Consider the following 57,671-nt stretch of genomic DNA (forward strand, 5'->3'; position numbering starts at 1 on the left):
CGGACACAAGCAAAGCCAGATCAAAGATCTGCTCCCTTGGAATTATCCAGTCAAGGTGTGAACGAAACATCGCTTACCGAAAGACGAAAGCTGCCGCACAAACAAAAACACCGCAGCGTTTGAGGCTGCGGTGTTTTTGTTGAATTTGGTTGCGGGGGCAGGATTTGAACCTGCGACCTTCAGGTTATGAGCCTGACGAGCTACCGGGCTGCTCCACCCCGCGTCAAATAGATTTCGAGCCGGCACGCGAGAGCCGGACACAAAGCTCGATTGATGTGTGGGCTGACCGCGGAACGGCTCGTCGTAAAGAAGGGATCCGAATGTTGTGCACTTGGCAGGCCTGGCAGCGACCTACTCTTCCATGCCTTAAGACATAGTACCATTGGCGCAGAGGGGTTTAACGGCCGAGTTCGAGATGGGATCGGGTGCAGGCCCCTCGCAATAACCACCAGGCCGGCAAAATGCACATATTCAGGATACGAATGATTATCTGTCTTTGGTCTTCTTCATCATCATCGCTGTCACTCCTAAGGAATAAGCAGAGATAAATGAGAGTAATCAAGCCAATCGAGCGATTAGTACCGGTAAGCTGCAGGCATTACTGCCCTTCCACACCCGGCCTATCAACGTGGTCGTCTTCCACGGCTCTCAAGGGAAAACTAGTTTTGAGGTGGGTTTCACGCTTAGATGCTTTCAGCGTTTATCCCGACCGTACATAGCTACTCGGCTGTGCCGCTGGCGCGACAACCGATCCACCAGAGGTACGTTCATCCCGGTCCTCTCGTACTAGGGACAAATCCTCTCAATTTTCCTACACCCACGGCAGATAGGGACCGAACTGTCTCACGACGTTCTAAACCCAGCTCACGTACCACTTTAATCGGCGAACAGCCGAACCCTTGGGACCTGCTCCAGCCCCAGGATGTGATGAGCCGACATCGAGGTGCCAAACCTCCCCGTCGATATGGACTCTTGGGGGAGATCAGCCTGTTATCCCCGGCGTACCTTTTATCCGTTGAGCGATGGCCCGTCCACGTGGAACCACCGGATCACTATGACCGACTTTCGTCTCTGCTCGACATGTACGTCTCGCAGTCAGGCAGGCTTATGCCATTGCACTCAACAGCTGATTTCCGACCAGCTTGAGCCTACCATCGCGCGCCTCCGTTACTCTTTGGGAGGCGACCGCCCCAGTCAAACTACCCACCATGCAGGGTCCCGGATCCGGATAACGGACCGCGGTTAGACGCCAGTAAAAGTAAGGGTGGTATTTCACATTGCGGCTCCACACGAGCTGGCGCCCATGCTTCAAAGCCTACCACCTATTCTACACATGCCGTCACTAACGCCACTGCAAAGCTATAGTAAAGGTGCACGGGGTCTTTCCGTCTGACCGCAGGAACCCCGCATCTTCACGGGGAATTCAATTTCACTGAGTCGATGCTGGAGACAGCGGGGAAGTCGTTACGCCATTCGTGCAGGTCGGAACTTACCCGACAAGGAATTTCGCTACCTTAGGACCGTTATAGTTACGGCCGCCGTTTACTGGGGCTTCGATTCAAAGCTTGCACCTCTCCTCTTAACCTTCCAGCACCGGGCAGGCGTCAGACCCTATACGTCGCCTTGCGGCTTCGCAGAGCCCTGTGTTTTTAGTAAACAGTCGCTACCCCCTGGTTTGTGCCCCCGGCCAATGGTTGCCCACTAACCGGGCCTCCTTCTTCCGAAGTTACGGAGGCAATTTGCCGAGTTCCTTCAGCATCGTTCTCTCAAGCGCCTTGGTATACTCTACCAGTCCACCTGTGTCGGTTTAGGGTACGGTCTCATGTGGGGGCTATTTCCTGGAACTCCCAGGCAGCAAGAACAATCCAATAAGTCCTCACTGCTTTCGGCGTTCGTCACCACCCACTGGCCCACGAATATTAACGTGGTTCCCATCGACTACGGCTTTCGCCCTCGCCTTAGGGGCCGGCTAACCCTACGCAGATTAACTTTACGTAGGAACCCTTGGACTTTCGGCGACAGTGTCTCTCACACTGTTTGTCGTTACTCATGTCAGCATTCTCACTTCCGATACCTCCAGCGGCCCTCACGGGTCCACCTTCACGGGCTTACGGAACGCTCCGCTACCGCGCATCTTACGATGCACCCGCAGCTTCGGTGTATGGCTTTAGCCCCGGTACATTTTCGGCGCAGAGACCCTTATTTAGACCAGTGAGCTGTTACGCTTTCTTTAAATGATGGCTGCTTCTAAGCCAACATCCTGGTTGTTTTGGGGTCTCCACATCCTTTCCCACTTAGCCATAACTTTGGGACCTTAGCTGGCGGTCAGGGTTTTTTCCCTCTCCACCACGGACGTTAGCACCCATAGTGTGTCTGCCGAGCAGTACTTCCAGGTATTCGGAGTTTGGTTAGGTTTGGTAATCCGGTAAGGACCCCTAGCCCATCCAGTGCTCTACCCCCTGGAGTATTCACTCGACGCTCTACCTAAATAGATTTCGCGGAGAACCAGCTATTTCCACGTTTGATTGGCCTTTCACCCCTAGCCACAAGTCATCCCCGGCTTTTTCAACAGACGTGGGTTCGGCCCTCCAGTAAGTGTTACCTCACCTTCAGCCTGCTCATGGCTAGATCACGTGGTTTCGGGTCTAATCCGACGAACTGAATGCCCTATTCAGACTCGCTTTCGCTGCGCCTACACCTATCGGTTTAAGCTTGCTCGCCAGATTAAGTCGCTGACCCATTATACAAAAGGTACGCTATCACCCTTGCGGGCTCTAGCTGTTTGTAGGTATCCGGTTTCAGGAACTGTTTCACTCCCCTAGTCGGGGTGCTTTTCACCTTTCCCTCACGGTACTTGTGCACTATCGGTCGCGCAGGAGTACTTAGGCTTGGAGGGTGGTCCCCCCATGTTCAGACAGGATTTCACGTGTCCCGCCCTACTCGTATCCCCAATCCTTCAACACCTGTACGGGGCTATCACCCGCTAAGGCCTGACTTTCCAGACAGTTCCAGTTAGAAGAATTGAGGCATTGGCCTAGTCCGCGTTCGCTCGCCACTACTAACGGAGTCTCGGTTGATGTCCTTTCCTCCGGGTACTGAGATGTTTCAGTTCCCCGGGTTCGCTTCGTTAACCTATGTATTCAGTTAACGATACCCTTGCGGGTGGGTTGCCCCATTCGGAAATCCACGGATCAAAGCTTGCTCACAGCTCCCCGCGGCTTATCGCAGCGTGCCACGTCCTTCATCGCCTCTGCGCGCCAAGGCATCCACCAGATACCCTTAAGACGCTTGATTACTCTCATTATCACTGCTCATTCCCAGATGTCCGAAGACACCCGGTCATGTTTTGATGACAACGAAAAGACCAGATAATCATTCGATTTACCCGTCCACGAGACCCTTTAGTTAGTGTGGGTTGGTCTCGCCGCAGGACCTCATGTGCATGAGGCGCTCCTGCGAACTGGCGAAGCTGATGGTTCTCCAGAGAAACCCCGTCCAGGGTGACGCCATCAAACCCATCAGCCGGCTACGCCAGCATCGGGTAAATCCCTTCTTCACGATGTAAATGAACTGGGCCCATACACTTAGTGTACGAACCAAATCTGTTCTGGACGAGCAATCTCGCTCACGGCATCCGCCAGCACTGTCAAAAGCGCCTTGGTGGAGCCGGACGGGATCGAACCGACGACCTCAAGCTTGCAAAGCTAGCGCTCTCCCAACTGAGCTACGGCCCCGATAAGGCATTCGAGCTAGCCTGAAAGCTTGGTGGGCCTGGGTAGACTCGAACTACCGACCTCACGCTTATCAGGCGTGCGCTCTAACCACCTGAGCTACAGGCCCCGCTATAAGCGTGCGCTCGTCCAAAAACCCGGTCGGATCGCAGGCCATATTGCCAGCGAACAACCAGGTTCAAAGAGAAAGAGAAACGAAGACGGCGGCATCCCGCTCTGTCTTTAGAGATACTGCGCGGAAAGGCTGACTACCTTTCTCACCAGCATCATGTCTATTGAGGATCCGATAAGAGCAAGCTCTTGAAGGATCTTCCTTAGAAAGGAGGTGATCCAGCCCCAGGTTCCCCTAGGGCTACCTTGTTACGACTTCACCCCAGTCGCTGACCTTACCGTGGTTGGCTGCCTCCTTGCGGTTAGCGCACCAGCTTCGGGTAAAACCAACTCCCATGGTGTGACGGGCGGTGTGTACAAGGCCCGGGAACGTATTCACCGCGTCATGCTGTTACGCGATTACTAGCGATTCCACCTTCATGCTCTCGAGTTGCAGAGAACAATCCGAACTGAGACGGCTTTTTGGGATTTGCACCGGGTCACCCCTTCGCTGCCCATTGTCGCCGCCATTGTAGCACGTGTGTAGCCCAACCCGTAAGGGCCATGAGGACTTGACGTCATCCCCACCTTCCTCCGGCTTATCACCGGCAGTCCCTCTAGAGTGCCCAACTTAATGATGGCAACTAAAGGCGAGGGTTGCGCTCGTTGCGGGACTTAACCCAACATCTCACGACACGAGCTGACGACAGCCATGCAACACCTGTCTCCGGTCCAGCCGAACTGAAGGAAACCATCTCTGGTAACCGCGACCGGGATGTCAAGGGTTGGTAAGGTTCTGCGCGTTGCGTCGAATTAAACCACATGCTCCACCGCTTGTGCGGGCCCCCGTCAATTCCTTTGAGTTTTAATCTTGCGACCGTACTCCCCAGGCGGGGTGCTTAATGCGTTAGCTGCGTCACCAAACAGCAAGCTGCCTGACAACTAGCACCCATCGTTTACGGCGTGGACTACCAGGGTATCTAATCCTGTTTGCTCCCCACGCTGTCGCACCTCAGCGTCAGTACCGAGCCAGTGAGCCGCCTTCGCCACTGGTGTTCTTTCCAATATCTACGAATTTCACCTCTACACTGGAAATTCCACTCACCTCTCTCGGACTCGAGTGATCCAGTTTTGGAGGCAGTTCCCGGGTTGAGCCCAGGGATTTCACCTCCAACTTGGAAAACCGCCTACGTGCGCTTTACGCCCAGTAATTCCGAACAACGCTAGCCCCCTTCGTATTACCGCGGCTGCTGGCACGAAGTTAGCCGGGGCTTCTTATCCAGGTACCGTCATTATCTTCCCTGGCGAAAGAGCTTTACAACCCTAAGGCCTTCATCACTCACGCGGCATGGCTGGATCAGGCTTTCGCCCATTGTCCAAGATTCCCTACTGCTGCCTCCCGTAGGAGTCTGGGCCGTGTCTCAGTCCCAGTGTGGCTGATCATCCTCTCAGACCAGCTATGGATCGTCGCCTTGGTGAGCTTTTACCTCACCAACTAGCTAATCCAACGCGGGCCCATCTAGGGGCGATAAATCTTTCACCCGAAGGTCGTATACGGTATTAGCACAAGTTTCCCTGAGTTATTCCGTACCCCTAGGTAGGTTCCCACGTGTTACTCACCCGTCTGCCACTGCTGTATTGCTACAACCGTTCGACTTGCATGTATTAAGCCTGCCGCCAGCGTTCGTTCTGAGCCAGGATCAAACTCTCAAGTTGAGTTGATCCGACTTATCAATCTCGCGAGGAAAATCGCGAGACGCGACGCAAGACACATACTCTCGTTATTGCCGACCTTGCGGCCGGGTAACGGGGTAGTGTGTTTTGAAACGTCAGACAGTCGGTATTTGGTTTGCTCGCAGATCCCAGTTTTAAGGCTGGGCGAGCTCGCCAGGACACCGCCGTCCACGTTTCTCTTTCTCTAACCACAATGTCAAAGAGCACCTAAGCTTCTCAGCACTTTCGCGCCTCGAAACCGAGGGTCGTAACCGACCCGAAGGACAGCCATGCCACCGCTTCCGGAGAAGTCGGGGCGTGCCGTCACCCATCGTTGGATCGTCTACTAGACCACAAGAGCAACTGTCAAGCAAGCTTTTCAGAAGCTCTTACCGTCGGTAGCGCGCCGCGTTTGCGTTGCGCCGTGGTCTCGTTCGGTGAGGCGGTTTATAGGGGGGTAGCCTTGCCCCGTCAAACCCTTTTTTGCGTCAATTTCCAAAAAAATTCACGCTCTTTACGCTTGACTCTCTCGGACCAATTTGTGTTGAGCGACAAGCACTTCTCGCGACGTGATTCCGGCCCGGATCATGCTCTATCACGCTTCGGGCGACGTTCACCGACGTCCCTTAAGGGGCGTTATGGGACAGCTTTCGCGTACCCGTCATATAGCTGAGCCAAAATGGGAAGATAACGCTGCTGAAAGACATAACGCGCGTTGACAGGGGTGGCCCGAGAACGCATCGTTTGATCACGGCAGATTACAGTTCGTTACCGGGCGCTCGCGGGGGTGCTCGGCAGCGGGGCGGAAGCGGACGCGGGGTCCGCTCTGGACGACCAGGGGATATCTACTTGTACGACACGGGGAAGAATTCCGACGAATTCGGCATGGATAAGGGCGGCTCCGAGGCGGATGCCGGCGGTGAGACGTTCGCGCCGGTGGCCCGATTCCGTCGGTCTCTCCAGCGTTCCATGAAGCTCTATTTGTCGGTTAGCCGCCTGGTTCTGGGCCAGAGCCTCGGCCAGCACCGCTGGCTTGCGGCTACCGGTCTCGCGGGCGCGCTCTCCTTTGCGCTGCTTGGCGCGGGCGTCTCGGCCCTCGTCGCCCCCTATTCAGACGTTGAAACAGCGGCCCTAACTGCCGATCAGGCGCCGCAGATCGTTGCCCTTGACGCCGACGGTCCGGTCGAGCGGGTCACTTTGGGTGCGGAGGCACCCACGGAAGAGGCCCCCGCTCAAACCGCGTCAAACGAACCCACGGCGGCCGAGACGGCCGGGATCGCCACCTCATCGGCCCACACCGAGCTTGCTGCACCCGTCGCGCCGGCCGAGCCGAAGGAAATCCAGACCAAGGTCGCCATCAATGACGGCGAGACGCTGATGCAGGTGCTGACCGACGCGGGCGCCGATCGCGTCGACGCCTATCACGCCATAGCTGCGATGAAGCCGCACTTCAGCCCGTCGAAAATGCGAGCGGGACAGGAAGTATCACTTACCTTCCTGACCAATCCGACCGCCGAGAAAGACGAACCCGCCAAGCTTCTCACCTCGATCTCCCTTCAGCCCGATATCGAACGCGCCATTCAGGTGAACCGAGCCGAGGATGGCAGCTACCGGACCCAGGAATTCCAGAAAGAACTGAAGAGCGGCTTCGCCCACGCTAAGGGCGCAATCAATTCAAGCCTCTTCCTCGACGCGCAGCAGGCCGGCATTCCGGCGCCGATCATCCTCGAAATGATCCGCATGTTCTCCTACAGCGTCGACTTCCAGCGCGAAATTCATCCCGGCGACACCTTCGAGGTCTTCTTTGACCGGAAATATGACGAAGACGGCATTCCGGTAAAGGAAGGCCAGATCGCCTATGCCTCGCTGACCGTTGACGGAAAGCCCTATCGTCTCTGGCGTTTCAAGACCGCCGATGGCGACTGGGACTATTACGACGAAAACGGCAACAGCATGAAGAAGTTCCTGATGAAGACGCCTGTCGATGGCGCCCGCATTAGCTCGGGCTTCGGCATGCGCAAGCATCCGATCCTCGGCTTCACCAAGTTCCATGAGGGCGTCGACTTCGCAGCGCCGAAAGGCACGCCGATCTATGCCGCAGGCGACGGCGTCGTAAAGATCGCCGGCTGGGTCAATGGCTACGGCAATTTCGTCGAACTCAGCCACGCCAACAGATACGAAACGGCCTACGGCCACATGAGCGCTTTCGCCAAGGGCATCCACCCCGGCATACGTGTCCACCAGGGTCAGGTCATCGGCTATGTCGGATCGACCGGCCGCTCTACGGGCCCGCATCTCCACTATGAAATCCACATCGCCGGCAAGAAAGTGAACCCGCTCGGTGTCAAGATGGCGACGGGCGAGAAGCTCGGCGGCAAGCAGCTTGCGGCCTTCAAGGCGACGCGGGCCAATGTCGGCAGCCAGATGGCCGAGACGCCGCTGATGACAAGGGTCGCGCAGGCGTCCGAGACACCGAAGGCGAATTGACAGAGCTACAGAGTTCGGGATGGAGATCGAAAAAGGGGCCGGGAAACCGGCCCCTTTTCATTTGTCGCAACTGCAAGGCATCAGTGAACCGTGCATCCCGGAGGCGTCGTCCCCGGCAACATGGCCATCCACAGTGTCGTGGCCATTGATCACGATACCCTCGGCGCTGCCCGAAACCGTTACCGTCTCGCCATCCTTGATCCGACCTTCGAGCAGAAGCTCCGCGAGCGGATCCTGCACATTGCGCTGGATGACGCGCTTCAGCGGCCGCGCACCATAGACGGGGTCATAGCCCTCATCCGCAAGCCAGGTTCTGGCGCTTTCGTCGAGATGGATCGCGATCTTTCGGTCCGCCAGAAGCTTCTGAAGACGCTTCATCTGAATATCGACGATCAAGTCCATCTGCTCGCGCGTCAGGCGATGGAAGAGCAGGATTTCATCGAGGCGGTTGAGAAATTCCGGGCGGAACCGTGACCGCACGACATCCATCACCTGCTCGCGAACGTCCTCCACCGCACCGCCTTCGGCGAGATATTCCGCGCCGAGATTGGAGGTCATGATGATGAGCACGTTCTTGAAATCGACCGTGCGGCCCTGCCCGTCCGTCAGTCGCCCATCGTCGAGCACCTGAAGCAGGACGTTGAAGACATCCGGATGCGCCTTCTCGATCTCGTCGAAAAGCACGACCTGATAGGGCCTGCGGCGAACCGCTTCCGTGAGCGCGCCGCCCTCCTCATAGCCGACATAGCCCGGTGGAGCGCCGATCAGACGCGAGACCGAGTGCTTTTCCATATATTCAGACATGTCGAGTCGGCAGATCGCCTGATCATCGTCGAAAAGGAAATCGGCAAGCGCCTTGGTGAGCTCCGTCTTGCCGACGCCCGTCGGCCCAAGGAAGAGGAAGGAACCGATCGGCCGATTCGGATCCTGCAATCCGGCGCGCGCGCGACGCACGGCCCGCGCAACGGCGGAAACCGCTTCCGACTGACCGATAACGCGCTGACCGAGCGCCGATTCCATCTGCAAGAGCTTCTCGCGCTCACCCTCGAGCATCTTGTCGACCGGAATCCCGGTCCAGCGCGAGACGACCTGCGCAATATGGGCTTCGGTCACAGCCTCCTCGACCAGAGTACCGGCTGCGCCCGCGCGCTTTTCCATTTCCGCGAGCTTCTTTTCAAGCTCGGGGATGACGCCATAGGCAAGTTCCGACGCCCGCTCAAGCTTGCCCGCGCGCTGCGCCTGCACGAGTTCATTGCGCGCACCGTCGAGTTCTTCCTTGAGCTTCTGCGCACCCGCGAGCTTCGACTTCTCCGCCTGCCAGGAAGCCGTGAGGTCGGCGGATTTCTTTTCGAGATCCGCAAGCTCGTCCTCGATCTTCTCCAGACGGTCTTTCGAGGCCTCGTCTTTTTCCTTTTTCAACGCCTCGCGTTCGATCTTGAGCTGAATGACCCGACGGTCGATCTCGTCAAGCGCCTCCGGCTTCGAATCGACCTGCATGCGAAGCCGGCTCGCAGCCTCGTCCATCAAGTCGATGGCCTTGTCCGGCAGGAATCGGTCGGAAATGTAGCGGTCCGACAGCGTTGCCGCCGCGACGATCGCCGAATCGGTGATTCTCACGCCGTGATGAAGCTCGTACTTCTCCTTGAGACCGCGAAGAATCGAGATCGAATCCTCGACCGTCGGCTCTTCGACGAAAATCGGCTGGAAGCGGCGGGCAAGCGCCGCGTCCTTTTCGATATATTTGCGGTATTCGTCGAGCGTCGTCGCGCCCACGCAGTGAAGTTCGCCGCGTGCCAGAGCAGGCTTCAGCAGATTTGACGCGTCCATCGCGCCATCCGTCTTTCCCGCGCCGACGAGCGTATGCAATTCGTCGATGAAAAGGATGACGCCGCCCTCGCTCGACCCCAATTCGGTCAGAACGGCCTTCAACCGCTCCTCGAATTCGCCGCGATATTTGGCGCCCGCGATCAGCGCTCCGAGATCGAGCGACAAAAGCCGCTTGCTGCGGAGGCTTTCAGGCACATCGCCATTGACCACGCGCAGCGCGAGCCCCTCGGCAATGGCGGTCTTGCCGACGCCGGGCTCACCGATGAGCACGGGATTGTTCTTCGTGCGCCGGGCCAGAACCTGAATCGTGCGGCGAATCTCTTCGTCGCGCCCGATCACCGGGTCGAGCTTGCCCGACCGCGCCTCGGCGGTGAGGTCGCGCGTATATTTCTTCAGCGCCTCATAGCCCTCCTCGGCAGAAGCCGTGTCCGCCGTGCGGCCCTTGCGCACGCGTTCGATCGCCTCGTTGAGCGATTGCGCTGTGACGCCGGCCGTCTTGAGGATTTTTTCTGATTCGGTCCCCGGCTCGAGCAGCAGCGCGAGGAGCAGCCGTTCGGCCGTGACGTAGGAATCGCCCGCCTTCTTCGCAAGCTTTTCGGCCTGATCGAAAATTCGCGCCGTCTCGGGCGCTAGATAAAGCTGGCCGGCAGCGGAGCCCTCGACCTTGGGCAGCTTGTTCAACGCCGTTTCGACGCCGGTAAGCGCCTGCTCGGGCTTGCCACCCGCCGCACGAATGAGACCGGCGGCGAGCCCCTCCTCATCGTCGAGCAAAACTTTCAGAATATGCTCGGGGGTAAAGCGCTGGTGTCCCGAGCGCGTGGCGAGCCCCTGCGCCGACTGGAGGAAACCGCGGCTGCGGTCCGTATATTTTTCCAGATCCATCTCTCGTCCTTTCAAGCACGTCCCGCGAGGTCCTGCGCCTCCAAAAAAGGAGAGCGCCCCGGCACCTCTTTCGAGCGCCTTTTTCTAAATATCGCTTACTCTCCCTAAGGGGAGCATTGCGCTGGATCAGCCCTCCTGGAGGCACCGTTCCAAGGCAGATATGGTGTGACCTCCCCGCCACACAAGAGGGGTATCCCCCGGATTTCCGCGCGTTTTGGAGCAAGAGACATGGTCGGCACGGCAAGGATCAAGGGGCTCTACCGCTACCCCGTCAAAGGGCTCTCGCCCGAGCCGATGACAGAGGCGGCGCTCACCCCCGGCGAAACCATTGCCTGGGACCGCGCTTTTGCCATCGAGAACGGGTCGACGGATTTTGATGCCTCCGCGCCGAAGCATTTTCCCAAGATCAAATTTCTGATGCTGATGAAGAATGAGCGCCTTGCCCGGCTTCACTCCCGATTCGACGAGCGAACGACGACGCTCACGCTCTCGGAAGATGGCCGTGAGGTCGCGCAGGGCAACCTCATGACGGCGGAGGGCCGCGCGGCCATCGAAGGTTTCATGGCGAACTACATGAAAGCGGAGCTCCGGGGGGCGCCGAGAATCGTCCACGCGCCCGGCTTTTCCATTTCGGATGTAGCGGCCAGGGTTGTCTCGATCATCAATCTGGCCAGCGTCCGCGAACTCGAAAAGCTGCTAGGACGGCCGGTCGACCCCTTACGCTTTCGTGGCAACATATATGTCGAGGGCCTGACCCCTTGGGAGGATCACGACTGGGCCGGTAAGGAAATTCGCCTTGGAGCGGTTCGCGCGAAAGGCTTCATGCCGATCAAACGCTGCGCTGCGACCAATGTCGACCCCGTGACCGCCACGCGCGACATGGAAATTCCGGTGACGCTGCAAAGATACCTCGGCCACATGAATCTCGGCCTTTATGCGGAAGTGCTCGATACGGGTACGATTCGGCCCGGCAACACGGTCGCACTCGTCTGAAATGGAAAAGGCGCGAGTTCCCGCCGGAACGCCCGCGCCTCTTCACGAAATCACGCCCTATCAGACTGCGGGCGCCTCATCCACGCTGGACGGGGCAGAGCCCTCGTCGCCTTCCGAGGCCTGACGTTCGCCACCGGCCTCATGGCGCGGACGACGACGGCGGCCCTGGCGGCGGCGCGGAGCTTCCGCGCCTGGCACGCCTCCGGGAATGCCTTGCGCATATCCGTCGCCGCGCGCTTCGCCATCGGCGATGACCGGCTGCTCGGATTCCGGCTGGACATCCGGCTCGCCTTGAGGCTGCTGGCCGGCATTCGGATTCTGCTGACGTTCGCCGCGACCATCGCCCCTGCCCTCACTGCGGCCCTGACGCTGCCCGTGCTGCTGCGGCTGCTGGTGATAGGGCTGATTCGGGAAATGCGGCTGCGGCTGCTCGGGGGAGAAATCTTCCTCCTCCTCGTCCTGATCCTCATCGGGGCGATAGCCCAGATTATGCTGCGGACGGGGCTGCCCCTCATTCATGACCTGCGAGGCCATCAGAAGCCGGTAGTAATGCTCAGCATGCTGATAGTAATTTTCCGCCATGACGCGGTCGCCAGCCGAGATCGCATCACGCGCAAGCTGCTGGTACTTCTCGCAAACATGAGCGGCGGTACCGCGAATCTTCACATCAGGTCCATTGCTATCATAAGCGCGGTTGCCCGAATTCTGCGGCTTGCGTCCACGCCCACGCGAGCGCTTGGAGTTGTTCTGCCCCTGCCTCATATGGTCACTATCTCGCCTACTGTTCATCTTGAGAGTTCAAAGCATTTCCGCTGTGTCCGCACCGGGCGCAATACGCGCGGCTAATGGACGATCGCCGACCCATTATCGGCATGCGCAATCTGCGTGGCGGACTTCAGCACCAATAACGCCCTCCGGCCCCGCCGGTTTGGTCATGTCGGATGCTCAGAAGTTCCGGCCCCTGGCGCCTTTGCCTGCGATCCAAGCTGGGATCGCTTGCCGGCGCCCGCCCTCGGGTCACCTCAAGCTCTCTTTAAACCATCATATTCGGCGGTTTGAAGAGCGAGGTGAACTGTCCCTTGGCTCAATACCCTGCAGGCAACCTAGACCCTAAAGAGACGCTTTCCAAACATTTTTTACAAGCCGCGAATCCTGATTTCAACGGCGTGGCAACCGCGCAACGATGACGCGCGGAACGCCGGCAAGATCGGCCACCGCGTCGCGGACCTCAAGCCCGGCCTCCGAAAAAATCTTCGCCACATCGGCTTCCTGCCCGATGCCCAATTCGACGACGGCATGGCCTTCCGGCGCAAGAAGCCGCGGCAGTTCCACGCTGATAGCGCGATATGCGTCATAACCATCCGCGCCGCCATCGAGCGCCAGCCGCGGATCGAAGGCCTGCACTTCTTCATCCAGCGTCGCGATGATGGCCGTGGGAATGTAGGGCGGGTTGGAAATCACCAGATCGAATCGTTCATCCATGCCTTGCGCCCAATTCGCGCGGCGAAACGCCGCACGGGCACCGCATCCCAACGCGGCGGCATTGCGGTTAGCGACATCGAGCGCCGCATCGGAAATATCGACGCCCAACCCTTCAGCGTCGGTGCGCTCGTGCAGAAGCGCAATAAGAAGACAACCCGTCCCCGTGCCAATGTCGAGAATCCGTGGCGCCTCCACATCGCGCAGAAGAGCGATCGCCGTCTCGATCAGCGTTTCGCTGTCGGGGCGCGGGTCGAGCGTCTCCGGCGTCACCTCGAAAGTGAGTCCCCAGAACTCGCGCGCGCCGAGAATGCGCGAAACGGGCTCATGCGCCATGCGCCGCGCTTCGAACTTCCGCAGCTCTTCCAGTTCAGTTTCGCCAAGCCGCTTGCCTGGCTCGCGGATCATTTCGATTTCGTCGCAGCCCGCTGCCGCCTGCACCAGAAGCCGCGCATCGAGCGCGGGATTTTCGATGCCCGCCTGTTTGAAACGCCAGGCGAGCATCCGGTACTCATGATCGCGGGTGGTGATCACGCTTCTTCCCCGAGGGCGGCGAGCCGCTCCGCCTGATCCTCGGCAATGAGCGCCGAGATGATTTCGTCTAGCGCTTCACCTTCAAGCACCTGGTCGAGCTTGTGCAGCGTCAGATTGATACGGTGATCGGTGACCCGGCTCTGCGGAAAATTGTAGGTGCGGATACGCTCCGAGCGATCGCCGGAACCGACCTGTCCCTTGCGGTCCGCAGCACGCTCGCGGTGGATGCGCTCGCGCTCCGCCTCGTAGATTCGCGCGCGGAGAATCTGCATCGCGCGCGCCTTGTTCTTGTGCTGGGACTTCTCGTCCTGCTGCGCGACGACGATACCGGTCGGCAAATGGGTGATGCGGACCGCGCTTTCGGTCTTGTTGACGTGCTGCCCGCCCGCGCCGCTCGCGCGGTAAACGTCGATGCGGAGATCCTTGTCCTCGATCTCGACGTCTACATCCTCGGGCTCGGGCAGAACGGCGACCGTCGCCGCCGAGGTATGGATGCGTCCGCCCGCTTCCGTCGCCGGAACGCGCTGCACGCGATGAACGCCCGATTCGAATTTGAGTCGCGCGAAGACGCCCTTGCCGGAAATCTCCGCGACGATTTCCTTGTAACCGCCGACTTCGCCTTCAGACGCGCTGATGAGCTCGACCTTCCAGCCCTGTTTCTGCGCGTAGCGCTCATACATGCGGAAAAGATCGCCCGCGAAAAGCGCCGCCTCGTCGCCGCCGGTGCCAGCGCGAACCTCGAGAATGACGTTACGCTCGTCGGCCGCGTCCTTGGGCAGCAGCATCAGCTGCATTTCCCTCTCGAGGGCCGGAAGCTCCGCATCGATCCGATCAAGTTCCTCGCGCGCGATCTCGGCCATCTCCTTGTCGGAGAGAAGCGCGCGCGCTTCCTCACGCGCCGCTTCAGCAGCCTGCAACTGCCTGACCGCTGCGGCGACCGGCGACAGTTCCGCAAATTCCCGCGACAGCGCAACGAAGCGTTCGCGCGATACATTCGCGTTCATTTCGGACTGAACCGCTTCGAAGCGGTCGAGCAGCTTGTGCAATCTGTCCTGGGGAATCATCGTCTCGACTTCATCGGAAATTGGAACCAGCAGCTTTCATGCGCCTACGCGCCTCCTGAAAGCCCGGCTAATCCCCGGCGAGAACGCGCGGCTCTTTCGCAGCTTCTTCCGCCGCCCGCGCAGCCTCGATTTCCTTCGCCTTTTCTTCGACGAGGCCCACGAGGTGATCGACGATCTCCTCGTTCCTGATCTTGTGATCGGTAACGCCGGCGAGATAGACCATGCCCGAGCCAGCGCCGCCGCCAGTGAAGCCGATATCCGTCTGCTCCGCCTCGCCCGGCCCGTTGACGACGCAGCCGATGACCGAAAGCGTCATGGGCGTCGGAATATGGGCGAGCCGTTCTTCAAGCAGTTTCACGGTACCGATGACGTCGAAGCCCTGCCGCGCGCAAGACGGGCAGGAAATGATCGTCACGCCGCGATGGCGCAGATTGAGCGACTTCAGAATATCGAAGCCAACCTTCACCTCCTCGACCGGATCAGCCGAGAGCGAAACGCGGATCGTGTCGCCAATGCCCGCCCAGAGCATCGAGCCGAGGCCGATCGAGGATTTGATCGTGCCGGTCATGAGGCCGCCCGCCTCGGTGACGCCGAGATGGAGCGGGCAATCGATGGCCTCGGCAAGCTGCTGATAGGCCGCGACGGTCAGGAAGACGTCGGAGGCCTTCACGCTGATCTTGAATTCGTGAAAATCGTGATCCTGCAGGATGCGCGCATGATCGAGCGCACTCTCGACCATCGCTTCCGGGCAGGGCTCGCCATATTTCTCCAGCAGGTCGCGCTCCAGCGAACCGGCATTGACGCCGATACGCATCGAAAGCCCGTGATCCTTCGCCGCCTGCACGACCTCACGCACGCGCGCCGCCGAACCGATATTGCCCGGATTGATGCGAAGGCAGGAAGCGCCCGCTTCCGCCGCCTCAATGGCGCGCTTGTAGTGAAAATGGATGTCCGCAACGATCGGGATATTTGTCGCCCGCACGATCTCCTTGAGCGCCTTCGTCGAATCCTCGTCCGGGCAGGAGACGCGCACGATATCCGCACCCGCCTCCTCGATGCGGCGGATCTGCTCGATCGTCGCCTTCGCATCCGAGGTGAGCGTGTTCGTCATCGTCTGAACAGTGATGGGCGCGTCGCCACCCACCGGCACCGATCCCACATGGATCTGCCGGCTCTTCCTGCGGGTTATGTCACGCCAGGGACGAATACTCATCTGTCGATCGAGGTTCCAGCCGGGCCTGCCCGGCAAAAATGCTGTGTCCGGCAAGCCGGTCGCTTGAGGCTTATGCGGCCCATTCATAGCAGAAATAGGGCGCGAGCCGGAAATCCCGTTCTATCGGGCTGCTGGCGCACCCTGCTGGGCAACGCCAGCGACCGGGGCCTCAGCTGCGCTGCGCTGCGGATTGCCGGCCAGAAGCGCCGCCGCATCGAGCGGCTTGCCCGTCAGAACCAGCGTGGGTGGGCCTGCGAGGCCGAGCGAGGCTCCATCGACCAGAATTTCGAACGCGCTGGCATCCCGCGCCACGAGGATGACGCCCGGCTTGGCCGGAACGCGGTAGCTGTCACCGAGCGAAAGCGTCCGCTCAATCAGCACATGCCCCTGCGCATCTTCGACGCGGATCCAGGCGTCGTTCTTGCGAGCGCGGACAACCACCCGCCCGTCGATATTCTCACCGCCAAAGGCCTGACCGGCCGGAACCGGAGGCAGCGCCGGAGCAAGGTCGGCCTGCGACGGCACGGGAGCGGCGCCGGGTTGCGGCTCAAGCGCGGCCATCTGCTGCGCAGGCGTCTGGACGGCTGCGGCTTCGGCGCTCGCAGCGGCAGGCGCAGCAACCGGCGCGGGCGGCGCGGCATAGACGACGGCGGCGTCCGGCTGGGGCGCGGAAACACCGAGAAGCTGTGACGAATTGTTTGCGCCCTGGGGCCGCGTCGCAGCGGACGCCGGATCGCCGCTCAGCACTGGGCGCTCGTCCGGAGCGCCAGTCGAACCGGCCCGCTCCTCGATTCGCTCAGGCACCGGCGGAACGCGCTCCGCCATCATCTTGTCGGCGGACCGCGTCAGCAGCCAGCCGCCATAAATACCCAGCGCAACAACCAGCCCGACGATCAGGAAAGTCCCGCGCGGCAGCCTCGTCTCCTCGGTCACCTTCGGAAAAGTGAAGGCGTCCATGGCATTTTCGCTCTGGTCGATCTCGAACTTGAAGCGCTCGACCACATGGCCAATGTCGAGGCCCAGATATTCTGCATAGGAACGGATAAAGCCGATGGCATAGGCACGGCCCGGCAGATCGTCGTGGCGGCCCTCTTCAAGAGCCTCGAGCTGTTCGCGGCGGATGCGGAGCGCAGCGGCAATGGTGCGGAGGTCTTCGCCGCGCCGCATGCGGGCGGCACGCAACTCGGCGCCAACCGTATCGACTGGAAGAGGAGCATCGCTGCTGATGTCGCGCAGATGTAGCCTGCGACGGACCTCCGACCTCTCGTCAGCCGGTGGCGTCGAACTATTGATCATGGCCTTGGGATCTTCCCCGAGCTTAGCCGTCCCCATATGCGCGTCACCATCTGGCGAATTGATCGACCTGCTGTGCCAGTTTTGGACATCTGCAGGCGCCCCCGCCTGAATTTGCCCTAAGTCGATGCGAGCGCCGAGTTTTTACCGGAATAGGCGCCCCCGCAGCCACCCACCGGATGCATAGAATAAATCAAAACTGCCAAACAATCGCAACTGCCGATTGAGCCAAAGGCGTGTAAATCGCCCGAAAAGGAGACAACACAGCAACAGACGTCATCGTTCCGTCAAACGACGACGCGATGATCTTTCGCGAAGGAGTTGAGTTGCTCGCGAAGCGATGAAACCGGGAGCGCGTAAAGCTCCTCCATGTAGCTTTCCAGCGAGCCGACATCGAGCGACCGCGTCATCATCTTGACAGGGCCAATTGCCGCCGGCGACATCGAAACGCGCCGGAAACCGACACCGAGCAGCGCCATCGCCTCCAGCGGTTTTCCCGACATTTCGCCACAAAGCGTTATCGGCACCCCTTGCGCCCGGCATTTCACGACAATCGACCTCAGAAAGCCGAGGACGGCGGGGCTGAGGAGATCGTAGCGATTGGCAACGCGCGGATTGCCGCGATCCGCCGCAAAGAGGAACTGAAGCAGATCGTTGCTCCCAACGCTGACGAAATCGACGAGCGGAAGCAGAGTATCGAGTTGCCAGACGAGCGACGGGACCTCAAGCATCGTCCCGATCTCGATCTTCGCGGGCGCCGGCCTGCCGAATTTGGCGAGCCTCGCCAGCTCCTTGTCGACGAGGCTCCGCGCCCGCTTGAATTCGGCGACCTCGGCAACCATCGGGAACATGACGCGAAGCGAGCGCCCCGCCGCCGCCGTCAGCAGCGCGCGAAGCTGATGACGCAGAAGCGCCGGACGGTCGAGACCGATGCGGATCGCGCGCCAGCCCAGCGCCGGGTTCTCTTCCTTGAAGGCCGCCATATCCATATATGGCAGCATCTTGTCACCGCCGATATCGAGCGTGCGGAAAACGGCCGGCTTGTCGCCCGCAGCGTCGAGCACGGCGGAATAAAGCTCGATCTGGTCCTTGAGGCTCGGCAGCTTCGACGCGACCATGAACTGCAGCTCGGTGCGGAAAAGCCCGATGCCCTCGGCGCCCGATTCATGCAGATGCCGCAAATCGACCTGAAGGCCCGCATTGACGTAGAGATCGATCTTCTTTCCGTCGACGGTGATTGCGGGCTCATGGCGGATCGCTTCGTACTGTGCCTGCTTGCGCGCGCGAAAGCGCGCCTTTTCCGAGTAGGAATCGATGATGTCCTGCGACGGGCGCACATAGACCTCGCCCGCATCGCCATCGACGATGATCGCATCGCCCTGGTCGATATGGTCGAGAATGGCCTCTGCCCGGCCAACTGTCGCAATGCCCAGCGCCCGCGCGACGATGGTCACATGCGCGTTCTGCGCGCCTTCCTCGAAGACGAGGCCGCGCAACCGCTCTTTGTCGTAGTCGAGCAGTTCCGCCGGACCCATGTTGCGCGCAATGACGATGGCGTCGTTCGGCAGATTGCCGCTCGCCGACGAAAGCTTGACACCGGTAAGCTGGCGCAGGAGCCGGTTCGCCAGATCGTCGAAATCATGAAGCCGTTCGCGCAGATAGGGATCGGCGGCGCGCTGCAAACGCGCCCGCGTGTCGTTCTGCACCCGCTCGACGGCGGCTTCGGCCGTGAGGCCCGTGCGCACGGCCTCGCTCATGCGTTGCAGCCAACCGCGATCATTCGCGAACATGCGATAGGCCTGAAGCACCTCGCGATGCTCGCCTGCATGGCTGAGGTCTTCCGTCTCGAGCATGTCGTCGATCGAGCCGCGAAGCTCGTAAACCGCCTGCTCCAGCCGGTTCAATTCGACATCGACATCCTCGGCGATGAGCTTGGTGACATGGACGCGCGGCTCATGCAGCACCGCATGGCCGAGCGCGATGCCTTCAGCAAAGGAGCCGCCCTTGACGTGAAACGGGCGACGGCGCGTCGTCGTCGGCTCGTCGAGCTCCTGCAGATTGATAAGGTCGCCCGCCGCCACCACTTCGGCAAGCACCATGGCCACCGTCTGCAGCGCCTCGACCTCTTCCTCGGTATAATTGCGCTTGGTGCGGTTCTGGACGACCAGAACGCCGACGACGCGGCCCGCCCTGAGGATCGGCACACCCATCAGCGACTTGTAGACCTCTTCGCCCGTCTCCGGACGATAGGCGAAGCCCGGATGTGATTGCGCGTCCGCGAGATTGAGCGGTCTTGCGTGAGCGGCAATGTCGCCGACAAGGCCTTCGCCGACCTTCAGGCGGGTCTTGTGAACGGCGCTCGGCTTCAGACCTTCGGTCGCGAAGAGTTCAAGCTCCCGCGTGGGCCGCATCAGGTAGACGGAGCACACCTCCGCGACCATGTTGGCCGCGATCAGCACGACGATCTTGTCAAGCCGCTTCTGTGCCGCCTGTGGCTCCGCCATGACCTCGCGCAGCCTGCGGAGCAAGACGCGGGGACCACCGACGGAGCCCGCCATCAGTTTGCGTCCCTTTGGCTGCCGCTCGCACGGCGCACGAATCTGCGGCGGCGCCGGAGTGCCGTCTGCATCTTCGCGGCCATCCGGCCGGATATGGCGAGCTGAAGGTTCACGCGATCTCCGTTATTCGCCGTCGAGCCCATAGGCCGTGTGCAGGGCGCGCACGGCAAGCTCGGTATACTCCGCTTCGATCAGTACGCTGACCTTGATCTCCGACGTGGTGATCGCAAGGATGTTGATGCCCTTGGCGGCCAGCGTCTGAAACATCGTCTTGGCGACGCCCGCATGGCTGCGCATGCCGATGCCGATGATGGAAACCTTGACGACATTGGTGTCGGTCTTGATTTCCTTCGCGCCGATCTCGGCCTGCGCCTTGCGGATCACGTCCTCGGCGCGGGCAAGCTCGGCCTGCGGCACCGTGAAGGTCATGTCGGTGCTCTTGCCGTCGTCGGACACATTCTGGATGATCATGTCGACATTGATCGAATTGTCGGCAAGTGGCCCGAAGACCTTGGCGGCGACGCCAGGCCTGTCTTCGACCTTGACGAGCGTAATCTTGGCTTCGTCCTTCGAATAGGCGATGCCACTGACGACTTGCTGTTCCACGATTTCTTCCTCGTCGCAAACGAGAGTGCCGACTATGTCTCCAGCCCCGGTTCCTTGGGGAGCATCGGGCGCATCGAAGCTCGAGCGGACCTGAAGTCGCACTCGATAGACCATGGCGAGCTCTACGGAACGGGTCTGAAGAACCTTGGCGCCGAGCGACGCCATCTCCAGCATCTCCTCATAACTGATTTTATCAAGCTTTCGGGCCTTCGCAACGATGCGCGGGTCCGTCGTATAGACGCCATCGACATCCGTATAGATGTCGCAGCGGTCGGCCTTGATCGCCGCTGCGATCGCGACCGCGCTCGTATCCGAGCCGCCGCGTCCGAGCGTCGTGATTCTATTATCGGGGCCAAGGCCCTGGAACCCGGCGATGACGGCAACCTGGCCCTCGCCGAAGCGCCGGATCAGCTCGTCCCCGTTTATGTCCTGAATACGCGCCGCTCCATGCGCATTGTCCGTGCGGATGGGTATCTGCCAGCCGAGCCAGGAACGCGCCGGAATGCCGATGCGCTGCAACTCGATCGCGAGCAACCCCACCGTCACCTGCTCGCCCGTCGCGACGATAGCGTCATATTCACGCGCGTCGTGGAGCGGCGCGGTTTCGCGCGCCCAGGCGACGAGCTGATTCGTGGTGCCGGACATGGCGGAGACGACCACCGCGACCTCATGGCCTGCGTCCACCTCGCGCTTCACATGCTGGGCGACATTGCGGATCCGCGCGATGTCGGCCACCGATGTGCCGCCGAACTTCATGACCAGTCTGGCCATTCCTGAAAATCCTGTCTTCCGGCCCGAGGACCTCTAGCTTACGCACACCCGTTCCGGCCGCCCCGCTGGACCCGAGCCATGCGGACGCCCTATATCATGTCGCGTTTGGGATGGACCTGATGCCGAACCGGGCCTGAGCCCATACATACTCGGATGGCACTGGCCTCGCAACCGGGACCGGGCGAAGATCGACGCCGCGCAATGCCGCACCTGCGAAGGAACTTTCTGATGACGAGCACCGCCAAAGCCCCTGCAGGGCCCAGCACCGTCGATCCGGACGACATTGCCCGCTTTTCGGCCATCGCCGCCGAGTGGTGGGACCCGGCGGGCAAGTTCCGTCCGCTGCACAGATTCAATCCCATTCGGCTTGGCTTCATCCGCGAACGCGTTTGTATGCATTTCGGTCGAGAGACGAAGGCGCTCCACCCCTTTGCCGGCCTTCGGCTTCTCGATATCGGCTGCGGCGGCGGGCTCCTTTCCGAGCCCATGCGACGGCTCGGCGCCACAGTTCTGGGTGCGGATGCCGGCGAAAAGAATATCGCGACGGCCTCCGTCCATGCCGGCGAGCAGGGCCTCGACATCGATTATCGCTGCACCACGGCCGAGGCGCTGGCCGAAGCCGGCGAGCGGTTCGACGTCATCCTCAACATGGAAGTCATCGAGCATGTGGCGGACAGGGACGCCTTCCTCAAGGCCTGCGCGGCCATGCTGAAGCCCGGCGGCCTCATGATCGTGGCGACGCTCAACCGGACGATGAAGGCATTCGGCCTTGCCGTCCTCGGCGCTGAATATGTGCTGGGTTGGCTGCCGCGCGGCACGCATGAATGGTCGAAATTCGTGACGCCTGACGAGATGCGGCAGGGCCTTGTCGCGGCCGGCCTTGAGGTCCGCGAAGTGAGCGGCGTCAGCTACAACCCGATCAGCGACATCTGGAAGCTCTCGGGCGACACTGGCGTCAATTACATGGCCGTCGCCGTGAAGCCTGCAGGCTGAGGCAAGAATTAAAGCTAGCGATAGCTAGCATCTTGACGGAAAAACCCTGCCTCGCCATTGTGCTTCACAGAACACGATGGGGGAACGACAGGCATGCATCGCGCATGGAAAACAGCAGCCATTGCGGCATTGATGGGCCTTGCGCTCTCCGGCTGCGGCAAAAAAGAGGAAGCGGCCAAGCCCGTCAAACTCGACGAGCGGCTTGCCGGTATCTACAGCCGCACCTGCCAGACCTGCCACGAAAATGCCGAAACCGGCGCGCCATCTGCACATGACCTGGCGGCGTGGAAGCCGCGCCTTGCGCAGGGTGACGCAGTGCTGGCCGATCACATCATCAACGGCTTCAAGGGCATGCCACCGCTCGGCCAGTGTATCGAGTGCTCCGAGGAAGATCTGCTCACGCTCATGAAGTTCATGGCCTCGGCACAAGCCAAACAAGACAAAGAAAACTGAGAAAGCACGTCGCATGAACGCTTCACGCCGCCAACTGCTGAAATTCGCCACCGCCGCCAGCGCCCTGGCCGCGACCGGCACGATTCCCGCCCTAGTCGAAAGCGCCTTCGCGGATGTTGTGCCTCCCGCGCGGAAAGCCCTTCCCTGGCGAAACTGGTCGGGCGGGCAGTCTTGCGAGCCATCGGTCCGTGCTGCGCCTGCAAGCGAGGCCGAACTTGCCGAACTCCTGAAAAGGACGGCAGCGCCCATCCGCGCCGTCGGCGCCGGCCACTCCTTTTCCGGCCTGGTCCCCACCCAAGGCACACTGCTGACGCTCGACCGCATTTCCGGCGTCGTCGATCACGATCCTGCGACGCATCAGGCGACTGTGCGCGCGGGCATGCGGCTTGCCGCCATGGCGGACGAACTTGCCCGGCGTGGCCTCGCCCTCGCCAACCTGCCCGACATCAACAAGCAGTCGCTCGCTGGCGCCATCTCGACCGGCACGCATGGAACCGGCGTCGGGATCGGCTCACTGTCGAGCTTCGTGACGGGCCTGCGCCTCGTCACAGCCTCCGGCGAAACGATCGACTGCGACGCCCAAACACGACCCGAGATTTTCAACGCCGCTCGCGTTTCCCTAGGTGCCCTCGGCATCATCACCGAGATTCGCATCCAGGCTCAGCCGCTCTACAAGCTGAAACGCCGCACATGGATCGCGCCCGTCGACGAAATGCTGGAGCAGGTGCCGGACCTCGAAGCGAAGAACCGCAACTTCGAATTCTATTACATCCCCTACTCCGGCATGGCGCTCGGCATCGTGAACAATGAAACGGACGAGCCGGAGACGCCCACGCCCGTCAACGAGGACGATAACGGCCTGCGCGAATTGAAGATGTTGGAAGACTGGCTCGGCTGGGCGCCCTCGCTGCGCCGCTGGGCGATCCAGAAGGCCCTTGCAGGCCGCGCTGCGGAAGAGCGCGTCGACTACTCGCACAAGACGCTGGCGACCGAGCGCGGCGTGCGTTTCAACGAAATGGAATATCATCTGCCGCGCGAGGCGGGCCCGGCGGCGTTGCGCGAGATCATCGACACGATCGAGAAGAACAACATCAAGGTCTATTTCCCGATCGAGTTCCGCACCACCGCGCCGGACGAGATCTGGTTGAGCCCCTTTTATGAACGCAAAAGCTGCTCTATTGCCGTCCACCAGTTCCACGAGTGGGACTACCATCCCTATTTCGCAGCCATCGAGCCAATCCACCGCAAGCATGGCGGCCGCCCACATTGGGGCAAGCTCAACACGCTGACGGCGGCGGATTTCTCGACGCTCTATCCGAAGTGGAAGGATTTCCTCGACGTCCGGGCGAGCCTCGACCCCCAGTCGAAATTCCTCAATCCCTATTTGAAGAAGGTCTTCGGCGTCGCCTGAGGCGGCCCAGTTCGCCCGTCTCAGTTCGCCCGCCTCAGTTGGCCCGTCTGGGCGGCACGACCGGAAGCGGCGCGACCTCGACGCCTTCCTCGATCAGCTCGCGGGCTTCGTCCGGCGTCGTCTCGCCATAGATGCCGCGCTGCTCCTCTTCGCCATAATGGATACGCCGCGCGGTTTCGGCGAACTTGTCGCCCACATAGTCGCAATTCTCTTCTACATGTTTGCGGATCGCAGTCATCGCCATGACGATTTTCTGCGCAACCTGTGTTGCGTCTATTGCGTCGCGCTTCTTCGTGCCCGCTACATTGGGCGCCATCAGGCCTTTACGCACCTTGACGCTGCCGCAGACAGGGCACGTCACCTCGCCCGCCTTCACCTGCTCGTCGAAAACGGAGGATGAGCGGAACCAGCCGTCAAACTCGTGTTCCCTTTCGCAAAGAAGCGCGTAGCGGATCATGACGCCTCCTTCACCGCGCTTGTCTTCGGCAAATCGAAACTCTTGTCATGGAGAAGGCTCGGTACACGCGTCCGCGCCTCGTCCACCCTCGCCGGATCAATCTCGGCCACGACGATGCCGGGCTCGGTGCCAGCCTCCGCAATCACTTCGCCCCACGGTGCGGCGATGAGGCTATGGCCGAAGGTCTCGCGGCCGTTTTCATGTCGCCCGCCTTGCGCGGCCGCAAAAACGAAGGAGCCCGTCTCGATGGCGCGAGCGCGCAGCAGAACATGCCAATGCGCCTCGCCGGTCTGCCGCGTGAAGGCGGCAGGCACGGTGAGGAAGCGTGCGCCCGCATGGGCAAGCGCGCGATAGAGATAGGGAAAGCGCAAATCGTAACAGATGGTGAGCCCGACCCGGCCCCAAGGCAGATCAGCGATCACGGCCTCTGTGCCCGCATCGAAATTACGCGACTCGCGATAGGACTCGCCGCCCGCCAGATCGACATCGAACATATGGATCTTGTCGTAGCGCGCGGCGATGGAGCCATCCGGCGCAACAAGGAATGAGCGGTTGGCGAGTTTCGCCTCCGCCACCTTGATCGGCAGCGAACCGATCGAGAGCCAGATTTTCTTTTCTCGGGCGACGGCGCGAAGCGCGGCGAGCGCCGCATCGTCGCCTTCGGCCCGTGTCTTCTCAAAGAGAAGACCGCGCTCAGCCTCCATGATCGAGGTGTTTTCCGGCGTCAGCACGAAGGCCGCGCCCTCATCCGCCGCACGGGCGACGAGCGACACAGCGGCTTCCGTATTCGCCGCGACATCGCGCCCCGCGCGCAATTGCACGCAGGCGGCGATGAAGGATGAATTGCGGGAACCGGTCATGGCTTTCTTCAGGCCGCGAGCAGCGGATCGAGCTTGCCTGCGCCTTCGAGCGCATAGAGATCGTCACAACCGCCGACATGGGTTTCCCCGATGAAGATTTGCGGCACGGTATAGCGCCCACCCGCGCGCGCCGTCATTTCATCGCGCCTGGCGGCATTCCCGCTCACGTCGATCTCGTGGAACTTCACACCCTTCTTGCCAAGCAAGGCCTTGGCCCGCATGCAATAAGGACAGGTCATCGTGGTGTAGATGGTCACTTCCGCCATGGGCGGCACTCCTTAGAAAACAGGTTTATATATCATATAGTTGCCCCATCGCCGGGAACAACCCGGGCAAGGCAGAGCACCCGAACCTCCGCCGTCCCCGCGGCATTAAGCGCGCGGGCGCAGGCTTCGACAGTGGCGCCGGTCGTGATCACATCGTCCACGATCACGACAATCCGGCCCTTCACCAATTCTTTCGCACGCCCCCTGAGCCGGAAGGCGCCCGCCACATTGCGCCGCCGCGCCGAGCCCGAAAGCCCTACCTGCGGTCGCGTCGCCCGCATGCGCTCAAGGAGGTCCGGCATAAAGGACACGCCAGACAGCCCGGAAATCCGCCGTGCCAGCTCCGCCGACTGGTTGAAGCGCCGCGAGAAGAGCCGCCGCCTGTGGAGCGGCACGGGCGCGATGAAATCCGCGCCATCGAGGAGTTCTGCCCCCGCGCGCGTCATCCAGCGGGCGAAAGCAGGCGCCGCTTCCATGCGGTCGGCATATTTGAAGCGATGGACGAGCTTCGCACTCTCGTCAGAATAGCGCATCACCGCGCGGGCCTTCGCGTAGGGCGGCGGCGAGGCAAGGGCCGCGGCGCTGACGATGCCGGGGCCCGGATCGTAGGGAAACGGAACACCGCTCACAGGGCAGAAAGGCGCGTCAATGAAGCCGACCGCGGCCCAGCAGGCGCCGCAGAGGGCGCCATGCGCCTCCACGCCCTGCCCACAGGAAAGGCAAAGCGGCGGCAGGGCCATGTCGGCAAGCCGGCCCGCAAGCCCGCGCGCAGCCCGCGCCCAGCCTACGCCTCGCTCCGCGAAGCCCAATGTTTCGTCGATGCCCCCGTCCATGAGCGAAACCTAGCGCCCCGACGCTCCCGGGCAAAGCCCGCGCTTGCAGCCCGTGCCCGCGATCACCATGATGCGCGCCATGCAAAAGGCCTCCACCATGCTCATTTTCGACCGCAAGCTGCACGCGCAACGCCGCGCGAGAGCAGCCGCCGGATTCGAGGCGCACGACTTCCTCCTGCGCCGCGTCGTCGAGGAATTTGCCGACCGGCTCATGGCGGTGAACAGGAACTTCCCCCTCGCCCTCGATCTCGGCAGTCATGTTGGTGCACTGACTCATGCCGAACTCCCGACTGGCAAGATTGGAACAGTGGTCGCGACTGATCTTTCACCCGCCATGGTCGCACGGGGTAAAGGCCTGCGCCTTGCCGCCGACGAGGAGCATCTGCCCTTTCACGACGGCAGCTTCGACCTCATCGCCAGCGCGCTTTCGCTTCACTGGACGAACGATCTTCCGGGCGCGCTCATCCAGATACGCCGCGCCCTCGTTCCCGACGGGCTTTTCCTCGGCGCGATCTTCGGCGGCGATACACTGACCGAACTGCGCCAGTCGCTGACCGAGGCCGAGATCGAACTCGAAGGCGGGCTGTCGCCGCGCGTCTCGCCCTTCGTCGAGTTGCGCGACATGGGCTCGCTGCTTCAGCGGGCGGGCTTCGCGCTGCCGGTGGTCGATGCCGACCGCATCAGGGTGCGCTATGCAAACGCGCTGAAGCTGATGGCGGAACTGCGCGGCATGGGCGAAACCAATGCGCTGATCGAGCGGCGGCGGACACCGCTTCGTCGAGGCACGCTGATCCGCGCCGCTGAAATCTATCAGCAGAAATTCGGGCTGCCCGACGGGCGGGTGCAGGCGACCTTCGAGATCATATTCATGACCGGCTGGTCGCCGCATGAAAGCCAGCAAAAGCCCCTGAAGCCCGGCAGCGCGAAAATGCGCCTCGCCGAAGCCCTGCGCAGCAACGCAAAGCCCCAACGCGACTGACTATTGGAAATAGACGACGAGTGGCTGGAAGAGAGCGGCAAGGTCTCCGCCGAGCACGGACAGGATTCCGATGACCCCCGTCGCGATGATGGCCAGGATCAATGAATATTCGATAGCGGTCGCGCCGCGCTCGTCACGCTGAAAGCGCCGGAATTCAAACTGGGCCGTGGTCGCAAGCATCGCACTCTCCCGTTCTGTCGCGGCCGCCGGGAGGAACGATGACCCTCAGAGCAGATCGCGAAGCGCAGCTACCAGCGGCTCATCCGCGGGCGGCATCGGATAGTCCCGCATCCTCGCGGGCTTCACCCATTCGAGCGCCTGACCTTCGACCGGCTGGACCGTTCCCTGCCACCGCCTACACACATAGAGCGGCATGAGCAGATGAAAGTCCGCATACGTATGGCTCGCGAAGGCAAGCGGCGCCAGACACGCCTTCGCGACCTCAATGCCGAGCTCCTCGCGCAATTCGCGAATGAGCGCGTCTTCCGGCGTCTCCCCCGGCTCCATCTTGCCACCGGGAAATTCCCAGAGCCCCGCGAGCGATTTGCCCTCGGGCCTCTGGGCCATCAGCACACGCCCATCCGCATCGACGAGCGCGCAAGCCACGACCAGCACGATCCTCTGTGCGCGACCATCAGTCATCGTGCCACCATTTTCTTACAGATGTATGCGCCCAAGTGGGGGCGTGGTTAAAGCGAGGTTACGTCAGCTGCGATAATCCGCATTAATCCGGATGTACTCATAGGTGAGATCGCAGGTCCAAACCGTCGCTCGGCCTTTGCCCACACCGACATCGACCTCGATGTCGATGTCCTGGCCCTTCATGTGGCGAGCGACCGGCGTTTCGTCATAGCCGGGCACGGCGACGCCATTCTTGGCCACATCGACGCCGCCCATGCGGATCGAAAGCCTGTCGCGATCGGCCGCCTCGCCTGATTTACCGACTGCCATGACGACGCGACCCCAGTTGGCGTCCTCGCCCGCGATCGCCGTTTTCACCAGCGGCGAGTTGGCGATGGCAAGCCCGATGCGCCGTGCGGCCTTTTCGTTCTCCGCACCGCTCACGTCGATGCGGATGAACTTCGAGGCGCCCTCGCCGTCCTTCACCACCTGATGCGCGAGATCGAGCAGCAATTCGTCGAGCGCCTTGCGGAACTCGGCCAGCGCCGGATCGCCGGCGCGCTTGACAGGACGCGCGCCCTTGGCCGTGCCCGTCGCGAAGAGAAGCACCGTGTCGCTGGTCGACGTGTCGCTATCCACCGTGATGGCGTTGAAGCTGCGATCCGAGCCCTCGGCGAGAAGGCTTTGCAATGCAGCCGGCGCGATCGCCGCATCGGTCACGATGAAGACAAGCATGGTGGCGAGATCGGGCGCGATCATGCCCGAACCCTTGCCGATGCCATTGATCGTTACCGTCGCATCGCCGATCCGCGCCTTGCGCGTCGAGAGCTTGGGGTAGGTGTCGGTCGTCATGATGGCGCGGGCGGCCTTGTCCCACTGGTCGGGACCTGCGGCATTGAGCGCCATGTGAATGCCGGAGAGAAGCGGCGAGGGATTGAGCGCCTGGCCGATGACGCCAGTCGAGGCGACATAGACCTCGTCCTCATCGCAACCGACGGCGGCGGCCGCTTCCATCACCGTCGCCTCGACGGTCGCGACGCCTGCCTTGCCGGTGAAGGCGTTGGAATTGCCCGAATTGACGACGACGACGCGGCCCTTGCCCCCTTTGGCGATGCCGGCGCGACACCACTCAACGGGCGCGGAGGCCGTCTTCGACGTCGTGAAAACGCCCGCAGCCGCCGTGCCTTCCGGCAGGCTGATGACGAGCACATCGTCGCGGCCCTTGTATTTGATCCCCGCCGCCGCCGTGCCGAGAGAAACGCCCGCGAGCGGCGGAAGCTTCGCATAGGACTTCGGCGCGAGCGGCGAGACCTTGTGCGCCGTCTTCTTGGCGACGGCCTTCTTCGGCGCTGCCTTCTTCACGGCAACCTTCTTCACGGCAACCTTCTTCGCGGCAGGCTTACGGGCCGGCGCCTTTGTGGCCTTCGCCTTGGGCGCGGCTTTGGCCACGGCCTTTTTCGCCGGCTTCCTTACCACCTTCGCCTTCGCGGCTGGTTTCGCTTTCAGGGTCTTCTTCGGGGCCTTCGCCATCGCTCGTCTCCAGCCTGTCGGTTATTTCGCGCTGTCGGGCGCGGGCGCGATCTGCGGCTTGTCGGCGCCGACGATTTCGACCTTCGCCTTTTTCCGCATCTCTTCCATCGCCTTGGTGCCCTGCTCGCGGGCGAGCGTGCGCATCACATCATCATGCGCTTCCGCGAAAGTCGGCTTCTTCGCCTTGCGCGTCTCGACGAGCTGGATGACATGCCAGCCGAACTTCGTCTCCACGGGGTCGGAAATCTGGCCCGGCTTCATCTTGAACACCGCAGCGGAGAATTCCGGCACCATGTCGCCCTTCTTGAACCAGCCGAGGTCGCCGCCTTCCTGGGAGCTCGAATCCTTCGACATAGCCTTGGCGACATCCTCGAACTTCTTGCCGCCCTTGATCTCCGCGATGACCTTGAGCGCCTCGTCCTTCGAGCCGACCAGAATGTGGCGGGCATGGACCTCGGTTTCCGGTTCGGCCTTGGCGATGTGCTCGTCGTAATAGGCTTTCACGGCCTTCTCGCTGACCTTGTCGCGCATCAGCTGGACCCAGTAGACGTCGCGCAGCGCTTTCTCGTCGTAATAGGCCTCGCGGCGCTTCACCAGCGGATCGTCCTCGACATGCTTCGCCTTGGCTTCGCTTGCGACGATGCGCCGATCGATCAGCATGCCCAGAAGATACTGGAAGCGCACTTCCTCAGGCAGCTGAGCCAGCGCCTGGCCCATCTCTTCATCGGCAAGGGCGACGTCGGAAAGCTTGATGTCCGTGCCGTTCACCCTGGCGACGACCTCGTCGGCCCCGGCCTCGGCGGCGGCAGGCGCGGCATCGGCGGCAAAGGCCACCGGCGCGGAGGCCATAAGCCCCCCTGCGATCCCCAAGGCAAGCAGGCAGGCGGGGGCGAGACTTGAGGCTAGACGCATGATGGCATTCCTGTGACGGGACCCCGATGGCCCCTTGCATGGATTGGACGCCGAACCGGTTCGGACGGGTCGGCTTGAGCGGCGCCATGATGACGACGCCGGGGGCGGCGCACAAGAACGACTTGCATTAAGAGATTCATATACTTGAACCGCCGGAAAGCTGGCCTTCCGGCCGCCCGGCGCGGTCAACATTACCCCGCCTTACATTGACAAGGTACGGCCTCCACCTTACATCTCCACAGGTCTTTTCGACTGCGGTTTCACCTCGTAAACCAGCCCGCAGAGCGGCATGTCGCCCGCCCCCGACATGCGGAAGGGGTCGGGGCGTCCCGGAAGACAGGCCCGAACGGGCGACAGGAACAGGTCCGCCGCGGGGTCCTCGGGCGTCCGCGCGGACTCGCAAGGGATTTGGACTGATGGTTAGCTTGGGCGTCCTCGCCAAGCGTCTCTTCGGCAGCGCCAACGACCGGAAGCTGAAGACGTACAAGGCACGGGTAGAAGCGATCAACGCCTTCGAGCCGGCGATTTCGGCATTGAGCGACGAAGCGCTCCGCGGCAAGACCGTGGAATTCCGCGCCCGCCTCGCCGAAGGCACCCCCCTCAACGATCTCCTGCCCGAAGCCTTCGCGGTCGTCCGCGAAGCGGCAAAGCGCACCCTCGGCCAACGTCATTACGACACGCAGCTCATCGGCGGCATGGTTCTCCATGACGGCATGATCGCCGAAATGAAGACCGGCGAAGGCAAAACGCTGGTAGCCACCCTCGCCACCTATCTGAATGCGCTTCCGGCCAAGGGCGTCCACGTCGTCACCGTGAACGACTATCTCGCCAAGCGCGACGCCGAATGGATGGCCCAGGTCTATGGCTTCCTCGGCATGACGACGGGCGTGATCCTGCACGGGCTCGACGACAACGAGCGCCGCGAGGCCTATGCCGCCGACATCACCTATGCGACGAATAACGAGCTGGGCTTCGACTATCTGCGCGACAACATGAAGTATCAGGTCGGCGCGATGGTGCAGCGCAAGCATCACTTCGCGATCGTCGACGAAGTCGACTCGATCCTGGTGGACGAAGCGCGCACACCGCTCATCATTTCGGGCCCGCTCGATGACAAGTCCGAGCTTTATATCGGCGTCGACGATGTGATCCCGCTGATCGAGGCCGATGATTACGAACTCGACGAGAAGCAGCGCACCGTGACCCTCACCGAAGAGGGCAACGAGAAGATCGAGAACATCCTGCGCGAGCGCGGCATCCTCTCCTCCGGTTCGCTCTACGACATCGAGAACATTACCATCGTCCATCATGTGCAGAACGCGCTGAAGGCGCACAAGCTGTTCCAGAAGGACAAGGACTACATCGTCAAGGGCGACAAGGTCGTCATCATCGACGAATTCACCGGCCGCATGATGGAAGGCCGCCGCTATTCGGACGGGCTCCATCAGGCACTCGAAGCGAAAGAGCATGTCCAGATTCAGCCTGAGAATCAGACGCTCGCTTCGATCACCTTCCAGAACTATTTCCGCATGTACGACAAGCTCGCCGGCATGACGGGCACTGCGCTGACGGAAGCCGACGAGTTCCTCGACATTTACAACCTCGAAGTGATCGAAGTGCCGACCAACCGGCCCATCGCACGCATCGATGAGGATGATGAGGTCTACAGGTCTGCGCGCGAGAAATACGACGCCATCGTCCTTGAGGTCGAAGACTGCGTGAAGCGCGGCCAGCCCGTGCTCGTCGGCACCGTCTCGATCGAGAAATCGGAAACGCTCTCCGAGGTTCTCAAGAAGAAGAAGATCAAGCACAACGTGCTCAACGCACGCTACCACGAGCAGGAAGCGCATATCATCGCGCAGGCCGGCGTTCCCGGCGCCATCACCATCGCCACCAACATGGCCGGCCGCGGCACGGACATTCAGCTCGGCGGCAATCTCGATATGCGTATCGCCGATGAGACGGCGGGCATCGAGGACGAAGCCGAGCGCAAGCGCAAGGTCGACGAGATCAGGGCCGATATCGCGACGAAGAAGGAAGCCGCGCTTGCTGCAGGCGGCCTCTACATCATCGGCACGGAGCGCCACGAAAGCCGCCGCATCGACAACCAGTTGCGCGGCCGTTCGGGACGTCAGGGCGATCCGGGGCGTTCGAAGTTCTTCCTTTCGCTCGATGACGACCTGATGCGCATCTTCGGCACCGACCGCATGGACGGCGTGCTGCAGAAGCTCGGCCTCAAGGAAGGCGAAGCCATCATCCATCCGTGGATCAACAGGGCGCTTGAAAAGGCGCAGGAGAAGGTCGAGGCGCGCAACTTCGACATCCGCAAGAACCTGCTGAAATACGACGACGTGATGAACGACCAGCGCCGCGTGATCTTCGACCAGCGCGTGGAACTGATGGAAGCCGACGACGTTCGCGAGACCGTGGACGAGATGCGCCATCAGGTGATCGACGCGCTCGTCTCGCGGCACATCCCCGAAAAGGTCTATGCCGAACAGTGGGATGCCAAGGGCCTCAAGGAAGAGGCCGCGACGATCCTCGGCCTCGATCTTCCGATCGAGGAATGGGCGGCCGAGGAAGGGATTGCCGATGAGGAAATCCGCGAACGCCTGAAGTCCGAGGCCGACCGCGCCATGGCGGCGAAGGTTGCCCAGTCCGGGCCCGAACTCATGCGTCAGGTCGAGAAGGCGATCCTTCTCCAGACACTCGACCATCACTGGCGCGAGCATCTGATGATGCTCGATTATCTGCGTCAGGCCGTGGGCCTGCGCGGATACGCCCAGCGCGACCCGCTCAATGAATATAAATCCGAAGCCTTCGAACTCTTCGAGAACCTGCTGACGCGCCTCCGTGAGGACGTCACGCGCCAGCTCATGAACGCGCAGTTCGTGTCCGAAGCCCCCCCGGTCGAGGAAATGCCGTTGCCGCGCATGGAAGCGCATCACGCGGATCCGCTGACGGGAGAGGACGAGTTCACGGGCGGCGATGTCGCGACGCTCAGCCGCCCGGTGCGCAACGACCCGGGCGTCGCCGTCGATCCGAAGAACCCCGCGACATGGGGTAAGACCGCGCGCAACGCTCCCTGCCCCTGTGGTTCCGGCAAGAAGTTCAAGCACTGCCATGGAACGCTGGCCTGAGTGAGATCCGGGGACCCATCAGGGGTCCCCGACCTCTTCGCTAGGCTGGCGTTGGCGCTATTTTCTCGGCGGCATTTTTCACCGACAAATCGAAGTCGATGACGTTCATTTCGATGTAGGTGATGTCATGGGCGGGCGCCATGGCGCGAAGCCTTTGGCTGTCCTCGATCAATTCGACCGCCCTCGCGGGAAGGTCCTTCCAGCGAGGGCTCTTGACGGTCCAGCATTTGCCGGTCTGCTGATAATTTCGCAGCGCCGTTACCTTCGCATCCACACCCGCATCCGCGTTGCCTACGACGAAGCATTTGATTTTGTGCCGGCTGGCCAAACTGCCGCAGAAATCCAGCGATAGATTGCTCGAGTCGTTGCCGAGGTCTCGGTTGACGTAAATCAGATCGTCGCCCTCCACGATGACCCCTTCAGGAAAGCGACTGAAGAGCTCATCAAGGATGAGCTGCCGCATCTCATCACGCAAGGAAGCGTCTTCGACCTGAAGGTAGATGTCGCGAAGCTGATCGAGCGAGATAAGGGCGAAACCGTGGCTGCGCGCCAGCGCCGTCGAAATGATGGTCTTGCCAGTTCGCGCCCGGCCTGTGATGAGGCACGACTTCCTGCCGCCATCGCCGTTTATGGGGAACTCGCGAATACAGTCGCCCAGGGCCTCCAAAATTTGTTCTCGGGCGCCCTCACTTTCCTGACGCAGAATGTCTTTGACTCTGTATCTGGTCGCATCGATGGATGCGGTGATTATTTGCCGTTCGTCCAACAGCGACCGGAAACCCGCGCGATATACCGCGAAATATAGATTCCTTAGCCTGCCCATTTGCCCCACGACCCCACCAGAGTTTCGCCGTTCTCGATGCCCCTCCTTCGTTTCTTGATTTCTTGTATGCAAGAATCAGTAGCAACAACCACCCCGCCGCACATGCGGAATCTGGAAAATTTACATTTCTCGCGAGAGGTGGCGGTGCGCCGCAGTACAAACCTTTCGAAACGCAAAACGGCCGCCCTTTCGGGGCGGCCGTTGAGGCGATGCTGACGGGCGGCGCGCCCGGGGTCAGTTCGCGGTGAGCTTCTCGATATCCGCCTGATAGGTCTTGCCCGCCCAGTAGTAGTGAACGGCCGCCCAGACGCCGATGAAGGACGTTCCGAACAACGCCCAGCGCAGGCTTTCCTGACCGAAATGAGGTGCCAGCAGATCGCTGATGAGGCCCACCGTCAGCGGCCCGAAGCCCAGCGCGATGAAGTTCAGGACGAAGAGCATGACGGCAGAGGCGAGCGCCCGCATATGGAGCGGCGTCAGGCTCTGGATCATTGCGAAGCTCGGCCCCAGATAGAAGGCGCCCAGGATCGAGGAGGCGATATAGACAGGGATCATCAGCCTCAGATCGGACGAGAAGTAGAAGACGATGAAAAGCGGCATGCCGATGATCTTCGCCACAGCAATAACCCATGCGTTCCACCGCATGTCGCGCTTCGAAAGGCGATCCGCGAGATAGCCGCCGATCAGCGCGCCAAGCCCACCGACAAAGCCCGCGATGAGGCCGAAGAAGAGGCCAACCTGCTGCGGCGAGAGGCCGAGGCTGCGCTGAAAAAAAGACGGCCCGAAAATCAGCCCGCCATAGCCGACGAAGGAAACGAGCGTCAGGCCGATAGTGATGTGGCGCGCCGACTTTGTCTGCCAGAGATGGACGATGACATGAAGAAGGTTCGACTTGAGCTGCGCGTCATGCGCAATGCCGTCTGCGTGGCCGCGCGCCGGCTCCTTCACGGTGAACCGCACCAGAAACGCAATGGCGAGGCCCGGCAGGCCCATGACGTAGAATGTCATCCGCCAGCCGTAATGCTGGACGACATAACCGCCGAAAACGAGACCGATCATCGCGCCCGCATAGACGCCGACCGAATAAATGGCCATGGTTGTGGAGCGGCTTTCCTTCGGGTAGAGATCGGCAATCATGGAATGTGACGGCGGGCTCGATCCCGCCTCGCCGACGCCGACGCCGATACGCGCCATCAGCAGATGGGTGAAATTGCTGGCAAGGCCGCAGGCCGCCGTCATACCGCTCCAGACCGTGACCGCAAGCGCGATGATGTTGCGCCTGTTGCCACGATCTGCCCACATGGCGATGGGAACGCCGAGCGTCGCGTAGAAGAGCGCGAAGGCGAGGCCCGACATCAGTCCGAGCAACGTATCGTTGACGTGAAATTCGTTCTTGATCGGCTGCATCACAATATTGACGATGCCGCGATCCACATGGCTCGATGTATAAGCGAGCGTCAGGATGATCAGCGCGTAGTGGCGCTGGAACAGGTTAGCCCTCTCTATCGCTCCCGGCGCGCCATCCGGCACACGCCCCTCCGCAATCTCCTGAGCCATGCGTCTCCCCTCTTTGATTGTCGTTTTGAGCCACCTTAAAGACGCGAGGTGGCTCGGGCAATCGCAAGCGTCATTGCGGCGCTGCTCGCGACTGCCATAATGCCCACAACAAAAACACTGGCATGGAGGAAACTCGAACATGGGCGCGCCCGTCCCTTTCAAGATCGACATCCCGCAATCTGCGATCGACGCCATTCTGGCCAAGGTCCGCGCCTATGAATGGCATGAGATGCCCGAGATCGCGCCGGGTGCTGACCGCTGGGCCTACGGCACCGACATGGAATACATGAAGGAGCTTTGCGCCTACTGGACGAGCGCCTTCGACTGGCGGAAGGCAGAAGCGGCACTCAACCGCTTTCCGCAATTCAAGGCGACGGTGGACGGCCAGGAAATACACTTCATTCACGTGAAAGGTTCCGGCGCCAATCCCGAGACGGTGCTGCTGACGCATGGCTGGCCGGGCTCGGTCTTCGAATTCTGGGACGTGATCGAACCGCTCGCGCACCCGGAGAAATTTGGTGGCAAGGCGGAAGACGGCGTGAACCTCGTCGTGCCTTCCCTTCCCGGCTACGCCTTCTCCGGCAAGCCGAAAAAGCCCATCGGCCCGAAGGGCACCGCCGCTCTCTGGGACAAGCTCATGCGCGAGGTGCTGGGCTACAATGACTACATCGCGCAAGGTGGCGACTGGGGCGCGGTCGTGACCGGCTATATCGGCCTCAACCATTCGCAGGCGAAGGGCGGCGGCTGCAAGGCGATCCATCTCAACATGTTCGGCATTCGCGGCGCCTTCGCCCCCGAAACGCCGGAAGAGAACCAGTGGGCCGCGGGCGCCGCACTCAACTTCGAACTCGAAGGCGCCTATCTGCGCCTGCAGATGACGAAGCCGCAGACGCTTTCCTACGGCATGATGGACAGCCCCGTGGGCGCCGCCGCCTGGATCATCGAGAAGTTCAACACCTGGTCGGACCGCCGCGGACCGGACGGCAGGGAGTTCATCGAGAACGCCTTCACCAAGGACCAGCTTCTCACCAATGTGATGATCTATCTCGTCACCCGCACCTTCAATACCGCGACATGGTTCTATCGCGGCATGTTCGAAGAGGGCGGCACGAACATTCCCGCAGGCGAGAAAGTTGAGGTGCCGACGGGCATCGCCAATTTCCCGAAGGAGTTCATGCCCTTTCCGCCGCGCAGCATGGTCGAGAAGAGCTTCAATGTTGCCCGCTGGGCGAGCTTCGAGCATGGCGGCCATTTCGCGGCCATGGAAACGAAGTCCGTCTTCGCCGATGAAGTTCGCGTTTTCGTCAACCAGGTGAAGGCGGGCTCATGACACATCGCATCGTCCCCGCTGATCCGTTCAAGATTCACGTGCCGGAGGAGGAGCTTCAGGACCTGAGGCGACGCCTCCAGCGCACCCGCTTTCCCAACGAGCCCTTGGGCAACGAGCATTGGGCCTATGGCACGAGCCTTCCTTACATGGAGCAGCTCGTCGGGGTGTGGCGTGACGATTTCGACTGGCGGAAGCAGGAAGAAGCGCTCAATCGCTTTCCGCAATATCGCGCGACGCTGACCGACGCGGATGGAGAGGATCACGAAATTCACTTCATCTATGAATGCGGCTCGGGCGAAAATCCCGTGCCGCTTATCCTCACCCATGGCTGGCCCTCGACCTATCGGGAGTTTCTCGATGTCGTCGATCCGCTGGCGCATCCCGAGAAATACGGCCGCCAGGGCCCGGCCTTCGACATCATCGTGCCGTCGCTCATCGGTTACGGATTTTCCTCGAAGCCGCGCATTCCAATTGGCCCTGCCGCCATCGCCGATCTCTGGCACCGGCTGATGACCGAGGTGCTGGGCTATGACAAATATGCGGCACAAGCGGGCGACTGGGGCAGCTTCGTTACGTCGCGCCTCGCGCTGCAGCATGGCGAAAGCCTGCTCGGCATTCACCTCACCATGCTGCCTCTGCGCCCTCACCTCAAACATGCCTCGCAACCGCCGGTGAGCGAGGAAGAGGGCCGCTGGATAAAGGAAATGCAGAACTGGTGGCGGCAGGAGGAAGGCTATCGCTCGATCCAGTCCACCAAGCCGATGGCGCTCGCCTTCGCGCTGATGGACAGCCCCGCAGGCCTCGCGGGCTGGCTCGCCGACAAATATTACCGCCTCGGCGACACCGACAAGACCGACACGACGGAAGGCATGATCGCTCGCTTTCCCTTCGACACGATCCTGACCCAGCTCTCGATCTACTGGTTCACGGGCACGATCAACTCGGCGAATACGCTCTACAAGGCGGGTCCGGCCGAAGGTTCGGCCTCGCTCAAGGCGGGCGAAAAGGTGACGGTTCCCACCGCCTATTCGGAATATCCGATCGACACGCTACCGCTCACGCCACGCTCATGGGCCGAGCGCAGCTACAATATCGTCCGCTGGCGGATCATGAAAAAGGGCGGCCATTTCGCCGCCATGGAGGAACCGGCGCTTTTCGCGGATGACGTCCGTGACGCGTTCCGCGAGATGGGTCTCTAAGGCCCGGTCTCGTTCGGGTTCAAACGACGCCGACGCGGCCCATGGCGAGGAACTTCTCGCGGCGCAGACGCTTCAGCGTGGCGCCGTCGAGCTTCTCCAGGCCACGCAGCTCTTCCTCGATACCGTCGCCGGCTTCCTTGATCATCTGGTGGCGTTCGCGATGTGCGCCGCCGATGGGTTCGGGGAGTACGCGGTCGATCACGCCAAGCTGATGCAGGTTCTGCGCGGTGATCTTCATCGCGGTGGCAGCATCCTTGGCCTTGGCCGAATCGCGCCAGAGGATCGACGCCGCGCCTTCCGGCGAGATGACGCTGTAGACCGAATGCTCGAGCATGAGGATACGGTTGCCGCAAGCCAGCGCCACCGCGCCGCCCGAGCCGCCCTCGCCGATGATGACGGAGACAAGCGGCACCTTGAGCGACAGGCAACGGTCGGTCGACCGCGCGATCGCCTCGGCAACGCCGCGTTCCTCGCTATCGGAGCCCGGATAGGCGCCCTGCGTATCGACCAGCGTGACCACGGGAATGCCAAAACGCTCGGCGAGGTCCATCAGGCGAATCGCCTTGCGGTAACCCTCGGGCCGCGCGAGGCCGAAATTGTGCTTCATGCGGCTCTGTGTGTCCGACCCCTTCTCGTGGCCGATCACGACCACGGAACGGCCACGGAACCGGCCGAGACCACCCATGATGGCCGCGTCTTCGCCGAAAAGGCGGTCTCCGGCCAGAGGCGTGAAATCCTCGACCAGACGCTCGACATAATCGACGAAGTGCGGACGGCGCGGATGGCGCGCGACCTGCAGCTTCTGCCACGGCGTCAGGGAGGAGTACGTGTCCTGGAGAAGCTGGGCGGCCTTCTGCTCGAGCTTGGCTACCTCGTCGGTGATGCTCACCGAAGGGTCTTCATGGGCCAAAAGCCGAAGCTCCTGGACCTTGCCCTCCAGTTCCGCAATCGGCTTCTCGAAGTCGAGATATGTGTGCATCGCGCTCCGGAAGTCCCGCTTTTCCGCCCTGGAAACGCCCGGGCGGCACCCCTTAGACAACGATCCTTTTGTCAGGATTTGCGCGGCACACTGGCTTGAGAGAGGCCCATTGTCAACCGCAAGAGCCCGCTTCGGCTTCTCCACCCGCCCCTTTGGTAAACGCCGCCGCTCTCCCTGTCACAGATCAGAGGCGCCATACGTCCTCTGGGCAAGGCGGAACCCCAACTGACGCTGGGTCAGGCAAAGACCGCCGGGAGACCTAGGGAAACCCAATGTCGACCAATCAATTTGCCGCCCGCACGGGCCAGTCCAGCCGGGCCGGATTGAAGCGATTCCTGATCGCGCTTGCAGGGCTCGGCCTTTTCGCAAACGCCCTTTTCATGCTGGCCGATCCGCTCGGCTGGTATGGCGCGGTGGAGGGCGTGCCGGACACCGGCCCCTTCAACCCCCATTTCGTCCGCGACATCGGCGTGTCCTTTCTGACGGCTGCGTTGACAATGGCCGCCACCGCCCGCTGGCTGCGCCTCGCATGGCCGCTGTTGTGCACCGTAACCATCTATCTCGGCCTGCATGCGCTTCTCCACCTCTGGGACGTCGCGGCAGGCCGCCTGCCGCCAGATCGTCAGCCGTGCGCGCCGTCGCGTGTCGCATGAAAGGCCGCGCTTCGAAGCGAGCCCCGCCGATCATGCGCGGCTCGCCCGCGCCTTCGCCGCAGCGCTGACAAAGGAAGACCCGCAGGCCCTTCTCGCCTCGCTGCGCGAAGACGCGATCTTATATTCGGATGGCGGCGGGCGCGTTCCGGCGGCGCTCAACCCGATTTACGGCGCAGACCGGATCATGCGCTTCTTCTTCGGCATCTCGAGAAAATTTCCCGAGCCCTACGCCATCGACTTCATCCGCATCAATGGCATGCCCGGCTGCACGCTCAGCATCGGACGCCAGATCACTTCGATGGTGAGCTTCGATATTCGCGACGGGCTTATCGCCGAAATCTACATCATGCGAAATCCGGACAAGATCGCCCGTGCGGCACAAGCCCTCGGACGGCCGCTTCTCGGCGCCTAGCCCGCAAGCTTCATCAGACGCGCGGTCGAAGTGCCCTTGGCAAGCACTTCGCCCGATGTGTCGAGCAAGCGCCCTTCGAGGAACACCGTCGAGCGACCGCGCCGCTCGATCCAGCCCTCGGCGACGACGAGGCCGGGCGCCGCGGGCTTGAAGAAGCTAATCTTGATTTCGAGCGACATGGGCGTGACGTCCCTGCCATAGGCCGCAATCGCCGCGAAGGCCATGGCTTGGTCGATCCACCCGGTCACGAACCCGCCCTGTGCAATGCCGCCCGAATGGCACATATGCATTCCGACGCGATATTCGAGACGCGAGCGGCCGGCGGTTTCGTCGAGTTCGACGATCCGCTCCAGGCCCAGCGTCTTCGACAATTCATTCGCATCGCCCAATCGCACGTCGCTCATATCCGTTCACCCTCTATGACATATTGGCGGACGATATAGGCGACGAGCGCGGCCCCGTGAAGGAAATTCCGCGCAGGGCCTCAGGAGCCGGTTTCCTTCTTCGCCAGCGGGTGATGTTCCTCGACCAGTTGCTTCAGCCGCCCGTCGAGCACATGCGTATAGATCTGCGTCGTGGAAATATCCGCATGGCCCAGCATCTGCTGCACCGCGCGAAGATCGGCGCCGTTGGCGAGAAGGTGGCTCGCAAAGGCATGACGCAGCGTATGCGGCGAGACGCGATTGGGATCGAGCTTCGCCGCAATGGCGAGATCCTTGAGCAATTGCGCGAAACGATGCCGCGTGAGGTGTCCCTGCCGTCCACGCGAGGGAAAGAGCCAGGGCGAGACGGAATCGCCGAGCCGAAGGACGCGCAACGGCAGATATTCGTCGATAGCGAGCCGCGCCGCTTCCGAAAGCGGCACCAGCCTTTCGCGCCCGCCCTTGCCGGAGACGCTCAGGAAACGGCTGTCGCCCTTCGCGGCCGAAAGCGGCAGGCCGACAAGCTCGGAAACGCGCAGGCCCGTCGCATAGAGAACTTCCATCAGGCAGACGAGACGCGCGCGCTTGTAGGCGCGCACCGCCTCTTCATGCGAACGCCCATCCTCGGCAAGTCGCGCAGCGCGGAGCAGCGCATCGACTTCCTCGACGGTCAGCGTTTTCGGCAAAGGCCGCGCGCGACGCGGGCCTTCGATCGCGCCGCAAGGATCGTCGGGCCTGATGCCGTCGGCGTAGAGAAAGCCGTGGAACTGGCGGATCGCAGAAAGACGGCGCGCCGCCGTGGAGGCCGAAAGGCCCTGGGCGGAAAGACTTTCGAGATAGTCCCGTACGTCGAGGGTCCGGGCTTCAGCGACATCGCGATTTCGCGCGGCAAGGAAGGTCGCGAAATCCTTCAGGTCTCTCGCATAAGCATCGAGCGTATTGCGCGCGGCGCCTCGCTCGGCACTCAGCATTTCAAGAAAGGCGTCGATGTGATGCCTTCCGCCTTTTTCGGTCGCTACAGGGTCGTGGGACATGGAACTTACCCGGGTGCGGCATGACTGCGTCCCATTAGAGCTTCGGTGGCGAGACGCCGGGCTTCGGCACCGAGATTGACTGCTCTGAGACTTGAAACGGCTTGCGCAGTCACTTGCGGAACTGCGCCATCCGGCCCCCCAGGCCCGATACTCACGAGAGAAAGCAACACTACTTCGCCGACCGCGCCCTTGCGACCGGCATTCTGCAACTGGTTCATCAGATCGGTCGGCGCCGCAGTTGCAGCGGCGGCGACAATATCTTGCGGCACGGAATAGCCCAAAGCCTGCAACAAGAGGGCTTCCTGAGCCGCGAACATGCGCGTGGCCGACACGCCCGAACGCAGATCGGCCCGGAGATCGGCTTCGATCTGCTCTCCATTGCCACCAGGACCCTGAGGGTCGCTGATACGCATGAGCGCGCCGAGTTCGCGAGCTTCACGCCCGAGACCTTGGCCCTGCGGCGCCACCAGAGCATACCACGCGGCAGCATGAGCCCGGTCGCCGACCAGAAGGAAGGCCCGCACGGCGGATGGCGCAAGCTTGCGCAGCGTCGGCGACGGCGTCAACTGCGTAAGAGCGGGCAACAAAACCTCGACCGTGGAAAGATAGAGCCCCGCGCTCTGGCCCGTCGAAAGCATGAGCCTGATGAGGTCTGCGCGATCGGTGGGCAGAATCTCGGCATTGATCGCCTGATAGAGCAATGCGCGGCGGAACGCGGGCTCGGGCGGGAATGTCGCGGCCTTCAACCCGTCGAAATCGACCTGCGTGAACGGTTGAAGATTGTAAAGCTTCGCCAGCTCATCCGGTTCGATGAGGCCCAGCATTGCGGCGCGTTCGCCGGCAATGATCCGCGTTTCGGGCGGCAGGCTCTCGTCCCGCGCCAATGTCTGCACCACAGGCACCGTCGCGATCTCGCCTGCATTCTTCGGCAATTCGCGATGCGCGAGCCGGTAGAGCGCGACATCGAGAATATCAAGCTGCTTGGGATCGGCGGCCTTGAGCTTCAGCCCGTCCGTCGCTTCCGCGACGAGCGAATAGAACATCGGATCGTCGAGTCCCTCCTCGCGCGCGAGATCGAGCGTGAGATTGGCCTCGGTCTTCTTGCCCGCAAGCACCTGACAGAAGGCAGAAAGCTTGAGGCTGAAGGCTGCCGTCGCATCGTGGGCGGGATCGGAGCCCGTCGGAATATCGGCAAGCGCGGCGCAGGCTTCGTCATGCGCGCCAGCGGCGAGCGCCGCGCGGGCGCGTGCCAGCGCCACGGCAGGCGACTTGTCGGCCTGTGCGGCTTTGGCGAGTTCAATAGCAAGGTCGGCATGGCCCGACAGCGTCAACCTCTCAAGCCTGATGGCGAGAAGCGAGGCGCCACTCTGCGCGCCCTCGGGCGGCTGCGCGGTGGTCAGGAGAAGGCGGCGCGCCAGATCGTTCATCACCGGCGAACCCGTCACGACGGGCATTGCAGCGAGATAGCGCTCAACCTCGCTCCGCGTCGCGCCGCGCCACATATCGGGGCCCAAGCCGCCATCCTTCTCGTCGAGCAAGCCCGCCGCCGAAGCGTCGACACCGCCCAGCGTGGATACGGTGATACCCGATCCATTGCTGCCGGGAATGCTCTTCACGGCCTGCGGCACACCGGCGTCGGGTTCCGCGCCGCCGGGAAAGCTCGCAGGCGCCGAGGCAGGGTTCGTCGCCCCGAAGCCCGGCGGCACGATGCTCTGGGGTGCGGTGTCCTGGGGTGCTGTGTCCTGGGGTCCGGCGCCTTGGGTCGTCGCACCCTGCGGCGCAGGCGTCTCTGAAACGGGGAGCGTACCGAGCGTGTCCGCAAGCGCCGGCGTCACCGCCAACAGCAGAGCGGCCATGCCGAGCCCCGCCAAAGGGCGCAATGCGGATGGGCGCCGGGTCACGCCCTCATCCTCAACGCGGGAACTGGCCATCGGGCAGAACCTTTTCGACGGGCTGGACCGACGGCTCGACGGATTGACCGAGATAGACAAGACCGCCCAGGATCGCGGCTACGATAACGGCAACGACTACGAGCAGGCGAATGGCGCTGTTCATCAATTTGACCTTCTGGCTGGCCCCAGCATAGCGCCGAACGGACCGTAAGTTTCCCTTTTATGCGCGGCTTGCGGCAAAATTTGGGCGCGAAACCGGCTCGAATGCTATATCTGCCCTATGGATGAGGGTCCAGCATCGGCTCCCTGTGGGAGAGCGCCGGATGGTCTGGCTCGTCGTCATGAGGCGCGGCGGCGGCGACAATACGCCGCGGATGGCTTTCAGGCCGTTAAAAACGAAGGCCGTGCGGGGATTTTATCCGCTGGAATGAATACATTAGATCGAACGACGATGACGACCGAGACCAGACCAGAGACCCCGCCTGACACAGGCACGACAACCGACCACGACGCCTCGCAGGCGCGGCTCGCGCCGGTGCCGGTCGCCGAGCGTTCGATCGTTCTGGTCGGCCTGATGGGCGCGGGCAAGACGACCGTCGGCCGTCGCCTCGCGCAGCGCCTTGGCCTTGCCTTCGTCGATACCGATACCGAAATCGAACGCGCCGCAGGCGAAACGATCCCCGAGATTTTCGAACGCCATGGCGAAGCAGCCTTTCGCGACGGAGAGCGCCGCGTAATCGCCCGTCTGCTGGAGCGGGGGCCGCAGGTCCTCGCCACGGGCGGCGGCGCCTTCATGGACGAGACCACCCGCGCCAATATCGCGGCGCGTGGCATTTCCATCTGGCTGAAGGCCGATCTCGACGTGCTGATGAAGCGCGTCGGCCGCCGCTCCAACCGTCCGCTGCTCAAGACCGACAATCCACGCGCCGTCATGGAACACCTGATGACGCAACGTTATCCGGTCTATGCGCAGGCCGACCTTACGGTCGAAAGCGTCGAAGGTCCGCATGACAGCGTGGTCGAGGACGTGATCGCCCGGATCGAAACGTTCAGAGACAAAGCGAAGGAGGCAACCGGATGAGCGCCGACGTCAAGACAGTGCAGGTGGCGCTCGGCGAACGCTCCTATGAGATCAAGGTCGGACCGAAGCTGATCGCCAATGCGGGCCAATATCTGAAGCCCCTGCTGCGCCGCGCCCGCGTCGTCATCGTCACCGATGAAAATGTGGCTGCACTCCATTTGCCCGCGCTCGAAAAGAGCCTCGACGAAGCGGGCATCCACCATGACGCGATCGGGATGCCGCCCGGCGAAGGCACGAAGTGCTTCGCCGAACTTCAGCGATTGAGCGAATGGCTGCTCGAAACGGGAGTGGAGCGCGGCGACCTCGTGATCGCCCTTGGCGGCGGCGTCATCGGCGACCTCACCGGATTTGCGGCCTCGATCGTGCGCCGCGGCGTCGATTTCGCGCAGATCCCGACGACGCTTCTCTCGCAGGTCGACAGTTCCGTCGGCGGCAAGACGGGCATCAACACGCCACAGGGCAAGAACCTCGTCGGCGCCTTCTATCAGCCGCGCATCGTGCTTGCCGACACCAGCGCCCTCGAAACATTACCCAAGCGCGAACTCCTCGCGGGCTATGCCGAGGTCGTGAAATACGGACTTATCAACGATCGCACCTTCTTCGACTGGCTCGAAGTCAATCTCGACCGCATCGTCTCCGGCGATGTTGCAGCGCGCACCTATGCAATCGTCAAAAGCTGCGAGTCGAAAGCCGCGATCGTCGCCGCCGACGAACGCGAAAGCAATGTCCGTGCACTGCTCAATCTCGGCCACACTTTCGGTCATGCGCTGGAAGCGGCAACCGGATTTTCCAATCGTTTCGTGCATGGCGAAGGCGTGGCGGTCGGCATGGCGCTGGCGTTCGACCTTTCCGTTCGCCTCGGCCTCTGCCCCGGCCAGGACGCGGTCCGCGTCCGCCGACACCTCGAACGCGCCGGTCTGCCCTGCCGGCTCGCCGACGTGCCAGGCGAACTGCCAAACGCCAAAGGCCTCATTGAACTGATGGGCCAGGACAAGAAGGTCGTAGACGGCAAGCTCACCTTCATTCTGGCGCGCGGCATCGGCGAGGCCTTCATCACGCGCAATGTGGACGCAGCCGCTCTGCGCGCCCTTCTCGAGGAGAGAGAGACAACCTGATGAGCTCGCTCGGCCTCGGTCTCACCATGGCTGCCATCGTCGCTCTGCTCGGCATGTCCGGCTTTTTCTCGGGCTCCGAAACCGCGCTCACTGCCGCGTCGCGCGCGCGTATGAACAGGCTGGCCGAGGAAAAGAACAAGCGCGCCAAGCTCGTTCTGAATCTGACCGAGGATCTCGAACGGCTGATCGGCGCACTCCTCCTCGGTAATAACCTCGTCAACATTCTCGCTTCAGCGCTGGCGACTAGCGTTTTCATCACGATTTTCGGCGATGCGGGTGTGCTCTACGCCACAGCCACAATGACGGCCCTCGTCGTCATCTTCGCCGAGGTCATGCCCAAAACCTATGCGATCACCAATACCGACCGCTTCGCGCTCGCCGTCGCGCCACTGGTCCGCATCGTGCTCTGGGTCTTCGCGCCCGTCACCGTCGCCGTGCGCTTCATCGTGCGCGGAACGCTCCGCATCTTCGGCATCGATGTCAGCGAGACGGCCAATGTCCTCTCCCCACATGAGGAATTGCGCGGCGCCATCAACCTGCATCATCAGGAAGGCGGCGTGGTCAAACTCGACCGCGATATGCTGGGTGGCATTCTCGACCTCTCCGACCTCGAAGTCGTCGACATCATGGTTCACCGCAAGAACATGACCATGATCGACGCCTCGGAACCCAACGCCATAGTCATCGCCCAGGTGCTCGGCAGCCCTCACACCCGCATCCCGCTCTGGCTCGATGACCCGGAAAACATCGTCGGCGTGCTCCATGCGAAAGACCTGCTGCGCGCGCTGGCCAGCGCCAACTGGGACCCTGAGGCCGTTCGCATTCTCGACATCGCAACCAAGCCATGGTTCGTGCCGGATACGACGCCGCTGGTGAACCAACTCAATGCGTTCCTGCGCGCCAAAGCACATTTTGCCCTCGTTGTCGACGAATATGGCGGATTGATGGGCCTCATCACACTTGAGGACATCCTTGAGGAGATCGTCGGCGATATTTCCGACGAGCATGACATCGAGCGCACACGCATCAGGCAGCAGGAAGACGGCTCGGTGATCGTCACCGGCACGGTGCCGATCCGCGATCTCAACCGCAAGCTCGACTGGCACCTGCCCGACGACGAGGCGACCACCATTGCAGGCCTCGTCATCCACGAAGCGCGCGCCATTCCCGAGGTAGGCCAAGCCTTCACGTTCTACGGCTTCAAGTTCGAAATTCTACGCCGCCAGCGCAATCAGCTCGCCGTGCTGCGGATCACGCCGGTCCGCACCAGCCAGAACGCCGCGTCCTAGCGCGCCTCGTCCGGCGTCAGCGTCTTGAGCGCGAGCGCATGGATCGGATTGCCTATCTCTTCGCGAAGAGCGGCCGTCACAAGCCTGTGACGCTCAACACGCGTGCAGCCATTGAAAGCCGCCGAGACAATGGTCACATTGAAGTGAGTCTCGCCGCCAGACTGGTGTCCCGCATGCCCCTTGTGCCTTGCGGAATCGTCCACGATCTCCAACAGCAGGGGCTCGAAAGCCTTTTCCAGCTTCTCGCGGATCTTTTCAGCGACCGACACGCAACACCTCGTTAAACTCATGGTTAGCGGCCGCCATGCTTCCTTGTTTTGCGCCTCGCGCCAACTCATAATTCGATTGTGAAACTGAACTCGACATATTTTGACAGCATCCGCATCGCCCCGCGCAAACAAAGCGGGCGTGAAGGCGGCCCTGCCGCGCGCGCCGACGTCAAGAACAAGACGGCGGTACGACGCTGTGAATGGGCCGGCTGCGGCGCCGTTGGCCTCCACCGGGCGCCCGGCAACGCGGCACGTCAAGGCGAGGACGCACGCAACCAGTACCGCTGGTTCTGCGCCGACCATATTCGCGAGTTCAACCACAACTACGATTATTTCCAGGGCATGAGCGACGCGGAGATTGCGGCATTCCAGCGAGACGCCCTGACCGGCCACCGTCCCACCTGGGGCCTCGGCGTCAACGCCGCCCCCGGCTATGCCCGGGGCGCGGGAGCACATCTCCACCGCGGCGCGCCGTTTCACGATGCTTTCGGCTTCTTCGGCGGGGAAATCCCCGGGGCAAAGCCGGAAGAGCCGAAGCCAGGCCGCCGCAAACCCCGCACCCTCGAACGGCAGGCCCTGCAAACTCTCGGGCTCGAGGAAGCGGCAACCTTGAACGAGATCAAGTCCCGGTATAAGGAACTTGTTAAAAAGCACCATCCGGACGCAAATGGCGGCGACAGATCCGCCGAAGAGCGTCTGCGCAAGGTAATCCAGGCCTATGATTACCTCCGGAAGAGCGGCTTCTGCTGAATACAGAGCGGTTTTGACGGCAAGAGGGCAAGTTTGATGCCCCCGGCCTTGCGCGGGGCTGCATAATGAGCGGAGCAGGCGTTCGGCACTTCATCGATTTCGTTACCCGGCCGCGCCGACCGCATACAGGATTTGGGAAGCAGAGAAGATGAGCGTAGAAGTCACAGGCAGCATGTCCCAGAACGGCCCGGACAAGACCGTTTCCGTCCGCGACGTTTTCAAGATCGACATCGATCTGCAGGTCCCTGCGTTTTCGCAGACGAATGAATATGTGCCGGACCTCGATCCGGACTACCTCTTCGACCGCGACACCACGCTCGCTATCCTCGCGGGCTTTGCCTACAACCGCCGCGTGATGGTTCAGGGCTATCACGGCACGGGCAAGTCGACCCATATCGAGCAGGTCGCGGCCCGCCTCAACTGGCCCTGCATCCGCATCAACCTCGACAGCCATATCAGCCGCATCGACCTCGTCGGCAAGGACGCGATCGTCCTGCGCGATGGCAAGCAGGTGACGGAATTCCGCGAAGGCATTCTTCCTTGGGCGCTGCAGCACCCGGTTGCGCTTGTGTTCGACGAATATGACGCGGGCCGCCCGGACGTGATGTTCGTCATCCAGCGCGTCCTCGAAGTCGCCGGCAAGCTGACGCTGCTCGACCAGAACCGCGTCATCCGCCCGCATCCGGCGTTCCGCCTCTTCTCGACGGCAAACACGGTCGGCCTCGGGGATACGTCGGGCCTCTATCATGGCACGCAGCAGATCAACCAGGGTCAGATGGACCGCTGGAACATCGTGACGACGCTGAACTATCTGCCGCACGACGCCGAAGTCGCCATCATGGTGGCGAAGTCGAAGGCCTATCAGACGGAAGAGGGCAAGAAGAAGCTCTCGGCCATGGTCCGCGTTGCCGATCTCACGCGCTCGGCCTTCATCAATGGCGACATCTCGACCGTGATGAGCCCGCGCACCGTGCTTACCTGGGCCGAGAACGCGCAGATCTTCGGCGGCGATATCGGCTTTGCTTTCCGCGTCACTTTCCTCAACAAGTGCGATGAGTTGGAGCGGGCGACCGTTGCCGAGTTCTATCAGCGCTGCTTCGGCGAGGACCTGCCTGACTCGGCCGCCAAGGTCATGGTCGCCTGAACTGAACGCCTGACCTGCACACCAGTCCGGCAAAGAGCATAGGGACAATGAAAAGCAAAGAAGGCCCAGTCGAACCCTTCAAGCGCGCGCTGACGACAACCATGCGCACGATTGCGGAGAACGCTGAGCTCGCAGTCACCTTCGGCACCGAGCCGCCGGGACTGCGCGGCCTTCGCGCGCGCCTGCCCCTGCCCAGCCGCACACTGCCGCCGGAAGAAGTCGCGCAGGTGCGCGGCGTTTCCGATTCCTATGCACTCCGCCTCGCCCATCACGATGACAAGATCAACGCCCGCCTCCAGCCGGAAGGTGGCAATGCGCTTGCCGTCTTCGAAGCTGTGGAGCAGGCACGCTGCGAGGCGATCGGCGCGAACCAGATGGCCGGCATGGCGCAGAACCTGACCGCCGCGCTCGAACAGCGCTGCCAGTCGCGTGGCTATGGCCGCATCAAGACGCGCGAGGAAGCGCCGCTTTCCGAAGCTGTCGCCATGATCGTGCGCGAGCAGCTGACCGGCGAGGCGCCGCCGCCCTCGGCCCGGACGCTCGTCGATCTCTGGCGTCCCTGGATCGAGGAAAAGGCCGGCAAGGACCTGAAGCGCCTCAACGAGATCATCGAGGATCAGACGGCATTTGCCCGTGCGACGCGCGACATTCTCACCGATCTCGATATGGCCGACGAGCTTGGCCAGGCGCAGGACCAGCAGTCCGAGGACAATGACGATCAGGAAGGCGATTCCGATCAGTCGTCCGAGGAGAGCCAGTCCGGCGAAGCCGAGCAACCCGAAGGCGCTTCCGCCGACAAGGTGGAATATAGCGAGGGCGAAGGCGAGGAAGGCGAAGAGCAGACCGTAGAGGTCGAGTCCGACGAAGTTCCGAGCGACGGCGAGACCGACGAGACGAGCGAAGGTAATCAGCCCTGGCGTCCCAATGGACAGGGCGACGACCGCAACCGCGAGCCGAGCTACAAGATTTTTACCTCGCAATATGACGAGGTGATCTCGGCTGAAGATCTTTGCGACACCGAAGAGCTTGGCCGCCTGCGCCAATATCTCGACACGCAGCTCCAACAGATGCAGGGCGTCGTCTCGCGCCTTGCAAACCGGCTTCAGCGTCGTCTGCTCGCCAAGCAGAACCGCACCTGGGAATTCGATCTCGAGGAAGGCCTTCTCGATGCCGCGCGCCTCACCCGTGTCGTCATCGACCCGCTCCACGCGCTCTCCTTCAAGGTGGAGCACGACACAAATTTCCGCGACACGGTGGTGACGCTGCTTCTCGACAATTCAGGCTCGATGCGCGGTCGCCCGATCACGGTCGCGGCCATGTGCGCCGACATTCTCGCGCGCACACTCGAGCGTTGCGGCGTCAAGGTCGAGATCCTCGGCTTCACGACGCGCGCCTGGAAGGGCGGACAAGCGCGTGAGCGGTGGCTCGCCGACGGCAAGCCCGCCATGCCCGGACGCCTCAACGACCTCCGGCACATCATCTATAAGGCGGCGGACACGCCCTGGCGCCGCGCAAGGCGCAATCTCGGCCTGATGATGCGCGAGGGACTCCTCAAGGAGAATATCGACGGCGAAGCCCTGATCTGGGCCTATAACCGCCTTCTCGCCCGGCCCGAACAGCGCCGCATCCTGATGGTGATTTCGGACGGCGCGCCAGTCGACGACTCCACGCTTTCCGTCAATGCGGGCAACTATCTCGAACGCCATCTCCGCAGCGTCATCGAGCAGATCGAGCTGCGCTCGCCCGTCGAACTCATCGCCATCGGCATCGGGCATGACGTGACGCGCTATTACCGCCGCGCCGTGACCATCGTCGATGCGGAGCAGCTTGGCGGCGTGATGACCGAAAAGCTCGCCGAGCTCTTCGACGACGAATCCGCGACGAAGCGCGGCGGCAGGTCAGTCTCCAAGATTCAAGCCCAGGGCGGCCCCATTGCCGCGCGCGGCGCCCGCGCCATCCGCTGACGCCGGACGCGGCGCTGCGCCGCGTCTCCATCTTTGCTCCTGTCGATTGCTTTTATGCCACGGCCCGGCGCTTGTGCATCGCACGGGCCCCGATATGATGCGCGGCGCGTTTGGCCAACCGTGGGGGCCGAGGCGTGGTGGATGTGAGGGATGTGGGACTATGCAGTGGCCTAAGCGTATTTTGCGGGATGGCGCCGCGCGGCGTTCATTTGCCGCTCTGCTTGTAACGGCGGCATTCTTTTCCCCGCAGGTGCTTTCGCCGGCCTGGGCCCAGCCGACGCCGATCGACCTCTCCACCCACCCTGTCCATTGGAACCCCGAGAGCCGCAGCGATACCGAGGCTGGCGAACTCGAATGGGCAGGCGAGATCGAACTCAGCTCGACGCACAAGCGCTTCGGCGGCTGGTCGGGTCTCGCCATCAGCGCCGACGGCTCGACGCTCCTCGCCATCTCGGACGAGGCCACATGGCTTACTGGCCAGCTTCTCTATGACGAGAAAGGACGCCTCTCCGGCATGGGCGACGCGAAGATCGCACCGCTCCTCGGCAGCGATGGCAAGCCACTCACCGGCAAATATCTCGCCGATGCCGAAGGTCTCACCGTCGACGGCCCCGACCCGTTGAAGGCGAACGCCTATGTGAGCTTCGAGCGTCAGCATCGCGTCTTGCGCTACAACCTCGGCAAGGACGGTTTCGAGGCAAAGGCCGAGCAAATCATCTCCGAGCGCCAGCTCGGCAAGCTCAATACCAATGCCGGTCTCGAGGCGCTAACGATCCTGAAGCAGAAGCCCGGCATCAAGGAAACCCGGCTTCTCCTCGTCTCCGAGAATTCGCGTGACCCGCGCGGCAATGTGCGCGCCTTCATCGCCGAGGGAAACAAACTTAAGCGTCTCTCCTTCCGCCTGCACGACCCCTATCACCCGACCGATGTCGCGCGCCTCCCCAATGGCGATTTTCTGCTGCTCGAACGCCGCTTCTCACTGCTCGCGGGGGCTGGCATGCAGCTGCGCCTGATCCGCGAAGACGCCGTGCGCCCCGGTGCGGTCGCAGATGGCAATGTGCTGCTCGATGTCGGCCAGCGTCGCTCGATCGACAACATGGAAGGTCTCGCGGTCCGTCAGGACGAAAAGGGCAATGTCTGGATTTATGCGATCTCGGACGACAACTTCAATCCGCTGCAGCGGACGCTTCTGGTGATGTTCCGGCTGAAGCCGGAAACGCTCACGCCCCCCCATAGCCTGGGCAAGGACGGATCGCTCGGCGCAAAAACTTTGTCGGCACCAACTGAAAGCAAGCCCAAATAAGCTGAAGACCGCCAAGCGCGGCAAGGCGCGGCAGAGCCACCTCGTCGAAGCCACTGCCCATTGCCAAATGGAAGGCCAGCGTGAAGGTGAGCCCGCCGAGCAAAGCCGCCACGAAGGGCGCCTTCCACCAGGGAATGCCCCTGAACCAGTCGAAGAAGCTGACATTCACGATCTGGCCGAGCAGCATGGCGCCGACAAAGGCGCCCATGATCCGCACAGGCGCGATCTCGCTCAACTCGTGAACGAACCCCTCGCGCAGCGCCCAGACGAGACCGCCTGCAATAAAGACCCATGTGAGCAGCGCGGCACCCAACGCCAGCGCGGAGCCGTAGCGGCGGTTGATCAGGTTGAGCACAAAGAAGGTGGCAGGCAGCAGCAGCGCGCCCCATGTCAGCCAGCTGTCAGTCGTCGGATCCAGCGATGGGTGCATATCCCTCAGGAAGCGGAAGTCCGTCGCAACCTCTGCGCGACACGTCCATGCCAGCGCCAGCGTAGCGGCGAGCGAAAGCACAGGCAGAACGAGCTGCCCGATCACCGTGATTATTCGCGAGACAACCCCTGCCCGCGCAGGCGGCGGCCGCCGCTCGACCCCACTGTCCAGCATCATCCAACTTCCCCCCGGAAGTGCGGCCAGCTTAGCGGTTACGACGGGGCGCTGAAAAGCAAAACGGGCAGCCTTGGCTGCCCGTTAACTCTCTTATCGAGAAATTTCTATCAGGCCTGCGCGGCGGCGGCCTTCGCCTTCTCGATGTCGCGCTTCAGCTTCAGGGCGCGGGTCGAGAGGTCGGTCGGACGGGCCTTCAGCAGGAACGTGTCGAGACCGCCATTGTGCTCCACCGAGCGCAGCGCATGCGCCGAGATGCGCAGCGAGTACTGACGGCCCAGCGTGTCGCTGATGAGCGAAACATTGCAGAGATTCGGGAGGAACCGGCGCCGCGTCTTGCGGTTCGCGTGGCTCACATTGTTGCCAGACATCACGGCCTTGCCGGTGAGTTCGCAAACGCGCGACATTGGACCATTCCTTGCGGTTCAGAGAGAGAACGGCCCGTAGCGAGTTTCGCCGGCCAGACCCGATCCCTCAGGGTTTAACGAATTTCGTGCGATGCCGCGAAGAACGCGCAACCGCAGGCGGGCACGTATAAAAGGCCCGCCCGGACCCGTCAAGGGGTGGCCTGCCCGAAAGCCCCCAAAGGTCCTGAAAAGGCCCCTGAAAGCTCAAGAATCTGCCATTCAGGCCGATTCGGGGCCGAGAACCAGCCTCAGCAGCCGCCTCGCCGCCGTCGTCGGCGTGGTCAGGCCCGATTCCACCTCGGCCTCGAGCAGCGGGATGAGATGGGCGGCTTCCTCATTGGCCTTGAGAGCCGCAAAGAGCCCCTCGCGGATCTCCGTCCACATCCAAGCCCGCGCCTGGAGAGCCCGGACCCGCTCGATCTCGCCGCCAGCCTCCAGCGCCGCCTTGTGCGCCTCGACGGCCGCCCAGACCTCCTCCAGCCCTTCGCCCTTGAGCGCGGAGGCGAGCTTCACATCCGGCGTCCAATAGGGGTTCTTCGGACGCATGAGATGCAGGGCGCCCCTGTATTCCATCGCCGCGCGCTTGGCCGCCGGAATGAGGTCGCCATCGGCCTTGTTGACCACGATGAGGTCGGCAAGCTCCATGATGCCGCGCTTGATGCCCTGCAGCTCGTCGCCACCGCCGGGCGAGAGCAGCAGCACAAACATGTCCACCATATCGGCGACCGACGTTTCCGACTGGCCGACGCCCACCGTCTCGATCAGCACCACATCGAAGCCTGCCGCCTCGACGAGCAGCATGGCTTCGCGCGTGCGCCGCGCCACGCCGCCCAGTGTGCGGCCGGCCGGCGAAGGACGGATAAAGGCATTAGGGTCGCGGGCGAGCTGTTCCATCCGCGTCTTGTCGCCAAGAATAGAGCCCCCGCTGCGGGCCGAGGACGGGTCGATGGCAAGCACGGCAACCTTATGGCCGCGCGCAGTGAGGAAGGTTCCGAAAGCCTCGGTGAAAGTCGACTTGCCGACGCCCGGCGCGCCCGACAGGCCGACGCGGATCGCCTTGCCGGTATCGGGCAGAAGCTCGGCCAACAGGGCCTGGGCTTGCGCCTGATGATCGGCGCGAGAGGATTCGACCAGCGTGATGCCACGGGCAAGCGCCGTTCGCTCACCCTTGCGGATGCGATCGGCAAGCTCAACCGGATCGGCTTCTTTTCTCTTCATCGGCAGCGTTCTTCCCGTCTCCGCGATCAGCGGCCCTCCCAAGCTGCATACTCGGCCCGACGCCCCTTTGGGAAGACACCTGAGCCTCAATCCTGCCGAAAAATGCCTATATTGTCGAAAACACCCCGCTTTTTAGGGACTGGCCCCGGGATGCTGAGATGAAAAAATTCGGCAGATGGACCGCAATCGCCGCCTTGGCGCTCCCATTGGGGCTCGCAGGCTTCGCCGGCAATCTGGCAGCTTCGCCCTCCATGGATGAGCCCGGGCCCGCCAGCGACATCGAGGCTCAGTTCACGATCTATCTGGGCGGCTTTCTCTTCGCGACAGGAAACGTCGAGGCGCGGCTCGACGGCGATCAGTACCGGCTGAATGCGCTCCTTTCGACGGCTGGGCTTCCCCGAGCCTTTTACGAGGCCGAATTCAAGCTCGCCAGCGAAGGAGAGCTGGCCGCCCCCGAGGTGCGCCCACATAGCTACCGGTCCGACAGCTGGGATACGCACAGCGCGCGCAAGGTGATGCTCGCCTATGACGGCGACCGTATGCCCCATCTGACGGCAACGCCGCCCTATGAGCCGGGCGACCTCGCCGACGTGATGCCCTATCAGCAGCGCGCCACACAGGACCCGGTAAGCGCCCTCCTCGTGCCGGTCGTTGCGAACGCCAATCCCTGCGAGCGTTCCATTCCCGTCTTCGATGGCCGCAGGCGCTACGACCTCAAGCTCACTTACGCCAAAGAGGTCACGATGACGCCGCGCGGCCTCGGCAAGCCGTTAAAGGCGATCGCCTGCAATATCCGTTATGTGCCGGTGGCACCGATCGAGCGGCGGAAATTCACCGAAATGCTGAGCAAGAATGACGGCATGACGGTGTGGCTCGCGCCTTTCGACGGCGGCCGCGTCTATATGCCGGTCAGGCTACAGCTCCGCACGCCCCTTGGCGGCGCGGTTATGGAACTTGCAAATGTCAGCGAACGGATCGCCGCGCGACCTGCCGAGGAAGTGTCTTCATACAGACTCCCCCTGCCCCGGCCGTAACTCTGCACCCGTGCTTCGTCGAGAAGCGACCTGAGGCGCGCACAACCGGCGAAGCGACTGGCGGGCTCTTATGATGTATGGCCCGCCTGATTTTCAGACGGGCCATACATCGATCTCTTTTCGACCAATGCCAGAGCGTCAGGCCGACTGCTTCGCCTGTTCGCGGATCAGTGCGAGAATCTCGGAGGCGGCCGCGGGAATATTCGTACCCGGACCGAAAATTGCGGAAGCGCCCGCCTTCTTCAGGAACTCATAGTCCTGCTGCGGAATCACACCGCCGACGACGACGAGAATATGGCCTGCGCCTTCCTTGCGCAGCGCGTCGACGAGTGCGGGCACCAGCGTCTTGTGGCCCGCCGCCTGACTCGAAATGCCGACGACATGAACGTCGTTCTCGATGGCGTCGCGCGCGGCTTCCTCCGGCGTCTGGAAGAGCGGCCCGACATCGACATCGAAGCCCAGGTCAGCAAACGCCGTCGCGATCACCTTGGCGCCGCGGTCATGGCCGTCCTGACCCATCTTCACGACCAGCATGCGGGGACGACGGCCTTCTTCTTCCGCAAAGGCTTCGATTTCCTTCGTGATGCGCATGAAGCCCTCGTCTCCCTCATAAGCCTGACCATAGACGCCCGAGATCGACTTGATCTCGGCGCGGTGCCGGCCGAAGACCTTTTCCATTGCGTCGGAGATTTCACCGACCGTCGCGCGGGCGCGGGCCGCATCGACGGCAAGTGCGAGGAGATTGGCGTTGCCCCTGGCGCCTTCGGTCAGCGCGTCGAGCGCGGCCTGGCACTTCGCCTCGTCGCGGGACGCACGGATATTCTTCAGACGCGCGATCTGCGCATCGCGAACTTCCGCATTGTCGATATCGCGGATTTCAATCGGGTCTTCCTTCGCCGGCTTGTACTTGTTGACGCCGACAATGACTTCCTCGGCGCGGTCGATGCGCGCCTGCTTGCGGGCCGCCGCTTCCTCGATCTTGAGCTTCGGCATGCCTGTGCCGACCGCCTTGGTCATGCCGCCGAGTTCTTCGACTTCCTCGATGAGCTTCCAGGCTTCGCTCGCCAGCGCATGGGTCAGGCTCTCGATGTAGTAGGAGCCGCCCAGCGGGTCGATGACATTGGTGATACCCGTCTCATGCTGAATGACGAGCTGCGTGTTGCGCGCGATGCGGGCCGAAAAATCTGTCGGCAGCGCAATCGCCTCGTCGAGCGCATTGGTGTGCAGCGACTGCGTGCCGCCGAGCACCGCGGCCAGCGCCTCGATGGTCGTGCGGATGACGTTGTTGTAGGGGTCCTGCTCGGTGAGCGAGACACCAGACGTCTGGCAATGCGTGCGCAGCATCAGCGACTTCGGGTCCTTCGCGCCGAACTCCGACATGATGCGCGACCAGAGCAAGCGCGCGGCACGGAGCTTCGCCACTTCCATGAAGAAGTTCATGCCGATGGCAAAGAAGAAGGACAGACGAGGCGCGAACTCGTCGACGTCGAGACCGG

General features: G+C 62.2%; 47 protein-coding genes, 3 tRNA genes and 3 rRNA genes (1 of these 53 running past the window's edge). 19 read left to right on the plus strand and 34 right to left on the minus strand.

Annotated features, from left to right (window positions below):
• Positions 1–146: 146 nt before the first annotated feature.
• The 6 genes from F2P47_RS15545 to F2P47_RS15570 all read right to left on the minus strand — a co-directional run bounded on the left by F2P47_RS15545 (position 147) and on the right by F2P47_RS15570 (position 5,537).
• Positions 147–223, minus strand: a tRNA-Met gene (locus F2P47_RS15545).
• A 115-nt stretch (positions 224–338) separates the two neighbouring features.
• Positions 339–453: ribosomal RNA gene (rrf, locus tag F2P47_RS15550) — 5S ribosomal RNA — on the minus strand.
• Positions 454–554: 101 nt separating this feature from the next.
• A 23S ribosomal RNA gene (locus F2P47_RS15555) occupies positions 555–3,294 on the minus strand.
• A gap of 364 nt (positions 3,295–3,658) precedes the next feature.
• Positions 3,659–3,734 (minus strand) — tRNA-Ala (locus F2P47_RS15560).
• 29 nt (positions 3,735–3,763) lie between these two features.
• Positions 3,764–3,840, minus strand: a tRNA-Ile gene (locus F2P47_RS15565).
• Positions 3,841–4,049: 209 nt separating this feature from the next.
• Positions 4,050–5,537 (minus strand): 16S ribosomal RNA (locus F2P47_RS15570).
• The 16S, 23S and 5S rRNA genes sit together here with 3 tRNA genes alongside, the layout of an rRNA operon.
• Positions 5,538–6,383: 846 nt before the next feature.
• Between F2P47_RS15570 and F2P47_RS15575 the strand changes: the two genes are divergently transcribed.
• Positions 6,384–8,021 (plus strand): peptidoglycan DD-metalloendopeptidase family protein, encoded by a 1,638-nt coding sequence (locus F2P47_RS15575; protein WP_152217306.1) that lies wholly within the window; start codon positions 6,384–6,386, stop codon positions 8,019–8,021.
• A gap of 57 nt (positions 8,022–8,078) precedes the next feature.
• On the opposite strand, the gene clpB is transcribed toward F2P47_RS15575, so the two are convergent.
• Positions 8,079–10,730: an ATP-dependent chaperone ClpB gene (gene clpB, locus F2P47_RS15580; protein ID WP_152217307.1), complete on the minus strand. Its 2,652-nt coding sequence runs from the start codon at positions 10,728–10,730 to the stop codon at positions 8,079–8,081.
• Positions 10,731–10,958: 228 nt separating this feature from the next.
• Here clpB and F2P47_RS15585 point away from each other — a divergent pair, with 228 nt between their 5' ends.
• A complete protein-coding gene (locus F2P47_RS15585; protein ID WP_152217308.1) occupies positions 10,959–11,723 on the plus strand; it encodes an MOSC domain-containing protein in 765 nt (254 codons plus the stop codon).
• Positions 11,724–11,783: 60 nt separating this feature from the next.
• On the opposite strand, the gene F2P47_RS15590 is transcribed toward F2P47_RS15585, so the two are convergent.
• The 7 genes from F2P47_RS15590 to F2P47_RS15620 all read right to left on the minus strand — a co-directional run bounded on the left by F2P47_RS15590 (position 11,784) and on the right by F2P47_RS15620 (position 21,241).
• Positions 11,784–12,485 carry a DUF4167 domain-containing protein gene (locus F2P47_RS15590; protein ID WP_152217309.1) on the minus strand — a complete coding sequence of 234 codons (702 nt, stop codon included), beginning with the start codon at positions 12,483–12,485 and terminating at the stop codon, positions 11,784–11,786.
• 396 nt (positions 12,486–12,881) lie between these two features.
• Complete coding sequence (prmC, locus tag F2P47_RS15595; RefSeq protein ID WP_343032320.1) at positions 12,882–13,736, minus strand: peptide chain release factor N(5)-glutamine methyltransferase; 855 nt, start codon at positions 13,734–13,736, stop codon at positions 12,882–12,884.
• On the minus strand, positions 13,733–14,800 hold the full coding sequence (gene prfA, locus F2P47_RS15600) for a peptide chain release factor 1 (RefSeq protein ID WP_152217310.1): 1,068 nt from the start codon (positions 14,798–14,800) through the stop codon (positions 13,733–13,735). Before prfA ends, prmC begins: the two co-directional genes overlap by 4 nt.
• Positions 14,801–14,867: 67 nt before the next feature.
• Positions 14,868–16,013: a flavodoxin-dependent (E)-4-hydroxy-3-methylbut-2-enyl-diphosphate synthase gene (gene ispG, locus F2P47_RS15605; protein WP_152217311.1), complete on the minus strand. Its 1,146-nt coding sequence runs from the start codon at positions 16,011–16,013 to the stop codon at positions 14,868–14,870.
• A gap of 120 nt (positions 16,014–16,133) precedes the next feature.
• Positions 16,134–17,309 (minus strand): helix-turn-helix domain-containing protein, encoded by a 1,176-nt coding sequence (locus F2P47_RS15610; RefSeq protein WP_185681155.1) that lies wholly within the window; start codon positions 17,307–17,309, stop codon positions 16,134–16,136.
• Positions 17,310–17,593: 284 nt separating this feature from the next.
• Positions 17,594–19,864 carry a phosphoenolpyruvate--protein phosphotransferase gene (gene ptsP, locus F2P47_RS15615; protein WP_152217313.1) on the minus strand — a complete coding sequence of 757 codons (2,271 nt, stop codon included), beginning with the start codon at positions 19,862–19,864 and terminating at the stop codon, positions 17,594–17,596.
• A 123-nt stretch (positions 19,865–19,987) separates the two neighbouring features.
• Positions 19,988–21,241: an aspartate kinase gene (locus tag F2P47_RS15620; RefSeq protein WP_152217314.1), complete on the minus strand. Its 1,254-nt coding sequence runs from the start codon at positions 21,239–21,241 to the stop codon at positions 19,988–19,990.
• 228 nt (positions 21,242–21,469) lie between these two features.
• On the opposite strand from F2P47_RS15620, the gene ubiG reads away from it, so the two are divergent.
• The 3 genes from ubiG to F2P47_RS15635 all read left to right on the plus strand — a co-directional run bounded on the left by ubiG (position 21,470) and on the right by F2P47_RS15635 (position 24,098).
• A complete protein-coding gene (gene ubiG / locus F2P47_RS15625; RefSeq protein WP_152217315.1) occupies positions 21,470–22,234 on the plus strand; it encodes a bifunctional 2-polyprenyl-6-hydroxyphenol methylase/3-demethylubiquinol 3-O-methyltransferase UbiG in 765 nt (254 codons plus the stop codon).
• 93 nt (positions 22,235–22,327) lie between these two features.
• Positions 22,328–22,687, plus strand: coding sequence for a c-type cytochrome (locus F2P47_RS15630; protein WP_152217316.1), 360 nt, complete (start codon positions 22,328–22,330; stop codon positions 22,685–22,687).
• Between the two features lie 13 nt (positions 22,688–22,700).
• Positions 22,701–24,098, plus strand: coding sequence for a D-arabinono-1,4-lactone oxidase (locus F2P47_RS15635; RefSeq protein WP_152217317.1), 1,398 nt, complete (start codon positions 22,701–22,703; stop codon positions 24,096–24,098).
• Positions 24,099–24,132: 34 nt separating this feature from the next.
• Here F2P47_RS15635 and F2P47_RS15640 read toward each other — a convergent pair whose 3' ends face one another.
• Genes F2P47_RS15640 through F2P47_RS15655 form a run of 4 tightly spaced genes read right to left on the minus strand, consistent with a single transcriptional unit; the run spans position 24,133 to position 26,514 of the window.
• Entirely contained in the window at positions 24,133–24,555 is a 423-nt protein-coding gene (locus F2P47_RS15640; RefSeq protein WP_152217318.1) for a DUF1178 family protein, read from the minus strand.
• Positions 24,552–25,415 (minus strand): carbon-nitrogen hydrolase family protein, encoded by an 864-nt coding sequence (locus tag F2P47_RS15645; RefSeq protein WP_152217319.1) that lies wholly within the window; start codon positions 25,413–25,415, stop codon positions 24,552–24,554. Before F2P47_RS15645 ends, F2P47_RS15640 begins: the two co-directional genes overlap by 4 nt.
• Before the next feature lie 8 nt (positions 25,416–25,423).
• Complete coding sequence (grxC, locus tag F2P47_RS15650) at positions 25,424–25,681, minus strand: glutaredoxin 3 (RefSeq protein ID WP_152217320.1); 258 nt, start codon at positions 25,679–25,681, stop codon at positions 25,424–25,426.
• A gap of 32 nt (positions 25,682–25,713) precedes the next feature.
• Positions 25,714–26,514, minus strand: coding sequence for a ComF family protein (locus F2P47_RS15655; RefSeq protein WP_152217321.1), 801 nt, complete (start codon positions 26,512–26,514; stop codon positions 25,714–25,716).
• Positions 26,515–26,611: 97 nt separating this feature from the next.
• Between F2P47_RS15655 and F2P47_RS15660 the strand changes: the two genes are divergently transcribed.
• A complete protein-coding gene (locus F2P47_RS15660) occupies positions 26,612–27,493 on the plus strand; it encodes a methyltransferase domain-containing protein (protein WP_425500040.1) in 882 nt (293 codons plus the stop codon).
• Here F2P47_RS15660 and F2P47_RS15665 read toward each other — a convergent pair whose 3' ends face one another.
• The 4 genes from F2P47_RS15665 to F2P47_RS15680 all read right to left on the minus strand — a co-directional run bounded on the left by F2P47_RS15665 (position 27,494) and on the right by F2P47_RS15680 (position 30,556).
• Positions 27,494–27,673: a Flp family type IVb pilin gene (locus F2P47_RS15665; RefSeq protein WP_152217322.1), complete on the minus strand. Its 180-nt coding sequence runs from the start codon at positions 27,671–27,673 to the stop codon at positions 27,494–27,496.
• A 45-nt stretch (positions 27,674–27,718) separates the two neighbouring features.
• Positions 27,719–28,135, minus strand: coding sequence for an 8-oxo-dGTP diphosphatase MutT (gene mutT / locus F2P47_RS15670; RefSeq protein ID WP_152217323.1), 417 nt, complete (start codon positions 28,133–28,135; stop codon positions 27,719–27,721).
• A gap of 63 nt (positions 28,136–28,198) precedes the next feature.
• Positions 28,199–29,644 (minus strand): bifunctional glutamate N-acetyltransferase/amino-acid acetyltransferase ArgJ, encoded by a 1,446-nt coding sequence (gene argJ / locus F2P47_RS15675; RefSeq protein ID WP_152217324.1) that lies wholly within the window; start codon positions 29,642–29,644, stop codon positions 28,199–28,201.
• A gap of 21 nt (positions 29,645–29,665) precedes the next feature.
• Positions 29,666–30,556, minus strand: coding sequence for a peptidylprolyl isomerase (locus tag F2P47_RS15680; RefSeq protein WP_185681156.1), 891 nt, complete (start codon positions 30,554–30,556; stop codon positions 29,666–29,668).
• Positions 30,557–30,972: 416 nt separating this feature from the next.
• On the opposite strand from F2P47_RS15680, the gene secA reads away from it, so the two are divergent.
• On the plus strand, positions 30,973–33,696 hold the full coding sequence (gene secA, locus F2P47_RS15685) for a preprotein translocase subunit SecA (protein WP_152217326.1): 2,724 nt from the start codon (positions 30,973–30,975) through the stop codon (positions 33,694–33,696).
• A gap of 40 nt (positions 33,697–33,736) precedes the next feature.
• Here the strand turns inward: secA and F2P47_RS15690 are convergent, their stop codons facing one another.
• Together F2P47_RS15690 and F2P47_RS15695 are read right to left on the minus strand one after the other, a co-directional pair.
• Positions 33,737–34,462, minus strand: a complete 726-nt coding sequence (locus tag F2P47_RS15690) for a P-loop NTPase family protein (RefSeq protein WP_152217327.1) — start codon at positions 34,460–34,462, stop codon at positions 33,737–33,739.
• A gap of 291 nt (positions 34,463–34,753) precedes the next feature.
• A complete protein-coding gene (locus F2P47_RS15695) occupies positions 34,754–36,076 on the minus strand; it encodes a spinster family MFS transporter (protein WP_152217328.1) in 1,323 nt (440 codons plus the stop codon).
• A 139-nt stretch (positions 36,077–36,215) separates the two neighbouring features.
• Here F2P47_RS15695 and F2P47_RS15700 point away from each other — a divergent pair, with 139 nt between their 5' ends.
• Entirely contained in the window at positions 36,216–37,406 is a 1,191-nt protein-coding gene (locus F2P47_RS15700) for an epoxide hydrolase family protein (RefSeq protein ID WP_152217329.1), read from the plus strand.
• Positions 37,403–38,605, plus strand: coding sequence for an epoxide hydrolase family protein (locus F2P47_RS15705; protein ID WP_152217330.1), 1,203 nt, complete (start codon positions 37,403–37,405; stop codon positions 38,603–38,605). The genes F2P47_RS15700 and F2P47_RS15705 overlap by 4 nt, the downstream gene beginning before the upstream one ends.
• 19 nt (positions 38,606–38,624) lie before the next feature.
• Here F2P47_RS15705 and F2P47_RS15710 read toward each other — a convergent pair whose 3' ends face one another.
• Positions 38,625–39,584 (minus strand): acetyl-CoA carboxylase carboxyltransferase subunit alpha, encoded by a 960-nt coding sequence (locus F2P47_RS15710; protein WP_152217331.1) that lies wholly within the window; start codon positions 39,582–39,584, stop codon positions 38,625–38,627.
• Between the two features lie 272 nt (positions 39,585–39,856).
• On the opposite strand from F2P47_RS15710, the gene F2P47_RS15715 reads away from it, so the two are divergent.
• Positions 39,857–40,237 carry a hypothetical protein gene (locus F2P47_RS15715; RefSeq protein ID WP_152217332.1) on the plus strand — a complete coding sequence of 127 codons (381 nt, stop codon included), beginning with the start codon at positions 39,857–39,859 and terminating at the stop codon, positions 40,235–40,237.
• Positions 40,227–40,649, plus strand: coding sequence for a sigma-70 family RNA polymerase sigma factor family protein (locus F2P47_RS15720; RefSeq protein ID WP_152217333.1), 423 nt, complete (start codon positions 40,227–40,229; stop codon positions 40,647–40,649). The genes F2P47_RS15715 and F2P47_RS15720 overlap by 11 nt, the downstream gene beginning before the upstream one ends.
• Here the strand turns inward: F2P47_RS15720 and F2P47_RS15725 are convergent.
• From F2P47_RS15725 to F2P47_RS17750, 4 genes are all read right to left on the minus strand, one after another.
• Complete coding sequence (locus F2P47_RS15725) at positions 40,646–41,053, minus strand: PaaI family thioesterase (protein ID WP_152217334.1); 408 nt, start codon at positions 41,051–41,053, stop codon at positions 40,646–40,648. The two genes, F2P47_RS15720 and F2P47_RS15725, sit on opposite strands and share 4 nt — an antisense overlap.
• A gap of 80 nt (positions 41,054–41,133) precedes the next feature.
• Entirely contained in the window at positions 41,134–42,105 is a 972-nt protein-coding gene (locus F2P47_RS15730) for a site-specific tyrosine recombinase XerD (protein WP_152217335.1), read from the minus strand.
• 5 nt (positions 42,106–42,110) lie between these two features.
• Positions 42,111–43,961 (minus strand): hypothetical protein, encoded by a 1,851-nt coding sequence (locus F2P47_RS15735; protein ID WP_152217336.1) that lies wholly within the window; start codon positions 43,959–43,961, stop codon positions 42,111–42,113.
• A 55-nt stretch (positions 43,962–44,016) separates the two neighbouring features.
• Positions 44,017–44,160, minus strand: coding sequence for a hypothetical protein (locus F2P47_RS17750; RefSeq protein ID WP_185681157.1), 144 nt, complete (start codon positions 44,158–44,160; stop codon positions 44,017–44,019).
• Between the two features lie 288 nt (positions 44,161–44,448).
• Here F2P47_RS17750 and F2P47_RS15740 point away from each other — a divergent pair, with 288 nt between their 5' ends.
• From F2P47_RS15740 to F2P47_RS15750, 3 genes are read left to right on the plus strand one after another with little or no spacing between them, the layout of a single operon-like run.
• Positions 44,449–45,078, plus strand: a complete 630-nt coding sequence (locus F2P47_RS15740; protein WP_152217381.1) for a shikimate kinase — start codon at positions 44,449–44,451, stop codon at positions 45,076–45,078.
• Complete coding sequence (aroB, locus tag F2P47_RS15745; RefSeq protein ID WP_152217337.1) at positions 45,075–46,193, plus strand: 3-dehydroquinate synthase; 1,119 nt, start codon at positions 45,075–45,077, stop codon at positions 46,191–46,193. Before F2P47_RS15740 ends, aroB begins: the two co-directional genes overlap by 4 nt.
• Positions 46,193–47,482 (plus strand): HlyC/CorC family transporter, encoded by a 1,290-nt coding sequence (locus tag F2P47_RS15750; RefSeq protein WP_152217338.1) that lies wholly within the window; start codon positions 46,193–46,195, stop codon positions 47,480–47,482. The genes aroB and F2P47_RS15750 overlap by 1 nt, the downstream gene beginning before the upstream one ends.
• Here F2P47_RS15750 and F2P47_RS15755 read toward each other — a convergent pair.
• Positions 47,479–47,751 (minus strand): BolA family protein, encoded by a 273-nt coding sequence (locus F2P47_RS15755; RefSeq protein WP_204886726.1) that lies wholly within the window; start codon positions 47,749–47,751, stop codon positions 47,479–47,481. The genes F2P47_RS15750 and F2P47_RS15755 overlap by 4 nt on opposite strands.
• 78 nt (positions 47,752–47,829) lie before the next feature.
• Here F2P47_RS15755 and F2P47_RS15760 point away from each other — a divergent pair, with 78 nt between their 5' ends.
• From F2P47_RS15760 to F2P47_RS15775, 4 genes are all read left to right on the plus strand, one after another.
• Positions 47,830–48,501, plus strand: a complete 672-nt coding sequence (locus F2P47_RS15760) for a J domain-containing protein (RefSeq protein WP_152217340.1) — start codon at positions 47,830–47,832, stop codon at positions 48,499–48,501.
• Positions 48,502–48,649: 148 nt separating this feature from the next.
• Complete coding sequence (gene cobS / locus F2P47_RS15765) at positions 48,650–49,645, plus strand: cobaltochelatase subunit CobS (protein ID WP_152217341.1); 996 nt, start codon at positions 48,650–48,652, stop codon at positions 49,643–49,645.
• A 47-nt stretch (positions 49,646–49,692) separates the two neighbouring features.
• On the plus strand, positions 49,693–51,609 hold the full coding sequence (cobT, locus tag F2P47_RS15770) for a cobaltochelatase subunit CobT (protein WP_152217342.1): 1,917 nt from the start codon (positions 49,693–49,695) through the stop codon (positions 51,607–51,609).
• 160 nt (positions 51,610–51,769) lie between these two features.
• Positions 51,770–52,912 (plus strand): esterase-like activity of phytase family protein, encoded by a 1,143-nt coding sequence (locus F2P47_RS15775; RefSeq protein WP_185681158.1) that lies wholly within the window; start codon positions 51,770–51,772, stop codon positions 52,910–52,912.
• Here the strand turns inward: F2P47_RS15775 and F2P47_RS15780 are convergent.
• The 3 genes from F2P47_RS15780 to meaB form a co-directional block, all read right to left on the minus strand.
• The gene (locus F2P47_RS15780) at positions 52,830–53,519 is read right to left on the minus strand and encodes a VUT family protein (RefSeq protein WP_152217344.1); all 690 of its coding nucleotides are present in this window, start codon (positions 53,517–53,519) and stop codon (positions 52,830–52,832) included. The two genes, F2P47_RS15775 and F2P47_RS15780, sit on opposite strands and share 83 nt — an antisense overlap.
• A 107-nt stretch (positions 53,520–53,626) precedes the next feature.
• Positions 53,627–53,923, minus strand: a complete 297-nt coding sequence (gene rpmB, locus F2P47_RS15785; protein WP_152217345.1) for a 50S ribosomal protein L28 — start codon at positions 53,921–53,923, stop codon at positions 53,627–53,629.
• Positions 53,924–54,142: 219 nt separating this feature from the next.
• Entirely contained in the window at positions 54,143–55,141 is a 999-nt protein-coding gene (gene meaB / locus F2P47_RS15790; RefSeq protein WP_152217346.1) for a methylmalonyl Co-A mutase-associated GTPase MeaB, read from the minus strand.
• A gap of 158 nt (positions 55,142–55,299) precedes the next feature.
• Here meaB and F2P47_RS15795 point away from each other — a divergent pair, with 158 nt between their 5' ends.
• Positions 55,300–56,175: a DUF3108 domain-containing protein gene (locus tag F2P47_RS15795; RefSeq protein WP_152217347.1), complete on the plus strand. Its 876-nt coding sequence runs from the start codon at positions 55,300–55,302 to the stop codon at positions 56,173–56,175.
• Positions 56,176–56,313: 138 nt separating this feature from the next.
• Here F2P47_RS15795 and scpA read toward each other — a convergent pair whose 3' ends face one another.
• Positions 56,314–57,671: the 3' portion of a methylmalonyl-CoA mutase gene (gene scpA, locus F2P47_RS15800; RefSeq protein ID WP_152217348.1), read on the minus strand. 799 nt of this gene lie beyond the right edge of the window; only the last 1,358 of its 2,157 coding nucleotides appear in the window; its start codon lies off the right edge, out of view; the stop codon is at positions 56,314–56,316.

It is taken from the genome of Parvibaculum sedimenti, from assembly GCF_009184905.1.
Lineage (GTDB): Bacteria > Pseudomonadota > Alphaproteobacteria > Parvibaculales > Parvibaculaceae > Parvibaculum > Parvibaculum sedimenti.

Bases quoted from the DNA above. Each gene is read 5' to 3' on its own strand.
- F2P47_RS15695 (WP_152217328.1), bottom strand. From the start codon at position 36,076: ATGGCTCAGGAGATTGCGGAGGGGCGTGTGCCGGATGGCGCGCCGGGA.
- F2P47_RS15780 (WP_152217344.1), bottom strand. From the start codon at position 53,519: ATGATGCTGGACAGTGGGGTCGAGCGGCGGCCGCCGCCTGCGCGGGCA.
- F2P47_RS15655 (WP_152217321.1), bottom strand. From the start codon at position 26,514: ATGGACGGGGGCATCGACGAAACATTGGGCTTCGCGGAGCGAGGCGTA.
- cobT (WP_152217342.1), top strand. From the start codon at position 49,693: ATGAAAAGCAAAGAAGGCCCAGTCGAACCCTTCAAGCGCGCGCTGACG.
- F2P47_RS15740 (WP_152217381.1), top strand. From the start codon at position 44,449: ATGACGACCGAGACCAGACCAGAGACCCCGCCTGACACAGGCACGACA.
- F2P47_RS15710 (WP_152217331.1), bottom strand. From the start codon at position 39,584: ATGCACACATATCTCGACTTCGAGAAGCCGATTGCGGAACTGGAGGGC.
- argJ (WP_152217324.1), bottom strand. From the start codon at position 29,644: ATGGCGAAGGCCCCGAAGAAGACCCTGAAAGCGAAACCAGCCGCGAAG.
- F2P47_RS15750 (WP_152217338.1), top strand. From the start codon at position 46,193: ATGAGCTCGCTCGGCCTCGGTCTCACCATGGCTGCCATCGTCGCTCTG.
- F2P47_RS15620 (WP_152217314.1), bottom strand. From the start codon at position 21,241: ATGGCCAGACTGGTCATGAAGTTCGGCGGCACATCGGTGGCCGACATC.
- F2P47_RS15715 (WP_152217332.1), top strand. From the start codon at position 39,857: ATGTCGACCAATCAATTTGCCGCCCGCACGGGCCAGTCCAGCCGGGCC.
- F2P47_RS15610 (WP_185681155.1), bottom strand. From the start codon at position 17,309: ATGATCAATAGTTCGACGCCACCGGCTGACGAGAGGTCGGAGGTCCGT.
- ispG (WP_152217311.1), bottom strand. From the start codon at position 16,013: ATGAGTATTCGTCCCTGGCGTGACATAACCCGCAGGAAGAGCCGGCAG.
- F2P47_RS15645 (WP_152217319.1), bottom strand. From the start codon at position 25,415: ATGACCGGTTCCCGCAATTCATCCTTCATCGCCGCCTGCGTGCAATTG.
- F2P47_RS15730 (WP_152217335.1), bottom strand. From the start codon at position 42,105: ATGTCCCACGACCCTGTAGCGACCGAAAAAGGCGGAAGGCATCACATC.
- rpmB (WP_152217345.1), bottom strand. From the start codon at position 53,923: ATGTCGCGCGTTTGCGAACTCACCGGCAAGGCCGTGATGTCTGGCAAC.
- cobS (WP_152217341.1), top strand. From the start codon at position 48,650: ATGAGCGTAGAAGTCACAGGCAGCATGTCCCAGAACGGCCCGGACAAG.
- F2P47_RS15795 (WP_152217347.1), top strand. From the start codon at position 55,300: ATGAAAAAATTCGGCAGATGGACCGCAATCGCCGCCTTGGCGCTCCCA.
- aroB (WP_152217337.1), top strand. From the start codon at position 45,075: ATGAGCGCCGACGTCAAGACAGTGCAGGTGGCGCTCGGCGAACGCTCC.
- clpB (WP_152217307.1), bottom strand. From the start codon at position 10,730: ATGGATCTGGAAAAATATACGGACCGCAGCCGCGGTTTCCTCCAGTCG.
- F2P47_RS15660 (WP_425500040.1), top strand. From the start codon at position 26,612: ATGCTCATTTTCGACCGCAAGCTGCACGCGCAACGCCGCGCGAGAGCA.
- F2P47_RS15585 (WP_152217308.1), top strand. From the start codon at position 10,959: ATGGTCGGCACGGCAAGGATCAAGGGGCTCTACCGCTACCCCGTCAAA.
- F2P47_RS15680 (WP_185681156.1), bottom strand. From the start codon at position 30,556: ATGCGTCTAGCCTCAAGTCTCGCCCCCGCCTGCCTGCTTGCCTTGGGG.
- F2P47_RS17750 (WP_185681157.1), bottom strand. From the start codon at position 44,160: ATGAACAGCGCCATTCGCCTGCTCGTAGTCGTTGCCGTTATCGTAGCC.
- mutT (WP_152217323.1), bottom strand. From the start codon at position 28,135: ATGACTGATGGTCGCGCACAGAGGATCGTGCTGGTCGTGGCTTGCGCG.
- secA (WP_152217326.1), top strand. From the start codon at position 30,973: ATGGTTAGCTTGGGCGTCCTCGCCAAGCGTCTCTTCGGCAGCGCCAAC.
- F2P47_RS15635 (WP_152217317.1), top strand. From the start codon at position 22,701: ATGAACGCTTCACGCCGCCAACTGCTGAAATTCGCCACCGCCGCCAGC.
- ubiG (WP_152217315.1), top strand. From the start codon at position 21,470: ATGACGAGCACCGCCAAAGCCCCTGCAGGGCCCAGCACCGTCGATCCG.
- F2P47_RS15630 (WP_152217316.1), top strand. From the start codon at position 22,328: ATGCATCGCGCATGGAAAACAGCAGCCATTGCGGCATTGATGGGCCTT.
- F2P47_RS15775 (WP_185681158.1), top strand. From the start codon at position 51,770: ATGCAGTGGCCTAAGCGTATTTTGCGGGATGGCGCCGCGCGGCGTTCA.
- ptsP (WP_152217313.1), bottom strand. From the start codon at position 19,864: ATGGCGGGCTCCGTCGGTGGTCCCCGCGTCTTGCTCCGCAGGCTGCGC.
- prfA (WP_152217310.1), bottom strand. From the start codon at position 14,800: ATGATTCCCCAGGACAGATTGCACAAGCTGCTCGACCGCTTCGAAGCG.
- F2P47_RS15705 (WP_152217330.1), top strand. From the start codon at position 37,403: ATGACACATCGCATCGTCCCCGCTGATCCGTTCAAGATTCACGTGCCG.
- F2P47_RS15640 (WP_152217318.1), bottom strand. From the start codon at position 24,555: ATGATCCGCTACGCGCTTCTTTGCGAAAGGGAACACGAGTTTGACGGC.
- F2P47_RS15725 (WP_152217334.1), bottom strand. From the start codon at position 41,053: ATGAGCGACGTGCGATTGGGCGATGCGAATGAATTGTCGAAGACGCTG.
- F2P47_RS15590 (WP_152217309.1), bottom strand. From the start codon at position 12,485: ATGAGGCAGGGGCAGAACAACTCCAAGCGCTCGCGTGGGCGTGGACGC.
- grxC (WP_152217320.1), bottom strand. From the start codon at position 25,681: ATGGCGGAAGTGACCATCTACACCACGATGACCTGTCCTTATTGCATG.
- F2P47_RS15700 (WP_152217329.1), top strand. From the start codon at position 36,216: ATGGGCGCGCCCGTCCCTTTCAAGATCGACATCCCGCAATCTGCGATC.
- F2P47_RS15665 (WP_152217322.1), bottom strand. From the start codon at position 27,673: ATGCTTGCGACCACGGCCCAGTTTGAATTCCGGCGCTTTCAGCGTGAC.
- F2P47_RS15735 (WP_152217336.1), bottom strand. From the start codon at position 43,961: ATGGCCGCTCTGCTGTTGGCGGTGACGCCGGCGCTTGCGGACACGCTC.
- meaB (WP_152217346.1), bottom strand. From the start codon at position 55,141: ATGAAGAGAAAAGAAGCCGATCCGGTTGAGCTTGCCGATCGCATCCGC.